Here is a 56811-nt window from a genome sequence, read left to right on the forward strand (position 1 = left end):
ATCATCCGGACAAAAATGGCGGCAACCGCTCTTATGAAAAGGCTTTGCAAGACGTGATTGCTGCCTATACGCACCTTAAAACTTCGCCCGCTTTCATTTGACGAGAATAACATGACTGACATCCCAAATATCCAACCCGACAGCCGCGACACGACCATCCTTGCTGCCCCTGACAAAATGGTCAGCGTGCGCGAATTGTTCGGCATTGATGTGGATATGGAATGCCCCGCTTTCTCCATTTCCGACGAACGCGTGCCCGACACCGACGACAGCTATGTGTTTGACCCTGACACTACCCTCGCGATCCTCGCTGGCTTTGCCCATAACCGCCGCGTGATGGTGCAAGGCTATCATGGCACCGGAAAATCCACGCATATTGAACAAGTTGCCGCGCGTCTGAAATGGCCTTGCATCCGCATCAACTTGGACGCGCATATCAGCCGTATCGACCTTATCGGCCGCGACGCCATTGTTTTGCGCGACGGGCAGCAAGTGACCGAGTTCCGCGAAGGCCTGTTGCCTTGGGCATTGCAGACGCCGACGGCTTTGGTGTTCGACGAATATGATGCTGGCCGCCCTGATGTGATGTTCGTGATCCAGCGCGTGTTGGAAACCGAAGGTAAGCTGACGCTGCTCGACCAAAACCGCGTCATTCGCCCCAACCCCTATTTCCGTCTGTTCGCCACCGCCAACACCGTTGGACTTGGCGATACCAGCGGCCTCTATCATGGCACGCAAGCGATCAACCAAGGGCAGATGGACCGTTGGAACATCGTTGTCGGCCTGAACTATCTGCCTGCGCAGGTTGAAAGCGACATTGTTTTGGCCAAGGCATCAGGCACGGATGCCGCCACCGTCGCCAATATGGTGAAGGTCGCCGAAATGACACGGCAGGGCTTTATCAACGGTGATATCTCCACGGTCATGAGCCCGCGCACGGTCATCACTTGGGCGCAGAACACCGCGATTTTCAAAAATGTCGGCTTTGCCTTCCGCCTGTCATTCCTCAACAAATGCGATGATGCGGAACGCGCCTTGGTCGCCGAATATTATCAGCGCGTTTTTGGCCAAGATCTGCCGGAAAGCGTCGTTGGCAAAACAAAGTAAGTACCGGCTATTTCGCCGCCTCAGTTGAAGGAACGCATTATGAAACGCTTCGCACTTGCTCTCGCGCTGATGATTTCCGCATCCCCGGCATTTGCCGCGCTGAAACCCGGGACACGCGCAACCGATTTCACCACGCAAGCCGTGCTGGCTGGTAAGGCCGACACCTTCAACCTGAACAAGGCTCTGAAAAACGGGCCAGTGGTGCTGTATTTCTATCCAAAGGCATTCACGTCAGGCTGCACGGTTGAGGCGCATGAATTTTCCGAAGCCGCCGATGACTTTGCCTCTTACGGCGCGTCCATTGTTGGCATGTCAGCGGACAATCTGGAGACGCTAAAGCGCTTTTCGGTTGAGGCCTGCCGCAACAAATTCATGGTCGGTATTGCGACTAAGCCCATGATCAAAAATTACGCGGTCGGCATGCCGATGATGGGCGGCACCAACCGCACGACTTATGTCATCGCGCCCGATGGCAAGGTGTTATTTGCTTATGCGCAGCTTGGCGTGAAGGGTCATGTGTCCGGCGCGCTGAACGCAGTAAAGACATGGCATGCGGCGAACGCCAAGCGGAAATAATGCGCAAGCTTTCTCTCCTGCTTTTGCCAATACTCCTGTCTGGTTGCACTGTGGCCGTCGCTTATGGCGATGTGCCGCACAGCAGGCTGGTGGAAAATCCGCGTTGCAATCCAGCGCAGATTGATAGCGCCGCGATAGCCGGCAAAGACCATTTCATTGTTACAAGCCGCCTACCCGACTGCCGCGGCGACACGGTCATCCTGACCAATCACCGGGCCGATCGGTTACGTTACGCCCGCTTTGCGCCACCCGAAAAGATAAAGCCTGCAAAGGGCGATACGCAAGTGGTTGTCCCACTTGCATTCCAACCAGAGGATGCATGGTGGGATGGCCTGCGTGATGCGGCGAATCTGCGCAAGGGCCGTGTGCTATTATATGTCCATGGCTATCGCGAAACACTGGCAACTACGGCGCGCGACGCTGTACAAATTGGCGCGATGAGCAATTTTGACGGGCCAATCGTCCATTATAGCTGGCCCTCACAGGGCAATTTGCTGAGCTACGCCGTTGATGAAACCAACATGTATTGGGACGAACGCAATTTCCGCAATTTCCTGACCACATTGGCACGGACGGAGTGGGTTAAGGAAATCGTTGTTGTTTCCCATTCATTGGGTGCGCGGCTTGTTATTCCGGCGATCGATTATGTGGACCGTACATCGACCAACGCCGATTCTAGCAATATTTCCAATATCATATTGGCCGCACCCGATGTGGATCGGGAAGATTTTGAACGCGATATCGCTGAAGAAGTCCTCGCCGCGAGGCGCGTCAACAATGACCGGCGGGTGACTGTCTATGCCTCGCTCAGCGACCGCGCTTTGGCCTTATCGCGCGCGGTACATGGCTATCCACGCTTAGGCTCGCCTTTTTGCTTCAACCCCTTTGAAGCGAAGGATTTAAAGGCAAAGGGTCTGCCGCAGCGCTGCTTTGCGACCAAGTCGAAATATCAGACCGAGCCTGCCAAAACCGGCTTCTTTATTATCGACACAACCGATGTGTCCGGCGATAGCGTTGGCCATAGCGATTATTTGCGCAGCTTTGCCGTATGCAAGGACTTTGCTGCTGTCGTGAATGGCGCGCGCATGACCGAGGACCGCGTGGCGACCAAGGATGCACATGTCTTCACCTTACGCGCGCCCGTAAAGCCGACGAAGGAAGACATTGCCGCGATGTGCAAGAGGCTGCCCGATTAATGTCCAACGAAACCCCTCTTGAACTATTCAAACAAGTGCTGACTGGCACTGCTCGTGCGCTCGCGCAGGAGCCAGAGGTGGAATTGGCCTTCACCGCCGATGCGCCAAGCCAAGCGGGCAAGAATTTCAAGGTCCCCATGCCGGGCCGCCTGCTTCCGCCCGATCAAGTGGCCGAGGCACGTGGCTTTGCAGACAGCTTTGCGTTGAAGTTAAAACATCATAATCCCGCCCGCCATGCCGCATTGCGTCCATCCGAAGTCATTGCGGGTGCCGCATTTGACGCGGTGGAGAATGCGCGGGTTGAGGCGCTGGGTTCGCGCAATATGGCGGGAATTGCGGCAAACCTTGGCTATGCGCTGGAACTCAAAATGCGCACCGACCCGATTGCCCGCGCACAAGCCCCTGACGAAGTGCCCATTTCTACGGCCTTATCGTTGATCGTACGCGAACGGCTAACCGGCGCACCCGTACCAGCAGGAGCCGCCGCAGGCGTCGATATGCTGCGCGGCTGGATTGAGGAAAATGCTGGCAGTGACCTTGATGCGCTGGCGCTCGCGCTGGACGATCAAAGCGCCTTTGCCGCGCTGACTCAGTCCATGCTGGAGCATCTGAACCTCACCGAAGGTGATGTTGATCCGTCCGATGCCGACGATGGCGGCGACGATGCCGAGGATGCGCAAGACCAAGACGGCGACAGCGACGATGATGGCGAAGGCGAAGCTGGCCAAGCCGAAGCCCGTGCCGAACCACAACAAGGCGAAGGCGAAGAGACTGAGGCCGATTATGACGGCGAAGACATGGACGACCAAGACGGTGCCGATGGCGAAATGGGTGATGACGGGATGCAGCCCGTTACCCCGCAGCGCCGCAATTGGGACCATCTGCCGCAAAGTGATTATAAAATCTGGTCGACCAAATTTGACGAAACGATCACCGCGACTGAACTTGCCGACGAAGAAGAGCTGAACCGGCTGCGTGCCTATCTCGACCAACAATTGTCGAACCTGCAATCGGTGGTGACAAAACTCGCCAACCGCCTGCAACGCCGCCTAATGGCACAACAAAACCGCAGTTGGGATTTCGATCAGGAAGAAGGCATGATCGACGCCGCGCGGCTTGCGCGCATCGTGGTATCGCCGGGCAGCTCTTTGTCCTACAAAATCGAACGCGAGACCGATTTCCGCGATACCGTGGTCACCTTGCTGATCGACAATTCAGGCTCCATGCGCGGGCGGCCGATTAGCATTGCGGCGATCAGCGCCGACATATTGGCGCGCACGCTGGAACGCTGCGGCGTCAAAACCGAAATATTGGGCTTCACCACCCGCGCGTGGAAAGGCGGACAGGCACGAGAAGACTGGCTCGCCGCTGGACGCCAGCCCATGCCCGGCCGCCTCAACGATTTGCGCCACATCATCTATAAAAAAGCCGATGAGCCATGGCGGCATGCCAAGCGCAATCTGGGCCTGATGATGCGCGAAGGTCTGCTGAAAGAAAATATCGATGGAGAGGCTTTGCTCTGGGCACATAACCGCCTGATCGCCCGCGCCGAAGACCGCCGCATCTTGATGGTCATTTCGGACGGCGCGCCCGTGGACGACAGCACCTTGTCAGTCAACCATGGCGGCTATCTGGAACAGCATTTGCGCAAGGTCATCGAAATGATCGAAACGCGCTCGCCTGTGCAACTGGTCGCCATCGGCATCGGCCATGACGTAACGCGTTACTATAAACGCGCCGTCACCATCATGGACGTCGAACAGCTTGGCGGGACGATGATTGAACAATTGGCGGGGCTGTTTGACGAGGAATGAGCTTGCCTTTCCCGCCCCGCTTAATATGATTTAATCAAACGATTAAACCTGCGGGGAAATAGAGATGAACGTCACCGAAGCCGTTGCCTCACGGCGCTCTGTCCGGCAATTTCTGGATAAGCCCGTCGACAAGGATATTCTCGAGCGCGTGCTTGCCAAGGCGCAACGTTCGCCGTCTGGCGGCAATACGCAGCCTTGGAATGCCGTCATCCTGACAGGCGCGCCGCTGGCTGACCTGACCGCGATGATTAAGGCCAAGGTGGCAACGGCCCCGATGGGCGACGGCCATGAATATGACATCTACCCCAAGGGCTTGGATGGCCGATATGAAGAGCAACGGCGCGGCGTTGGCAAGGCGATGTTCGATGCGCTTAACCTCGCACGTGAAGATGGTGCTGGCCGCCTCGCGCAGGTGGGGAAAAACTGGGACAGCTTTGGCGCGCCGGTGCAATTATTCACCTACACGGCCAAATATATGGGTCCACCGCAATGGTCGGACATGGGCATGTGGCTGCAAACAATAATGCTGTTGCTGCGCGAAGAGGGCCTCGACAGTTGCGCGCAGGAAATCTGGGCGATGTACGGCACGACAATGCGCGCATTGCTGAACATTGATGACGAGCATATCTTCTTCTGCGGCATGGCGATCGGCTATCGTGATGCGGACGCAGCCGTGAACAACTTCACGGTCCCTCGCGTGGAGATTGCGCAAGCGATACGGTGGGACGGGTTTTAACGTATTTTGTAAGCGGCAACGTTCCCCCTCCCCATCGCAAGTCGATGGGGAGGAAAGAGTCAACTACCCCGCATTCGGATGACGAGGTTCTTGACCTCCGCATCCATTTCCAGCATCGCCATTCCCATGTCCGAGCTTAAACTCTTCAACAGCCTGACCCGGCAACTCGAAACCTTTACCCCTGTCCACGCGGGCGAGGCGCGGGTCTACACCTGTGGGCCGACGGTGTATAATTACCCGCATATCGGCAATATGCGCGCGTATGTCTTTGCCGACACGCTGGGCCGCGTGCTCTCCTACAAGGGCTATAAGCTTACCCATGTCATCAACATCACCGATGTTGGCCATCTGACCGACGACGCCGATGCGGGCGAAGACAAGATGGAGAAAATGGCGGCGGAGAAAGCCCAATCGATTTGGGATATCGCCCGCCATTATACCGAAGCCTATTGGGAAGACATTAAGGCGCTGAACATTCGGCAGCCCGCGCATTGGTCCATCGCCACGGATTATGTGCCTGCGATGATTGATTATGCCAAAAGCATCGTTGAAAAGCATTGCTACGAACTGGAAAGCGGCCTGTATTTCGACACATCCACCGTCGCCCATTATGGCGCATTGGCCCGCGCCAAAACCGAAGAGGGTGAAGGTCGGATCGAAGAAGTCGATGGTAAACGCCATGCCGCGGACTTTGCCATTTGGCGCAAAACGCCAGTGGGCGAAACGCGGCAAATGGAGTGGAATAGCCCATGGGGCAAAGGCGCGCCGGGCTGGCATCTGGAATGTTCGGTCATGTCAGAGGCGTTGCTTGGCTTGCCCTTTGACATTCACACCGGCGGCATCGACCATCGCGAAATCCACCATCCCAATGAAATCGCACAAAACCAAGCGCGTTGCGGCAGCGACCATAGCGGCGCGCAATTTTGGATGCACAATAACTTCCTGATCGAACGGTCGGGCAAGATGAGCAAATCATCGGGCGAATTCCTGCGCATGCAATTGCTGATCGACAAAGGCTTCCACCCCCTCGCCTACCGCCTGATGTGCCTACAAGCGCATTATCGGAGTGAGTTGGAGTTTTCATGGGAGGGGTTGCAGGCGGCGTTGGTGCGGTTGAAGCGGATGGTGATGGGAGTCGCCAACCTCAAGGCCCGTCATGCTGAGGCCAACCCTCGTCATGCTGAACTTGTTTCAGCATCCATTGTGCCCAACGACCCGATGGTTGAGGCTGATAAATGGACCCTGAAACACGTTCAGGGTGACGTGCTGGGGGCGCAGGGTGACGTTGCTCCAGCTATTTCCGCGATGCTACGTGACTTTGCGGCGGCAATAGCGGACGACCTCAACACCGCCATTGCGATCACCGCGCTGGAAAACATCATCAGCCTCAAAAAGGTCGATGTCGCACAACAGCTTACGGCCATCGCCGATATGGACAACGTCCTCGGCCTAAACCTCCTCTCGCTCAGCCGCGAAGACCTTCGCATCCGCCCTAAAGCCGCAATCATCACCGAAGAAGACATCGAAGACGCCCTCGCCGCTCGCAAGGAAGCCCGCGCTGCAAAAGACTTCGCCAAGTCCGATGCCATCCGTGACGACCTCATCGCCAAGGGCGTCGAAGTCATGGACGGCGACCCGCTTGGCTGGGATTGGAAATTGGATGTTTGAATTGGCCCCTCCGTCATCGCTTCGCGATGCCACCTCCCCATCGCAAGTCGATGGAGAGGAATAACCAATGACCAAAACGAAACTCGTAATGTCGGGCCTTGTGCGCCCCCTCATTGAACCGCGCTTGCCGGATTGGATTGAGCCGCATTTCTTCATGTCCAAAGAGGAGGCGCTCGCGCTCGCGCCGCAGGCCGAAATTGGCTGGTTCGATATGTATGACAAAGGCGACATGGCCACGGTCATCGGTGCCGCCACCTATATGAAATGGCTGAACAGCATTTATGCCGGCGTTGACGGCATGCCGCTAAAGCAGTTGAAAGCACAAGGCTGCGTTGTCACTAATGGAGCGGGCATCAACGCCATCACCATTGCCGAATATGTCGTGATGGGCATGCTGACCGTCGCCAAAAACTATCGCGAAGTCGTCCGCGCGCAAGAACGGCGTGAATGGTTGCAGGATTCGCCGGGCAAGGTTGAATTGTGCGGGTCAAAGGCATTGCTGCTGGGCTATGGCGCGATTGGCAAGTTGATCGAAGAGCGGTTGAAACCCTTTGGCGTTGATGTGACCGTGGTGCGCCGCTCGGCGGGGCCAAATACCCTGACGCCCGACCAATGGCGGGCGCAGTTGGGTGATTTTGACTGGGTCATCCTCGCCGTCCCCGCGACGCCGGAAACCGACAATATGATTGGCGCAGATGAGCTTGCCGCGATGAAACCAAGCGCAACGTTGATCAATATCGCGCGCGGGTCGGTTGTCGATCAGGACGCTTTGGTCACCGCATTGCAAGCCAAGCATATCGCCAATGCGTTTCTTGACGTCACAACGCCAGAACCGCTGCCCGCAGACCATATCCTTTGGACACTGGATAATGCCCATGTCACCATGCATTTGTCGGGCCGCGCGCAGGACAAGATGTTCGTCCGGTCGGCCACGCGTTTCTTCGAAAATCTCGAACGCTATCACAAGGGCGAGGCGCTCACGCCGATGGTGAATTTGGATCTGGGATATTGAACATGCCAAACCCCGCCGAAATCTGGCATAGCGTCGCCTTGTCACGCGATGTAGATGCCATCGCCGCGATCCTGCACGATGACTGTATTTTCGAAAGCCCCGTTGTCCACACGCCGCAATTGGGCAAAGCCATCACCGCCAAATATCTCGCGGCGGCGGGGCATACATTGGGCAATGCGGAATTCAAATATGTCGGCGAATGGCACCGGAAAAACAGCGCAATTTTGGAATTTCAAACCGTCATAGACGGCGTTGCCATTAACGGCATTGATATGATCACCTGCGATAATGACGGCCTGATCACCCATTTCAAAGTCATGGTCCGCCCGTTAAAGGGCATGAACATGCTGCACCAGAAAATGGGCGAAATGCTGCAGCAGATGACGCGCTGATCTTGTAATTGCCTGCCAAACAAAAAAAGGCCGGAAGGTTTCCCCTCCGGCCCGTTTTGTTTCAGCATGTGCCGAGCGTTTGGACTTAGAAGTCCATACCGCCCATGCCGCCCATGCCGCCCATGCCACCTGGCATGCCGCCAGCGCCACCGGCCTTGTCTTCTGGCGCGTCGGAGATAGCAGCTTCAGTGGTGATCAACAGACCAGCAACCGATGCGGCATCTTGCAACGCGGTACGCACAACCTTGGTTGGGTCGATAACGCCCGAAGCCACGAGGTTTTCATACACATCGGTTGATGCGTTGAAGCCCATGGTCTCGTCATTTTCGCGCAACAAATTGCCCGAAACAACCGCGCCGTCATATCCGGCATTGGCGGCGATTTGACGCAATGGCGCGACAATAGCCTTGCGGATGATGTCGATACCACGTGTCTGGTCGTCATTGACGCCCTTAAGGCCTTCAAGTGCCTTTGTCGCATACAGAAGTGCGGTACCGCCGCCAGGGACGATGCCTTCTTCCACGGCTGCGCGGGTTGCGTGCAGCGCGTCATCAACGCGGTCCTTGCGCTCTTTCACTTCAACTTCGGTCGAACCACCGACCTTGATCACGGCAACACCGCCGGCGAGTTTCGCCAAACGCTCTTGCAGCTTTTCCTTGTCGTAATCCGACGTGGTGTTTTCGATTTGCGCACGGATCGCTTCTACGCGGCCCTTGATCGCATCGGTTTCGCCAGCACCGTCGACGATGATGGTGTTGTCCTTGTCGATGGTGACGCGCTTGGCTTGGCCAAGCATGCCCAAGGTGACGGTTTCAAGCTTGATGCCCAGATCTTCGCTGATCATTTCACCCTTGGTGAGGATCGCGATATCTTCCAACATCGCCTTGCGACGATCGCCAAAGCCAGGAGCCTTAACCGCAGCAATCTTCAAGCCGCCACGCAGCTTGTTGACGACCAGAGTTGCAAGCGCTTCGCCTTCAACATCTTCCGCGATGATGAGCAATGGACGACCCGACTGCACCACAGCTTCGAGGATTGGCAACATGGCTTGCAAGTTACCGAGCTTCTTTTCGTGGATGAGGATATATGGGTTGTCCAACTCGACCGACATTTTTTCAGTGTTGGTGATGAAATATGGCGACAGATAGCCACGGTCGAACTGCATACCTTCGACAACTTCGAGTTCGCTTTCGCGGCCCTTAGCTTCTTCGACGGTGATAACGCCTTCCTTGCCGACCTTCTCCATGGCGTCTGCAATCATCTTACCGATTTCAGCTTCACCATTTGCAGAGATCGTTCCGACCTGTGCGATTTCCGAAGAACCCGCAACTGGCTTCGAACGCTTAACAAGGTCAGCAACAACCGCGTTTACCGCAGTGTCGATGCCGCGCTTCAGGTCCATTGGGTTCATGCCCGCTGCAACCGACTTCATGCCTTCGCGAACGATTGCTTGCGCCAATACTGTTGCAGTGGTCGTGCCGTCACCGGCAATGTCGTTGGTCTTCGAAGCAACTTCGCGGACCATCTGTGCGCCCATATTTTCGAACTTGTCTTTCAGTTCGATTTCCTTGGCGACGGTAACGCCGTCCTTGGTGATGCGTGGTGCGCCGAAGCTTTTGTCGATAACAACGTTACGGCCCTTTGGACCAAGCGTTACTTTTACAGCGTCAGCAAGAATGTCTACGCCGCGCAGGATGCGTTCACGCGCATCGCGGCCGAATTTCACGTCTTTAGCAGCCATGATATTTTTCCTTTAGTTTGAACTCTACTTTTCAAAGCCGTCATGCTGAACTTGTTTCAGCATCTTAATTAAGACCCTGGAATGAAATGACCGGCGGTCAAACAAGTTCAGGGTGACGGAATTTGCGGTGCGCTTAGGAAACGATTCCCAGTATGTCCGATTCCTTCATGATCAACAGGTCTTCACCGTCGATCTTGACTTCGGTGCCCGACCATTTGCCGAACAGGATCTTGTCGCCAGCCTTGACGTCGAGCGCGGTCACCGTGCCATCGTCGGCGCGTGTGCCCGTACCCACGGAGACGACTTCGCCTTCCTGTGGCTTTTCCTGAGCTGTATCAGGGATGATGATCCCGCCAGCGGTTTTTGCTTCGGCCTCGACCCGACGGACGAGAACGCGATCATGCAATGGACGAAATGCCATGTTGAACTATCCTTTTTCTGTTTCGCCATCCCGCCACGCCTACAACAAGCAGGGGACGGCAATGAATGTGTGTTGGCACTCATACAGGACGAGTGCTAACGGAACCCAGATAGGGTGTTTTTATGACAGGTCAAGGACTCGGGGTGCGAATTTTTTGATGCGCTTTTGCTGTTTTTTGATCGTTTTTGATATTTTCAATATTGTCACACCCGACTTGATCGGGGGTCCATGGTCTAACGGTCAGTCCATGGATCCCCGCTTTCGCGGGGATGACAAGCAGGGAATAGACCGGGTCACGCAACCGGCTAAACATCTTTTATGTCTTCGTGCCTTTGTGCGAACCAAAAAGCGCGAAGATTCGCATAAAGACGCAAAGAATTAAGGCGCTAACTAACGCTATTAGTCATCCGCGCAGGCAGTCCCGCCGCCCGCAGCGCCGCATGGGCATCGGCGATGCTATATTGGCCGAAATGGAATATCGATGCCGCCAGAACTGCGCTGGCATGGCCTTCGCGCACGCCAGCGACCAGATGGTCGAGATTACCAACACCGCCGCTGGCCACCACGGGGATGTTGACCACATCGGCAATCGCGCGGGTGAGTGCAAGGTCATAACCGTCGCGCGTGCCGTCGCGGTCCATGCTCGTTACCAGCAATTCGCCCGCACCGAGTTCAGCGAGCTTCACCGCATGTTCCAATGCATCGATGCCCGTCGGATTGCGGCCGCCATGGGTGAAGATTTCCCATCTATCGCCCGTCCGCCGCGCATCCACCGACGCCACCACGCATTGGCTGCCAAAACGTGCGGCGATATCCGCGACTACCTCTGGCCGCGCGACGGCGGCGCTGTTGACCGCGACCTTGTCTGCGCCTGCCAACAATAACGCCCGCGCATCGTCTGCACTACGCACGCCGCCGCCGACGGTCAGCGGCATGAAGCATACTTCCGCCGTGCGCCGGACCACATCAATGATCGTGCCGCGCCCTTCATGGCTTGCGCCGATGTCCAAGAAACATAGCTCATCCGCGCCCGCTGCATCATAAGCTTGTGCTTGCTCCACCGGATCGCCGGCATCGCGCAGGTCAACAAAATTGACGCCCTTGACCACGCGGCCATTGGATACGTCGAGACAGGGGATGACGCGAACGCGAACGGTCACGCGCGCTCCGCCACTTTAATCGCCGTCGCCAGATCCAACCGCCCGTCATAAATCGCACGGCCCGTAATCACGCCTTCAATGCCGTCCTTGGCATGCAGCGCGAGCATGTGGATATCATCAATACCCTTCACCCCGCCGCTAGCGATCACCGGAATGTTCACCCGCCGCGCCAGATCAACCGTCGCGTCGATATTGCAACCGGTCAGCATCCCGTCGCGGCCAACATCAGTGAATAGGATCGACGCAACACCCGCATCCTCAAACCGGCGCGCCAGATCAATCACGGGCATGTCGGATTTTTCGGCCCAGCCCTCAGTCGCGACAAAGCCATCACGCGCGTCAACGGCAACGACAATGCCGTCTGTAAATTCGCGCGCCATGTCCTTCACAAATGCCGGGTTTTTGAGCGCCGCCGTGCCAATAACCAGCCGCGCCACGCCCATGTCGAACCAGCGCTCCACCGTCTGCGCATTGCGAATACCGCCGCCCAATTGGATATAACCGGGGAAATTTTCGATAATGCCCTCTACCGCTTCAGCATTTTCAGGCCGTCCGGCAAATGCACCATCGAGATCGACCACATGCAGAAATTGCGCGCCTTGTTCGGCAAACAGCATCGCCTGCGCCGCCGGATCATCGGCATAGACCGTCGCGCGGTTCATATCGCCCTCGGCCAAGCGCACAACTTCGCCACCCTTCAGATCAATCGCGGGGAAGACTATCATGCAAAATACTCTCTTCTTTGTGTCTTTGCGTCTTTACGTGATAAAATTTGTTCGCACAAAGGCACAAAGACAGGAAGATGTTTGCGCGTTTTGATCATGGCATCCATTCCAGAAAATGTTTCAGGAAATTGATGCCATAAGCCTGGCTTTTCTCAGGGTGAAACTGAACGCCCATGATATTGTCACGGCCCACAGCAGCAACCAATGCGCCACCATGATCGGTTGTCGCCAACACATCGGCGGTGTCCGCTGCGTCAAAGTGATAGCCATGCAGGAAATAAGCTTCGCCACGCTCTATCAAAGGCGCGCCGTCCGCCGGCACGACATCATTCCAGCCCATATGCGGGATTTTCAAGTCCGCCGCTGGCGCAATCGCGCGCACCGTTCCAGCAATCCAACCCAGCCCACGCGTGCTTCCATGCTCAACGCCTTCATCGGCAAGCAATTGCATACCGACGCAAATGCCAAGAAAAGGCGCGGCTTCCACCCGAACGCGCTGCTCCATCGCGGCGGTCATGCCATCAATGGCGGACAAGGCCTCCATACAATGCGCAAAGGCGCCTACGCCGGGCAGAACGATACGGTCAGCCTTGGCAACGATAGCGGGATCAGCGGTCACGCGAATGTCGCCTGCGCCCGCCGCCATCAACGCATTATGCACCGAATGCAGATTGCCCGCGCCATAATCAATCAGCGCAAGTGACACGGCCTACAACGTCCCCTTAGTAGACGGAATCGCATCCGCTTTGCGCGGGTCGATCTCAACCGCTTGCCGCAAAGCGCGGGCCAAAGCCTTATAACAGCTTTCCACAATATGATGGTTGTTCGAACCATATAGATTTTCGACATGCAACGTTATGCCTGCGCTGGTCGCGAAGCTGTGGAACCAATGTTCGATCAGCTCCGTATCCCATTCACCCAAGCGCGGCATACCCAGCGACACTTTCCACACAAAATAAGGCCGTCCCGAAATGTCGAGCGCGCACCGCGTCAACGTCTCGTCCATCGGCGCATAAGCTGTGCCATAACGGGTAATGCCGCGCTTATCGCTTAATGCCTGCAACACTGCCTCGCCAATGGCGATGCCGGTATCTTCGGTCGTATGATGCTGGTCGATATGCAGGTCGCCTATCGCCTTGACCTTCAAATCGATAAGCGAATGGCGCGACAATTGCTCCAGCATATGGTCCAGAAAGCCAATGCCTGTGGACACGTCATACACACCACTGCCGTCGAGGTTGACCTCAACATCAATGGACGTTTCGTTCGTCTTGCGACTGATAGAGCCTGTACGCATGGCCGCCGATATAGCCGCCTACGCGCATTTGGCAAGTTGGCTTACGGCAATAAGCGTCTTGATTTCGGGCTCTCGGCGGTCCACCTAGCGGTGATGACCGAAGAGCATGTTGATAGCCTGATTCCTTATGATGATGTTGTGCAAGAAGCATTGCGCGCCGTGGTGGGCCGCGTGCTCGGCAATGTCGCCCGCGATGGCCTACCTGGCGACCATCATTTTTACATCACTTTCAAGACTCAAGCCCCTGGCGTTTCCATCCCGCAACATCTGCATGAACGCTTCCCTGACGAGATGACCATTGTGCTCCAGCACAAATATTGGGACCTGAAGGTGGAGGCCGAGCATTTCGAAGTTGGCCTGTCTTTCAGCCAGATCCCGTCGCATCTGTTCATCCCTTATTCCGCGATCACCGCCTTTGTCGACCCAGCGGTGGACTTCGCGCTGCAATTCCATGTAGACGCAGGCGACGGCGCACCCGAACCGCATGAAGAAGCCGGCAATGACGGCCCCTCCGCCGTCGTCGAAGACGGCTCCAACGTCGTCAGCGTGGACTTCGGCCGGAAAAAGTGACGGGCCAAACTCGCACGGAAACTGACAGTTTTGGGCCCATTGACGTCCCCGCAGAGGCCTATTGGGGGGCGCAGACGCAGCGGAGCATCGCGAACTTTCCCTTCCCGGCGCATGAACGCATGCCGATGGGCATTATCTATGGCCTTGCGCATGTGAAACGGGCGGCGGCGCTGACGCATAAGGCATCGGGCGCGCTACAAGCCGACATATCTGATGCCATCATTGCCGCAGCAGACGCGATATTGATGGGCAATTATGACACGCAATTCCCGCTCGTCATCTGGCAAACCGGCAGCGGCACACAATCAAACATGAATGTGAATGAGGTGATTGCCGGCATCGCCAATGAAATGCTGACAGGCACGCGCGGCGGCAAGTCACCTGTGCACCCCAATGACCATGTCAATATGGGGCAATCGTCGAACGACAGCTTTCCCACCGCCTTGCATGTCGCAGTCGCCTTGGCGGTGCATCATGGCCTCCTACCTGCAATGGTCCGCCTGACCGATGCGCTTTCTGCAAAATGCACCGCTTGGGACGACATCATCAAAATCGGTCGCACCCATTTGCAGGATGCGACCCCGCTGACGCTGGGGCAGGAATTTTCCGCTTTTGTCGCACAGCTTGCGGGATGTCGAGCGCGGATCGAAAGGGCGGTGGTGCATAATGTCCATACATTGGCACAAGGCGGCACGGCGGTTGGCACAGGGTTGAATGCGCCAAAGGGATTTGACGTCGCCATCGCCGCCGAAATTTCGGCCGCAACCGGCATTGTTTTTGCGCCTGCCGCCAATAAGTTTGAGGCTTTGGCCTCTAATGATGGGTTGGTGCAAATGTCGGGCACGCTGAATACGCTTGCGGTTAGTCTAACCAAAATTGCCAATGACATCCGCTTATTGGGGTCCGGCCCGCGTTCCGGGCTTGGCGAGCTTATCCTTCCCGAAAATGAACCCGGCAGCTCGATCATGCCCGGCAAGGTCAACCCGACGCAATGCGAAATGCTGACGATGGTGGCCGCACAAGTCATCGGCAATCATCAGGCGGTGACTGTTGGCGGGATGCAGGGGCATTTGCAGTTGAATGTGTTCAAGCCGATGATTGGTGCAAATGTCCTGCGTTCGATTGAACTGCTCGCTATTGGCATGGACAGCTTTGCCAAAAACTGCGTCGCGGGCCTTGAACCCGACCGCGCGCGGATCGCCGACTTGGTCGACCGCTCGCTGATGCTCGTCACCGCGCTTGCACCAATTATCGGCTATGACAATGCCGCCGCTATCGCCAAACAGGCGCATCGCAACGGAACCACGTTGCGCGAAGCGGCATTGGCATCCGGTCTGGTTGACGAAGCCACTTTCGATACCCATGTCAAAGCGGAGGATATGGTTTAAGGCATTGCAGCGTCATGCTGAACTTGTTTCAGCATCTTAGTTTTTTGACGGTGGCGATTTAAGTAAGATCCTGAAACAAGTTCAGGATGACAACATTTAAGGGATATGGACACAGAATATGCTGAAATCCATTGCAGGGGCCGTTATCGGCGAAATCATCGGGCGCAAGCAAGGTCATGGTTTGCTGGGCGCGGGCATTGGTCTGGTCGCCACACGGCTAGCCACCCGCTCTATTCCCGGCCTTTTGCTGGTCGGTGGCGCGATTGTGGCCAAAACCATCTATGACAAAAGCAAAGAGCGTAAGGACGGCTAACCCGCTTTCGCCGTCCACGCTTGCGCTTCCCTCTTGACGCCGCCCTGCCCTTTCGCGCAGTAGCGGCTATGGCCCATAATGAAATCCATAAGCCCTATGAATTGGAGCGCCGAGGCCTCCTGTTCGTCCTTTCGTCGCCCTCTGGCGCTGGCAAATCCACGCTTTCGCGCATGTTGCTGGATGCGGATGAGAAGATCGCATTGTCGGTATCCTACACAACCCGTCCCCCCCGACCCGGCGAGATTGAAGGTGTGCATTATCATTTCACCGATGTCGCCACATTCAAGCAAATGGCCGCTGACGGTGAATTTCTGGAATGGGCGCATGTCTTTGGCAACCGGTACGGCACGCCCAAAGGCCCCGTTGAGGAAAAGCTTGCGGCCGGTTGCGATGTCCTGTTCGACATTGACTGGCAAGGGGCGCAACAATTATATCAAGAGGCTGGACCGGATGTCGTCCGTGTATTCATCTTGCCGCCATCGATTGACGAGCTGGAGCGCCGGTTATTTAGCCGCGCGCAGGACAGTGAAGCCGTAATTTCCGACCGAATGAGCCGCGCAAAGGCGGAAATCGGGCATTGGGATGGCTATGACTATGTCCTCATCAATGATGATGTGCAGGCCTGTTTTGAAAAAGTGCGGCAGATACTCGCCGCCGAACGCATGAAACGACGGCGGCAAAAGGGCCTGATCGGCTTCGTGCGCGATCTTGCGGCGTCTTAAAGCGGCGTCTTAAGCAAAGCCCGCCAACAACACAGTCAATCCGCCCAGCCCAATCGACAAATGCCAGCGCAGCTTCATCCAGCCAGCGGGCAAGGCGCAACGCACCGCCAGCCAGCGGTCCCCCAAGGGCGATAGCAGCAAGAAAAAGCCAAGCCACGCCAAGGACGGGCCGGGCCAAGACAGCCCCCATATCCAAGGCACATAAGTGGCGAGCGCCAGCAAGCTGGGTGCAACGGCAAGCGCGAATATGGCATTGGCTGACGCATCATCTTTGCGCGTGGTCGCGCCAAGCGCCCACCACATGCCGCCGATGAAGCTGAAGATAAATGCGGCATAGCCATACGCCAAGGCAAGGCCAGTCCATTGATATTCGGAACCCGATAGCACCATGATGGCGGCAATGACCTGCGGCAATAATCCGGCATAGCCCGCGACAAAGGCGGCCTTTGGAATAGGGTGGAGTGTAAATGTCGCGCTGTCTGCCATGACTATAATCCTTGTCTGCGCCGGCTCACTGCCCGCTCTTTTCGTTCCCGACGAGATGGGTTTTCACCTATGTTCAGGGCGCCAGCAGGTCGAGAAAGCGCGCAGCCGCCATAAATTCGCCTGCGCGGTCGCTGCGGTTTTTTTGCGCCCAATGGTCAGCGCCCCATAAGTCTTCCTGCCACAGTTCATCAAGGCAGGCGGCGTTCCATATGTCTTCGGGTGTGCCGGCGCGTTCGATCACCGCCAAGCTTGCAACGAGTGACCCCGACAAATGCGCAAGCTTCGCCATGGCGGCCAGTTCAAATGCCCCGCGTGCGGCGACCACCCCGCGCAATGTTTCCAGCGTTGCGGCGGGTTGCGGCTGGTGCATGATGCCTTCGACAATTACGAAGCTGATGTCATAGCGCGCTTTCGCCCAATCCAGCCAAGGGTCCCAAACTTGGGCCTGCCGTTCGGCCAAAGCTTCGCCAGCCGCCGCGCGATAGCAGAAAAGGTCGGTCTCTCCATAAGCGGCGATGGCGGCGGCAAAGCCCGCATGATCCGGCGCAATTCGGTCAATGGCGGCATTGGCAAAGCCCGTCACCGGCATCACTATCGGGTTGAGCGTTTTTTCCACGGCTTCCCATTCCGCCACCACCGCATCCGCCATTTTCTGCGTCGGCAGCGCGAGTGCATTGCCCGTTGGTGTCTTTACCGGACGCCCGTCGAGGCGGACAGCCTGACCCATTGGCGTGGATTCAAGTGTAACCTCTTTCCAAAACCGCCTCATGAATCAGGCTTACTTTTCCATCTTTTGGACAGGAATACAGGCACGAGGAGAAAGTTGAGCATGCCGACCAGAAACAGCAGATATCCACCCGCCTTGGGGATTCCAAACCCGCCACGTGCAATGACGGCAAGGCCCAGCACCAACATGATGGCGCCTATAATCCTACACAGGTTGATGACCAAAAAGCGATATTGCGCCTGCATTTCTGCGCGGGCCTTGTCATCGATTGGCGTCATGCAAAATCCTTTAGATAGGCGTTCAGATCGTCCATGCTTTCGGCGATATAGTCTGCCCCTGCTTCGCGCAACTCCGCAACGCTGTGATAGCCCCAATTGACGCCCACGGTCCGTGTTCCGGCCGCGCGGCCCATATGAATATCATATACCGTATCGCCGATAACGACCGCATCGCCTGCATCCGCGCCCGCATCGGCCAGTGCCTGATACACCATCGACGGATGCGGTTTGGATGGGTGACGGTCCGCGGTTTGCAATGTGACAAACAGACCCTTGATCGCATGATGGTCCAAACACCGGATCAGCCCGCGGTCGGACTTGCCCGTCGCCACACCCAACAGCCATCCATTTTCGTCCAGTTCGGACAATAATGCGTCCATGCCGTCATATAAGGGTTCGTCCACCAAGCCATTATTGCGCAAGGTCAGGAACGCGGCCCTGTAATGCTCGGCCAGATCATGATGGGTTTTGTCATCGGCATCCGGCAACAATATCCGCATCGATTCCACTAAAGACAGCCCAACTACGCGGCGTATATCATGCCGCAGCGGTGGCCGCAGCCCCGCGCCTTCAAACGCATGCTCCATCGCCATACAGATATTGGCTTGGCTATCGACAAGCGTCCCGTCGCAATCAAATATGGCAAGGCGTGTGCGCGATTTGATCACTAACTGGGCTCCCCGTCATACTAAACTCTTACCCGACCTTCCGAACAATTACCATCGGCACGTCAACAATTACCATCGTTACCCTAAAGCCTTACCCGTCACCCTGAAACCCCAACCGTCACCCTGAAACCCCAACCGTCACCCTGAACTTGTTTCAGGGTCCATTTCTCCACCACAACTGCCAGTCGTATGGCGCGATAGACCCTGAACCAAGTTCAGGGTGACGAAAAGGAGGAAGTCATCAGCATAACGATAGGAGGCGGTATAAAGCGACATCTTCGTGTCTTCGTGCGAACCAAAAAAGCAAGAGGGTTCGCACAAAGACATAAAGACGTAAAACCTATTTCTTCCCAGCAGGCTTCTTCACAGGTGCCCTTTTCGCAGGCGCTTTCCCCGTTACCGCCTTCTTAATCACCGGCTTCTTCGCCGCGATTTTTTTGCCAGCGGCCATTTGGCTGCGCTTATTATCCTTGGGCTTGTCGGACACCGATCCACGCGAGCGGCGTTCGCCCTTGCGTTCTTTGCGCGCTGACTTGGCGATATTGGCGGCAACGCGCTTTTTGCCCTCGGCAGTTTCGCTGAACTTCGGCGCATCCAAAACCAAAGCATCGCCCATTTCAATATCAAAGCCCAAATCGTCAAAGCTGGCCTTCATATGCGGGGGCAAATCGGCGCGGACGTCGATTTGATGGCCGGCAGGATGGTCAATCCGGATGCGGCGGGCGTGGAGATGCATTTTACGGCTAATCGTACCGGTCAGAAACGCCTCCTTGCCGCCATATTTGCCGTCGCCAACAATCGGGTGGCCAATGGCGGCCATATGCACGCGCAACTGGTGCGTGCGGCCGGTATAAGGCTGCAATTCGACCCAGGCTGTTGCGTTGCCTGCCCGTTCAACAATGCGATAGCGGGTGCGCGCCGATTGCCCGTCTTTTTCATCGACATGCATTTTTTCGCCGCCGCTACCGGGTTGCTTGCCTATCGGCAGGTCAATGAAACCATCGGCAATGTCGGGCACGCCGACGACCAAAGCCCAATATACCTTGCGCGCGGTGCGCGATGAAAATGCCTTGGCAAAATGCCCCGCCGACCGCGATGTCCGCGCCAGCAATAACGCGCCCGATGTGTCCTTGTCCAAACGGTGGACAAGCTTTGGCCGGTTATCGAGCTCAAAACCCAAGGCATCGAGCAAGCCGTCGACATGGTTCTCGGTCTTGGTTCCGCCCTGCGTCGCAAGGCCGGCTGGCTTGTTAATCACCAACGCTGCATCATCCTTGTGGATGACCATGCTCAGCGCGAATTCCATTTCGTCTTCGGTCAACTCACTGCGCTTACGCACGGGCCGCGCGCTTGAGGATGCAGACGTATCCGCAGGCGGCACGCGCAATGTCTGCCCAGCCAGCAACCGGTCTCCGGGCGTTGCCCGCTTACTATCGACGCGCAATTGCCCCGTACGCGCCCAGCGCGACACGATGTTGAACGATGCATCGGGCAAGTGCCGCTTGAACCATCGGTCCAATCTTATGCCATCATCATCGGGGGCGACGACAAATTGCCGTATGCCCTTATCGTCATTTTTGCTCATGCCCAAATTGCCTTTGCTATCACCATACCGGCGAAAATTGCGCCAAGCGCCAATGTTACCGACACCAGCGCATATATTGCCGCCATGCCCATTTGCCCGCGTTGCACCATCTGCGCCATTTCAAGGCTGAAGGCGCTAAATGTCGTAAACCCGCCCAACACGCCAACGCCCAGAAACAGCCGCAATGGTTCCGCCGCATTGTCCCCGCGCAGTAACCAGTTTGCCAATATACCCATGCACAGCCCGCCCACGACATTGGCCGCAAAGGTTGGCCATGGCCAGCCAGCAGCGCCGACGGGCAAGGCGCGGGACAGGCCATAACGCATGGCTGCGCCTATGGCTCCGCCCGACATGACAAGGATGATGGGGTTCATGCCCGCGCTGTAGCGGGACAAAGCCTGCTTTAGCAAGCCTTGCCGCCGCGCAGGGTCATGCGGCAGGATTATGCTTTGCCCAAAATGCCTCCATCGACAACAGTCCTGCCATCGATAACAGCGATGTGATCCGGTCTACCTCACGCGTGATTAATGGCCGCCATGCGACATGACAATGAACGGCAGGTTAAAAAGGTTAAGGCCGCGGGGGGTGCGCGGCAAGTTTTTATAACGCCGAACGCATCAACTTCCTGTCACCGGTTTGCGACCCGATGGACTGTTCGGCGTAACCCCCGCCACGAGCTGCGATTGACGCTTGGATCGTGGCAGAAATCGAGCTTAGGACAACACATGCCATCTGAGGGGAGCTGGCAATTTCACCCTCCCGATAAGGACCAAAATGACCGGGAGAATTATGCGTTATCGCTGAACTCGCGTTCATGTCCTTCGATATATACCTCGTTACAGCGCACGGAAGTATCCTCTAAGCAACACCTGCGCCTGCGGCATTATCGCTTTTTTATCTGGAACTTGTTGGTCCGTTATTGGTTTGTCACATGAGGCAAAAAGCACATCGAACCGCCGTTACATATACCATGTAACGGTCCCAGCAGTGCGCACGCACTTAACCTGCTGTATAAAATTGTGACGCAGGAGACATCCGATTACAATTGCAGCCAATTATACCAACCCAAATTTTGCAATTAGGGTTAATGAAGAGCGTGACATCGTTTTATCCAGCGCCGTGTTTCAACGTTCGCCCGCTTTATCGGGTTTGCTGCGCTATTTGATCGACGAAACGATTGCCGGTCGTGCGCGAACGTTAAAATCATTTATTGTCGCGGTCGATGCGTTGGGTCGTAAGCAAGATTTTGATTCCGCATCGGACAGTTCGGCCCGCGTTCAAATGGGACGGCTGCGCAAAACGCTGGAGAGCTATTATGCGCAAAATGCGTCAAGAGCCGTTGGCTGCATTTACCTGTCGCCGGGTTCTTATGTCGTCCAATTGGGTTCGCGCGCGCTTGCCTATCCAAAACTGCCACCCTTACAGAATGTAAAAGAATCTCCGATTGCGGAAGACGCCGCGATTGCATCGCAGCCGGCAGGTTCGGTCCAGACCTCCATTCCCTTTTATCGCCGTTCTTTTCTATTGCCCTTCCTTGTCCTCCTCGTCATTTCCCTCGTTGCAGCAGCAACGTACTTTGCGCAAAAAAAGCCCGAAGTCGTCTCTGTCTATCGCAGCCCGATCCTAGAAATAATTCCCGTCAACACCGGGAAAGACCCACAGGCCGGGGAAACCTCGCGCCGCATTGCCAGCTTGCTGGCCGATGATCTCAGCCGCTTCAAAATATCGCGCGTCCGGCTCGGCACCGGACCTTCTTCAACTGAAGAACGCAATTATAGTCCCCATGTCTATCGGCTCTACTCACGGCTCGTAACAGACGAAAAAAATGTCACCTTATATCTGAATATTGACGATGCGCAGGCTGATATCCTGATTTGGTCACGTATAGTGGTCATGCCGCCCGAGGCCGAAAAAATGCATGCTGCACTTATTCCTATCTTAGGAGAAATTAATGGTAAGCAAGGTGTCATAGCGTCTTACGAGGCGGTGCAGACGCGGAACAGGGATGATGGCGGCTATCCATGCCTCCTGAAATATTTCGAATTTGTGCGATACCATGGCGACAAATTAGAGGACAAAGTCGCCGCCTGTATGGAAAAGCCAGTGCTTGAACCACATCTGCGTGGCACAATGCTGGGCCTGCGCGCTTTATTCGAAATGGAACGCAAAGGCGCGGCGGCAGATGTTGATGCGGCTTATGCCCGCGGCATATTGTTTGCGCGCGCTGCGGTCATCGTCGACCCCAATGATAGCTGGGCCAATTTTGCTGTTGCCAACCTGTCCTATTTGAAGCGGGATTGCCCCATGGCACGCCTATACACACAGCGTACCATCGCAGCGAACCCGAACAGCTCGGCATTTTCGGCCGTCCTCGCCGGCTTCGCGCCCATATGTGATTATCCTGACGCGGAAAAACTGCTCGATCAGGCTATCCAAACACAAAGTCCCTATGTTGCAAGGGCACGGCTTCAGTTAGTTTTAGCAGCGATATCACAGAACCGACCAGAAAAAATTGCCGAGATTCAAGACGCGGAATTACCCTTATCGGCGTATAACCGTTCCAATTTTTACCTTACAGAGGCCATGATTGCGGCAAGCAAGGGACAACGTCCGAAAGCCGCGCGCTATTGGGCACTGTTTGAAGCCGCCGCGCCCCGACAAAGCAAGACGGCGGATGACAAGCTGCGCAATTTCGTCCTCGTCCCTGCGGTGCGCCAACGAATGATGCAGTATCTGCGGGAGGAAGGTGTTACGATTTCCTAACTGGACTGCGCGTATCCATCACCCCAGCGCAGGCTGAGGCCCATCACGCCTCGCGGGCGTGCAACAAACATGGTAGGCAATATCTCCGCGCACGCGACCGTACGCCGCGCCGCAGCTTATGTTAAGGAAAATGCATGATCCCCTTTGTCACCATGACCGACGTTCGCGGGCAAAAAATCTCGGTCAATCCCGAAATTGTGCAGTTCGTCCGCGTCGCCGACAATGCACATGATGAATGCTTGATCGTCTTTGGAAAGGATCAATTGTTGCGCGTGCGCGGCAGCCTAGATGAGGTGACGGACAAGCTACGGCACGGCTAATCGCCGGATGAATACCGAAACGGACCTCAAACCAACTCAACCTGAACTTGTTTTGGCTATGCCAGCCTTCGGCTCCAGGGTCTTACTTTTTTACATCGAGGACAGGGAAAACTATGATCCTGAAACAAGTTCAGGATGACGGTCCTGTGTATGATGAACGTTACTAAAACCCATCACCCTAACTTGTTTCAGTATCTCAAACTCTTTACATTGAATGTGTTATACGATCCTATCTTCCGGAATGCCTATGACTAGCCGCCTCATCTCTCACCCGTCATGCTGAACTTGTTTCAGCATCTTAGTTTCTTACGTTAAAGTCTTAAAATCACAGATCGCAGGACATTGATGTCACACCGCCTCGACTTCCAACCCTGCGTCTACATCATGGCCAGCTTCAATGGTCAGGCCTTGTATGTTGGCGTAACATCGGACCTGATGAAACGGATCGGCCAGCATCGCGACGGATATTTTGACGGGCATAGCAAGAAATACAAAACTCAGCGGCTCGTGTGGTTTGAGGTCTTTGGGAACATGGAAGCTGCAATCGCGCGCGAGAAGCAGTTGAAGAACTGGCACCGGCAATGGAAGATCAACCATGTGACCGCCAGCAACCCAACCTGGCGCGACCTGGCGGAGGATTTGGGTTTTCCTGCGTTGGCGGTTTATTGATTGGGCGATCACTTTAAAAAGTAAGATGCTGGAGCCGAAGGCTGGCATAGCCAAAACAAGTTCAGCATGACGTTTAGTATCATTACTGCCGTCCGCCCAACACCGTCACCCCGAACATGGCGAAAACCCGTCACCCTGAACATCGCGAACACGTCACCCTGAACTTGTTTCAGGGTCTTACTTCTTAGGTCGAGGGTAGGGAAAACTAAGATGCTGAAACAAGTTCAGCATGACGTTTAGTATCATTACTGCCGTCCGCCCAACACCGTCACCCTGAACTTGTTTCAGGGTCTTGCTTTTTCGTTTTTTCGTTCACCCCGTCACCTTGCAAAATTACCCCCCGCGCACGCGCAATTTTCGCCCACCCCACCTTGCACCCCATCCCCAACCGCGCTAAGGCGCGGCCAGCAAACGACTCTCCCGCTCTTGTGCTGGTTTGACGCGCGTTTATTGGCCGTAGATAGCGGCAACCGTGTTGTCTTCCCCATCCGGCCAAAAGCCCAAATTTTAAGGGACACTATCACCATGACCGCAATCGGATTAGACAGCCTCCAAACCCGCTCCACCTTGACCGCTGGCGGCAAGACGGTGGATTATTTCTCGATCAAGAAAGTGTCGGAGAAATTGGGCGATGTGTCGCGGCTGCCTTTTTCGATGAAGGTGTTGCTCGAAAACCTGCTCCGTTTTGAAGATGGCGGCTTTACCGTGTCGGTGCAGGATGTGCAGGCGCTGATCGATTGGCAGAAAGACGCAAAGTCGGACCGCGAAATCCAATATCGCCCTGCCCGCGTCTTGTTGCAGGATTTTACCGGTGTGCCGTGCGTGGTTGATCTGGCCGCGATGCGCGATGCGATGACCGCGTTGAAGGCGGACCCGTCAAAGATTAACCCGCTCGTCCCTGTGCATCTGGTCATTGACCATAGCGTCATGGTCGACGAATTCGGCCACCCCAAGGCGGCGGAACAGAATGTCGAGATCGAATATCAACGCAATGCCGAACGTTATGACTTTTTGAAATGGGGTTCAAAGTCGCTCAATAACTTTAAAGCTGTCCCCCCCGGCACGGGCATTTGCCATCAGGTCAATCTGGAGCATATCGCGCAAGCCGTTTGGACCAGCACTAGCGAAGATGGCGCGACCATCGCCTATCCCGACACTTGCGTGGGCACAGACAGCCATACGACGATGATCAACGGCCTTGGCGTCCTTGGTTGGGGCGTAGGCGGGATTGAGGCCGAGGCCGCGATGCTTGGCCAGCCGGTATCGATGTTAATCCCTGAAGTTGTCGGCTTCAAGCTGACTGGCGCATTGGCCGAGGGCGTGACCGCCACCGACCTTGTGCTGACCGCAACGCAAATGCTGCGCGCCAAGGGTGTGGTTGGCCGCTTTGTCGAATATTATGGCCCCGGCCTTGCATCGCTTAGCCTTGCCGACCGGGCGACATTGGCCAATATGGCGCCCGAATATGGCGCGACCTGTGGTTTCTTTGGCATTGATGAAAAGACCATCGAATATCTGCGCCTGACCGGCCGTGATGAGGACCAGATTGCGCTCGTCGAAGCTTATGCCAAGGAACAGGGCCTTTGGGCTTATGCCGACATGGCCGACCCGATTTTCACCGATACGCTGGAATTGGATATGGCAACGGTGGTGCCCTCGCTGGCTGGCCCCAAGCGTCCGCAGGACAAGGTCATACTCACCCAAGTCGACAATGTGTTCAACGATGACCTCATCAACGTCTACAAGCATGACAGCGCAAAGCGCGTCGCGGTTGAGGGCAAGACGCATGATATTGGCGATGGCGATGTCGTGATTGCGGCGATTACCAGCTGCACCAACACTTCGAACCCAAGCGTATTGGTTGCCGCCGGATTGGTGGCGCGTAAGGCCAATGCCTTTGGCTTGCGTCCCAAGCCATGGGTGAAGACCTCGCTTGCGCCAGGGTCACAGGTTGTGACCGATTATCTGGATCGGGCGGGATTGACGGCGGATCTGGATGCGGTTGGCTTTAACTTGGTTGGCTATGGCTGCACGACCTGCATCGGTAACTCCGGTCCATTGGCAGAGCCGATTTCGGCGGCGATTAACGGCCATGACATTGTGGCCGCCTCGGTCATTTCGGGCAATCGCAACTTTGAAGGCCGCGTGTCCCCCGATGTGCGGGCGAATTTCTTGGCCTCACCGCCATTGGTAGTGGCTTATGCGCTCAAGGGCACAGTGACCGAAGATTTCACCACCACGCCCATTGGGCAAGCAACCGACGGTAGCGACGTGTTCCTGCGCGATATCTGGCCCACCAATCAAGAGGTGCATGACGTCATGACCGCAAACATCGACCGTTCGATGTTCACCGCGCGTTATGCCACGGTCTATGAAGGCGATACGCATTGGCAGAAAATTCAGGTCGAAGGTTCGGACACCTATCAATGGCGTGCTGGGTCGACTTATGTCGCCAATCCGCCTTATTTTGAAGGGATGAGCATGACGCCTGCGCCGGTGATGGACATCATCGAGGCAAAGCCGCTGGCGATCTTGGGTGATTCTATTACCACCGACCATATCTCGCCTGCCGGAAGCATCAAGGCGGACAGCCCTGCTGGAAAATTCCTGATGGAGCATCAGGTGAGCAAGGCAGACTTTAACAGCTACGGCGCGCGGCGTGGCCATCATGAAGTCATGATGCGCGGCACCTTTGCCAATATCCGCATCAAAAACGAAATGGTCCCCGGCATTGAAGGCGGCATGAGCAGCTACCAAGGCGAAGTCATGCCCATCTACGACGCCGCCATGAAGCATAAAGCCGACGGCACGCCCTTAGTGGTCATCGCTGGCAAGGAATATGGCACCGGTTCTTCGCGCGATTGGGCCGCTAAGGGCACAAACCTGCTCGGCGTCCGCGCCGTCATCGTCGAAAGCTTCGAACGTATCCACCGTTCGAACTTGGTCGGCATGGGCGTATTGCCGCTCCAGTTTATGGAGGGCGAAAGCCGGACAACGCTGGGCCTGACAGCCGACGACAGCTTCACAATCACCAGCGTCGGAAAGCTTCAGCCACGCCAGACCGTGAATGTGATGGTCACGCGCAAGGACGGATCAACGTTCAATTTCGACACTTTGTGCCGCATCGACACCGCGAACGAAGTCGAATATTTCATGAACGGCGGCATCCTGCATTATGTGTTGCGGAAACTAGCGGCCTAAACGCGTTTTAAGATCGACAGCGCCGCTTTCAAATGCGGCGCGTCGATCATTTTACCGTCGATTTGTAGCACCCCTGCTCCGGGGTTGGCGGCGAAGGCATCGACGATGGATTGGGCGTGCGCCATCTGCGCAGGCGAAGGCGTAAAGCCAGCGTTGATGGTGGCAACCTGCGATGGGTGAATGGCGAGCATACCCGTAAAGCCGTCCCGCGCCGCGCGCGCGACATAGGCCGATAGCGCAGCCTCGTCGCTGATATTCGGAAAGACCGTATCAATCGCCGATACCCCCGCCGCATGCGCCGCAAAGAGGGTCAGGCTGCGCGCCAGCTCGTACGGCGCCGTATAGCTGCCGTCCGCCTCACGCGCGGTCGCTGCGCCAACTGAGGCAGGCAAATCCTCTGCACCCCAGCTAACACCAGCCAGATAAGGTGCGACCTCACGCAAGCTGCCGAGATCAAACACCGCACCTGGCGTTTCGGTCGCGATCGGCAAGATCGGCGGTGCCTCGCCATCCTGACTGTCGGCCACTGCCGCAGCTTCGGCGCGCAACCAATGGACCGAGCGCGCGCCCTCTGCCTTGGGCAACATAAGGCCATCGGGCATATAAGGCAAAATCGAGGCCAAATCGTCATGCGTCAAATGGCTATCCTGCGGGTTGACGCGGACGAACACCGGCACTGGTCGGTCGCCAGAAAGATACTCCGCTGCCGCCTCGCGTGCGACAATTTTGCGCTCTAACCCGACGGAGTCTTCAAGATCGATGATAATCGCATCAGCGCCGCTGGCGGCGGCCTTGGCAAAGCGGTCAGGCCGGTCACCGGGGACGAAAAGGAGCGATCTTAGTTTCATATTTCTACCTCAGCAAAATTCACCATATTGCTGAGCCAGTCGAAGCACACCTAGCCGATAAGCGCCCTTCGACAGGCTCAGGGCTACGGTACTAACTTTCACTCCGCTTTAACAGCGCCGCACGCTCGCAACTGCACACCACCTCGTCGCGTTGATTGAGGCATCGGTGCAGGAACGTCACAACACCGGCATCGGGCCGTGATTTGCTCTCCTTCAACCCAATAACCTCAGTCTCGGCGCGCAATGTATCGCCGATAAACACCGGTTTTGGCATTATCAATTTATCATAGCCCAGATTGGCGACCAGCGTGCCAAGCGTCGTATCACCCACCGACAGCCCGACCATCAGCGCAAAAGTGAAGGTGCCGTTGACGAGTATTTGACCAAACTCACTAGCCTTGGCCGCCTCCGCATCAATGTGCAGCGGCTGCGGATTGTGGGTCATGACCGAGAACAAAAGATTGTCTGTTTCGGTCACCGTGCGACGGATGTCATGCACGATGCTATCGCCAATTTGCCATTGGTTGAAATATTTGCCTGCCATTATGCTAAACCTCGCACAAAACCGTCACCCTGAACTTGTTTCAGGGTCCATCGTGCCCCACAAACCACCGGTCGAGGCTGATGAATAGACCCTGAAACAAGTTCAGGGTGACGCGTAAATATGGTCATAACTACGCCACCACCTCAATCCGCACCAACAAAGCCTCAACCTGCACCTGCGCGCCAACCTCGGCATTCAACTCTTTTACTACCCCGTCGAACGGCGCGGTGAGGCTGTGTTCCATCTTCATCGCTTCGAGCGTCACGAGTTTCTGGCCCTTGGTCACTATATCCCCCGCAGCGACCTCGACCGCGATGATCCGGCCCGGCATGGGCGACAATATTGCGCCATTGCTTACTGCACTATGCCCCGACCCGCGCGGTTCATCCAAGACATAGCGGCGGGCAAAGCCATCGGCAAAGGCGAGCACATCTGCGGTAGGTGCGTCGGCCTCAATCGCATCAAACGCGACGACATAAAGGTTGCCCGCGTCGTCCAAGAGGCGTGCTTCCGCACGTGGTGGTGCATTCAAACGGAAGCCAAGAATTGCGCTGATGGGACCGTCGCCGGGGCTGGCGCACAACAACGCCGCCGCCTCGGCAAGTTCTTCTGGCTCTGGCTCGGATGGATGCACAAGATTATCAACCTCGCGCGCAATCAGACCCGTATCAACATCGCCAAGTCCGAAGTCGTCCAAATCAAGCAACCGGCCCAAGAAACCGGCGTTCGTTTTCACTGGCCAAACTTCCGTGCCGTCAATGCCGTCGCGCAATCGGTCCATCGCCGCGTCCCGCGTTTCGCCCCATGCGATCAACTTGGCGACCATCGGGTCGTAAAAGGGCGAAACTTCGCCGCCTTGCCCTACGCCTGTGTCGATGCGCAATTCTTCGGGAAACTCCAAATGGTCGAGCGGACCAGTCGACGGTAAAAAGCCAGTCGCCGGATTTTCGGCATATAACCGCGCTTCCATCGCCCAACCGTTAATGCCCAGTTCGTCCTGCCGAAGCGGCAACGCCTCCCCGCTCGCCACGCGCAATTGCCATTCGACAAGGTCCACGCCCGTAATCTCTTCGGTCACCGGATGTTCAACCTGCAACCGCGTGTTCATCTCCATGAACCAGATGCGGTCGGCGCGAAGACCCTCTGATGCGTCGGCAATGAACTCAATCGTGCCTGCGCCGACATAGTCGACGGCTTTTGCCGCTTTCACCGCGACCGCGCAAAGCTGTGCACGGGTCGCTTCGTCCATGCCCGGTGCGGGGGCTTCTTCGATGACCTTCTGGTGACGACGTTGCAGCGAACAATCACGTTCGAACAAATGCACAATGTTGCCGTGGGTGTCGCCAAACACCTGCACCTCAATATGGCGGGGGCGTTGGATATATTTCTCGATCAGGACATGGGCATTGCCGAACGACGCGCTGGCCTCACGCTGGCATGACGCGAGCGCATCGGCAAAGTCGGCGGCATCCTCGACCTTGCGCATCCCCTTACCTCCGCCGCCCGCGACGGCCTTGATAAGAACAGGATAGCCGATTTCGGCAGCGCGTTCCTTAAGGAACGCTGGGTCTTGATTATCGCCCATATAGCCCGGCGTCACGGGCACGCCTGCTTGGGCCATCAGTGTCTTGGCCGCATCCTTCAGGCCCATTGCGGTGATGCTCGCAGGTGCTGGCCCGACCCAGATGAGGCCAGCGTCCATCACCGCCTGCGCGAATTCGGCGTTTTCGGAGAGGAAACCATAGCCGGGATGGATTGCTTCTGCTTTGGTGGCAAGCGCGGCGGCAATAATCTTATCACCCACCAAATAGCTCTCCCGCGCCGCAGACGGCCCAATATGCACCGCCTCGTCGGCTTCGCGCACATGCAGCGCCTTGGCATCGGCATCGGAATAAACCGCAATTGTGCGCATACCCATGGCCCGCGCTGTGCGGATAATCCGGCAAGCAATCTCGCCCCGATTGGCGATGAGGAGAGATTGGATCATGGGCTCGAACTTTCAAACACCTCCCCGGACCGGGGAGGGGGACCGCCAGCCAACGGCTGGTGGTGGAGGGGTTGGTGTTCGGCGCAAGCGGCAACAATAGTCGCAAGGGCATCTTCAAGGCTTTGCAGAACATACACCGCAGGCAAGCGTAAGATATGAAACCCACGGGACCGAAGATAAATGTCACGCTGTGCGTCTCGCTCTGGTCTGTCGCCTGCTCCATGCGCTTCGCCATCGATTTCAATGGCGAGCCGACATTCAAGGCAAACAAAATCGATTACGACATCACTCAGCGGATGCTGACGACGAAATTTATACCCGCCGGGACGCTTGCGCAGTTCGCGCCAAATCAGAACCTCAGGCAGATTACCGGAGCGACGCTCGCGCTTTGCAACAGCATACGCGTTCGATAAGGCGGATAGCACCCCTCCACCATCCTTCGGATGGTCCCCCTCCCCGGTTCGGGGAGGTGTTTGGTGCTCACTCACATCCTAAACACCCCAAAGCGGGGTGCCTCCTCTACGGGGGCGTTTAGGGCGGCGGCGAAGGCTAGCCCCAACACATCGCGGGTTTGCGCTGGGTCGATGATGCCATCATCCCACAGCCGCGAGGTCGCGTAATAAGGATTGCCTTCATCCTCATATTTCTGGCGGATTGGGGCTTTGAAGGCTTCGGCTTCCTCCGCCGTCCATTTTTCCGCATCACGGTGAACCGTCGCCAGCACCGAAGCGGCTTGTTCGCCGCCCATCACCGAAATCCGCGCATTGGGCCAAGTGAACAGGAATCGTGGCGAATAAGCGCGCCCACACATGCCATAATTGCCCGCGCCAAAGCTTCCGCCGATTAGCACGGTAATCTTAGGCACGCTCGCGGTGGCAACGGCGGTGACGAGTTTGGCACCATGCTTGGCGATGCCCTCCGCCTCATATTTGCCGCCAACCATGAAGCCGCTGATATTCTGCAGGAACAGCAACGGTATCCGCCGTTGGCAGGCTAGCTCAATGAAATGCGCGCCTTTGACCGCGCTTTCCGAAAACAGCACGCCATTGTTGGCAAGGATCGCGACTGGCATGCCCCAGATATGTGCAAAGCCGCAGACCAAGGTCGTGCCATACAGCGCCTTGAATTCATGAAATTCGCTGCCGTCGACAAGGCGCGCGATAACTTCATGGACATCATAAGGCGCACGGACATCATCGGGGATGACACCGTAAAGTTCGTCGGTGTTGAACTTTGGCGGACGGGGTTCTTTTACATCAATGTCGGGTTTGTGGGTTGCCCCTAAATGGCTGATAATATCGCGCACGATGGTCAACGCATGTTCGTCATTTTCGGCGACATGATCCACCACCCCCGACTTGCGACCATGCAAGTCGCCGCCGCCTAAATCCTCGGCGCTGATTTCCTCGCCTGTCGCAGCCTTCACCAATGGCGGGCCAGCCAAGAAGATTGTGCCTTGATTGCGGACAATGATGCTTTCGTCCGACATCGCAGGGACATAAGCGCCGCCCGCGGTACAACTGCCCATGACACAGGCGATTTGCGGGATGCCCTTGGCGCTCATATTGGCTTGATTGAAAAATATGCGGCCAAAATGGTCGCGGTCGGGGAAGACTTCATCCTGATGCGGCAAGTTCGCGCCGCCGCTGTCGACCAGATAGATGCACGGCAAATGGTTCGCCTCGGCAATTTCCTGCGCGCGCAAATGCTTTTTGACGGTCATCGGGTAATAAGTGCCACCCTTTACGGTCGCGTCGTTGCAGACGATCATGCACTGACGACCCGAAACGCGGCCTATTCCCGTGATCAGGCCTGCGCCGGGGATTTCGCTATCATACAGGTCGCAGGCTGCAAGCTGGCCGATTTCTAGGAAAGGCGAACCGCTATCCAGCAGGCGCTCGACGCGCTCACGGGGGAGCAATTTGCCACGCGAAGTGTGCCGCTCACGCGACTTCTCGTTACCACCCAGCGCGGCTTCGGCAACCTTGGCCCAAAGCGCATCACGCAACGCTCGGTTGTGTGCGGTGCGCGCCTTAAACTCCTCGGAGTCAGGGTTGATCGACGTTGGCAAGACGGGAGCGCTCATGCTGACACTCCGTCATGCTGAACCTGTTTCAGCATCCATTTTTCCTCTCAAGCCCGGCCTTTAGAGGCGCGATGGACCCTAAACCAAGTTCAGGGCGACAAAATTGCTATACGTAAGAAGCATATAACGCGCAAAGCAGGAAAAGGAATGCGCAACCTCATTACGCAAACCAATTTTTAGTCACCCGAATTTACTTTGTAACGCCAACAAGGCCATTGCCGCAATGGCCGCCTCCCCGCCCTTGTCCTTTTGCTTGGGGTCAGCGCGGACTATGGCTTGGTCTTCGTTTTCAACGGTCAATATCCCGTTGCCAATGGCGATGCCGTCCATCGTCAACGCCATGATACCGCGCGCGCTTTCGCCAGCGACGATTTCAAAATGATAGGTTTCCCCGCGAATGACGACCCCAATGGCGACAAAGCCGTCATATATCTGCGCCTCTGCGGCCATGGCAATGGTGCCGGGAATTTCGAGCGCGCCGGGCACGGTGATCACCTCAACCTCATGCCCCTTGGCCTTTAAAGCCGCCTTCGCGCCCGCGACAAGCATGTCGTTTAGATGGTCATAAAACCGTGCTTCAACTATTAAAAATTTCGCCATTACTCGCCTCCGGTGCCGGGAATAGGCCGTTCGCCTACAATGGAAAGGCCATAGCCTTCAAGGCCAACCAGCGTGTGGTGGGTATTGGTCAGCAATATCATGTCCTGTACGCCCAATTCCGTCAGGATTTGCGCACCCCCGCCATAATCGCGCAGTTCTTCGATCTCGGGTGCGCCAGCTTGCTTGCCCTCGGCGCGCAACTGCATGAAGCGGGAGACGACGTTTTTCATCGGCTTGTTAATGACCACAATAACGCCAGCGCCTTCGTCCGCAATGGCCTCCATCGAGCGCGAAAGCAGGCCAGACCGCTCACTTTCTTCGCCAAACACGTCCACGAACATCGACATGGTGTGCATGCGTACCAGTGTCGGTTTTTCGGGATCAATACGTCCCTTGACCAAAGCAATGGTCTCATCGCCCGTCGCTTTGTTGTAAAAGGTCATGGCGGTCCAATCGCCGCCCCAGCGGCTGTTGAACTTCATCTCTGCGCGCTTTTCGATCAAATGATCATGCTTGCGGCGATAGGCGATCAAATCACGGATCGTGCCCATTTTCAAATTATGCATATGGGCAAAGGCAACAAGGTCGTCCATCCGCGCCATTGTGCCATCGTCTTTCATGATTTCGCAAATCACGCCCGACGGGTTGAGGCCAGCAAGCCGGCTGATGTCGACAGCGGCTTCTGTGTGTCCGGCGCGCACCAGCACGCCGCCATCGCGAGCCGTCAGCGGAAAGACATGGCCCGGCGAAACAATGTCGTCAGGGCCCATAGAGGCGTCCACAGCGACAGAAATGGTGCGCGCGCGGTCTGCGGCGCTGATGCCTGTTGTGACGCCCTCACGGGCTTCTATGGACACCGTAAAGGCAGTCTGCATGCTTTCGCGGTTTTCCCGCGCCATCGGCGTCAGGCCAAGCTGTTCGCAGCGCATTTTGGTCATGGAAAGACAGATAAGGCCACGGCCATGCGTGGCCATGAAATTGATCGCATCTGGCGTTGCCATTTGCGCAGGAATGATCAGGTCGCCCTCATTTTCACGATCCTCATCATCGACAAGAATATACATGCGGCCATTGCGCGCCTCTTCAATGATTTCCTCGATCGGCACGAGCGCAGGCGCGTCATCGTTGGAGAATAAATAGCTTTCCAACTTGCGCAATGTTTCGGCAGTTGGGTTCCAGCCCGGCTCATCCAAGTCGCGCAAGGTGTTGGCATGCAGGCCAGCAGCGCGGGCCAAGCCGGACCGTGACAAGCCACCGTCATTGACGAGGCTACGAAGTTTAGTGATCAATTGTGTGCTCATGATTCGTCTTTTTCACACTGCGATGTGATTGTCAAAGCGCATATTCACATCAATGTGAACAACTGACGCTATTGAATGCATAACTTCAGCCCGTTATGCCCACCGTAGGAGAACCAAAAATATGGCATCGACAATCTGGGTAAACAAACAAGCGCTTACACAAACGCAGTTGCATGAGACTGCATTACCGCCGCTCGGCGAAGGCGCGGTTCGTTTGCGTATCGAAAGCTTCTCCGTGACTGCGAACAACATCACCTACGCCGTTATCGGTGACATGTTTGGCTATTGGAACTTCTTTCCAGCGGAAGGCGATTTTGGCGTCGTGCCAATGTGGGGCCATGCCATGGTTGAAGAATCGCATTGCCCCGATATCGCGGTCGGTGAGCGCGCATACGGATATTTACCGATGGGAACGCATCTTGATGTCCTGCCCGGCAAGATAAGCGCGGGAGGCTTCACCGACATGGCTGCACATCGCCAACCCATGAGCCCCATCTATAACCAGTATAGCCGCCTTGCCGCTGACCCCGAACATGACCCGGCAAAAGAAGCAGAGCGGATGTTATTCGGGCCTTTGTTCAAAACCGGGTTCCTTATTGAAGCCATGCTCCGCCGCGAAGGCTGGTTTGGCGCAGAAAACCTGCTCATCACCAGCGCTTCATCCAAAACAGCTATGGGCCTTGCAAGCGTCGCGAAAGATCTATCACCCAGCGTAAAACGTATTGGCCTGACCTCTAAAGGCAATGTGGACTTTGTCGTTGGGACGGGCCTTTATGATGAAGTCATGGCCTATGATGATGTCGACGTCCTGCCCGAGACCGCTTCGGTATGCGTCGATTTTGCCGGCAACTCGCGGCTGCTCCGTAGCGTTCACGAAAGGCTGGCCAGCCATCTAAAATATAGCTGCTTGGTCGGCGCCACCCATGTTGACGCGCGCGGCCCAAACAGTGCTGGTGCAAGTGGCGGCGAGATGCCGGGGCCGAAGCCCATCCTGTTCTTCGCCCCCGATCACGCCGTTGCAACGATTCAGGAACTGGGACCAAAGGGCTTTGGCGAAGCCGTCGGCCGCAGTTGGAAAAGCTTCCTAACCGCAGCCGATGGCGTCGTGGACATTGAAACCCATGCGGGATTGCAGGCCGCCGCAAGCGCCTTTGTGGAAACGCTTCAAGGCCGGACAGACCCGCAAAAGGGCATCATTATTCAGCCTTAAAAACCCGCCCATCCTTCATAACGAAACGCACGGATTTCAATATAGTGATGTCCGCAATGGGGTCACCTGCGACTGCGATGAAATCTGCCGCTTTACCGGGTTCAAGCGAGCCAACCTCTTTTTCAACGCCCAATAAGGTCGCGGCATTCATCGTCGCGGCCTGAATGGCGGCGCTGGCGGGCATGCCATGCTTGACCATTAATTCAAATTCGTCTGCGTTCCTGCCATGTTTGGAAACACCGGCATCTGTGCCAAACGCAATTTTAACGCCTGCGGGATAAGCCTTGGCAAGACTCTTGCCGGTCACACCAATCCGCCATTGCACTTTCGCCAGCACGTCGGGCGGATAGGCATTGGGGTTTGCGGCAAGCCGCTCAAGATAGCCATTTACCGTAGACAAAGTCGGCACATAATAAGCGCCCGCCGCCTTGAACAATTTAATGCTCTCGTCGGTCAACATAGTGCCATGCTCAATCGAGTCCGCACCCGCGGCTAAGGCGATATTGACGCCGTCGTCGCCATGGGCATGCACGGCAACTTTCTTGCCGTAAAGATGCGCGGTATCAATTAACGCCTTCACCTCGTCGTCGAATAACTGCCGACCAAGTCCAGCGCCAATGCGACTGTTCACGCCGCCTGTCGTTGCGATCTTGATGACGTCCACGCCACGCCGGACCTGTTTGCGTATCGCCTGACGGCAGCTTTCAACCCCATCACACAGATTTTCCTGACCGATGCTATCATGCAGGTCTTCGGAGACAGATAACGTTGCGTCCATATGTCCGCTGGTCGTTGAGATAGAGCGGCCAGCATCAATGATCCGGGGGCCGGGAAGTTCGCCAGCCGCAACCGCATCGCGCAGCGCCAAGGTTGCGCCAGTGCCATCGCCCATATTACGCACCGTAGTGAACCCAGCCATCAACGTTTTCTTTGCATTGCCCGCAGCACGATACGCGGCGCGCGCCGGACTGTCGGTAACGGCCTCGATCAAGGCTGCATTACCGCCGGCATCGCTATCCAAATGCACATGGCTGTCGATTAAGCCCGGGAGGACAAATTTGTCTTTCAGATCGATGAGCGTCGCACCTGCTGGCCCCTGCTGATGCCCCGCCAAAACTTCGGCGATTTTGCCGTTGCGGATAATGACGGTAGATGGACCACGTGGCGGGTTTCCTGGCTTATCCAATAACTTGCCGACATGGATCACCGTAACCATGTCGGCCGATTGCGCGGCCAATGGCGTGCTCGCTAGCAAGACTGCGCCTAATGAGACAAAAATGACTTTCTTCATGCTATTCAAACTCCCCTGTCGGCGCGATGTCGCGTACCTTTTGCTGGTGGGTCCTGTGGCGGCCCTGCAAAACATTGCGCAATACGCATCCATTGATGCGCGACTTCGCCTGTGACTTCAAGCGCAGTGTCCGCAATATTGCGACATTGGGTGACGACTTGACAAAATTCTGTCGCATTGCCGGATATCATACCACTTTCGGAAAGCTCGCCATATTCCCAGACCGCACCCGATGGGGCGGACAGGCGCAATTTCGGCATCTGCCCCGGTGGCTCAATGCAGCGATTTTTCCATGTGAAGCCCCAAGTATTCACGCCAAGACGTGCGATATTTCCAATCCGGTCAGTGTCCTGCCGATCCACGCCAAGCACATCGTAAACGGCCTGCCCATGTGCCCAAGTTTCCATTAACCGCGCTGTAATTGAACTTAGCGCACTCATATCGGGCCCAACCCATTTGAGACGAAGCTTCGGATCCAACGCAGAAAATGCAACGGCAGTAGCTTCGGCGCGCTCTATCCATGCGTTTCGCAATGCATGGCCCGAAAGACCATCCAGATAGCGCGCCTCAAACTCAGGCAGCTTACCACCGCGAACGCCAGCCATCATCGCGGCGATAAACGCGCCAAACGCGGCCTCGTCACGCAATGATAAATCCACGGCTATGTTCCAAACATGCAAATGGCGGATGATGTTGTTTACGGTCCAGCCCTTGAAAAGGGTCTGTGCGTCAAAATCCACCTCGGAAAGCGGCGTCAGTTGTGCGCATAACGCCTTGCTTTCATCAAAAAAATCATTTGCCTGTTGCATTAGTCTCGTTGTCCCAGATCAGTTTCAAATTCAAAGTGGTCGGTCTTGCCAATATGCGAACACATCATCCTGAAGCTTTCGGATATGGGCATGCGCTTGCGGCCCTGTCCATGCACCTTGATAATCGCGCCGCCCTGTCCACCAGCCTTGGCCGGGCAAGCCGTCCCCTTCACGCACCACAAGCACCGCGAGCGCAGGTGCGCCTTCCTCGGCGGTAATCTGGTCTATTTTATCCAGCGTCTTGCATACCGCCCGCATTTTGGGCCGCGTGAAACGAAAGCCAATGTTCAACAAAAGCTCGGAATAGCTGATCGCACGGCTATCACGCCCACATTGCTCTAATATGGCCTTGATCCGCGCAACATCGTGCAGCGCAGAAACGTCCGCCGCAGGATCGCTCAGAAACTCTTCAAGGACTGGGTCCAAATCACATCCTACAGATAGTCACGGCGCAAATCATTCATGACAGTATAAAACTCGTCTATCACCTCGTTGATGATCTGCTTGGCGGGTTTCACCGCATCAATGCGCCCGGCCACTTGCCCAGAAAGGGCGATCGCAGCCTCCATGTCACCGCCAAAATACAAATCAAGCACACCGCGCATTTCAGCCATGATATTGTCCGTTGGTTCAACATCCAGTTGTGTTGTTCGTTCAGTGCGCAAGGCGCGCAATGCCGGTCCCGGCCCATGGCGGTTAAGGAAAAGCGTATCGGTTTCCTTCGCGTTGATGATCGCGTCTTTCCAGTTATGGTGCACAGGTGATTCCGCAGCGCTGACCATCCGTGTGCCCATTTGCACTGCCTCAGCGCCAAGCGCAAATGCGGCTGCCATTGTCCGTCCGCAGACGATACCGCCAGCGGCCACAATAGGCACGTCAACTTTGCTCCGGATGAGCGGTAGTAGGACCATCAGGGCGACGTCCTTCGGATTTTTGAAACCACCGCCTTCGCCGCCTTCGACTACAAGGCCGTCAACACCGGCATCAATGGCTTTCAATGCACCGGCCAGTGTTGGTACGACGTGAAACACCGTAAGGCCCGCTGCCTTTAATGCCCCGCAATATTTATTAGGGTCGCCCGCAGATGTGGTTACAAATTTGATACCTTGGTCGACGACAAAATCGACGATACCGGGATCACGCACAAAGGCTTGCGCGATGTTCACGCCAAAGGGTTTATCGGTAAGTTCGCGCATCTTGATGATTTCGGCGCGCACTTCATCCAACTGTCCAGATGATGTTTCGATTATGCCAAGCCCCCCTGCGTTCGACACCGCCGATGCCAGTTGCGCCCGCGCAATCCATCCCATTGGCGCTTGAATGATGGGATATTCGACACCGAGCAGGTCGATCATGCGGTTTTTCATGGGCTTCATATCAACGTCCAATCTGGCTAGTGCGTATGTTGCGTTGTCCGGCGAATCCGGCTTTGCGATGTACTTAAATCATATGATATTCGGGGGGGTCTCTTTGAACTTCAGGAGATTGAGCATCACAAAGGGGCCATTTTCAGCGCCTCGGAAAAAGGACGTGATTTGCTCCATGGCAGGAAACACGGCGTTCTCGACGCGCATATTCATTCTCTCCCATAATTTAATCGCCTGCTTAAATCAGAGGGGGCGTGTTGTAAAAGCGAATATGCATTGGTCGCCCCGTCGCCCATAAGATGATGAACTTATGCGCAAATAAACGCGCCTAAGACACGATTTTGATATGCGACCCGGCGGCCGAATGGGCCGCCATTTTTTTACCCAGCCCTAAAAAAACAGCATCCACAATCATGGCCAGCTTAGCAACGCTCAACTTCGTTGTCCCGACGCGGAAAAGAATATCGGGGCTCGTATAACATTGCACCATTTGATTAATCAGCGACACGGCCTCATCGATAGACAGGCCTTCGAAATAGCCCTGCTCCATCGCCTCAGCCACAATGATCGACAGATAATGATCCCCCAAATCAACGTAGCCGCGCACGACCTCGAAATATTGATGACCAATTTCCAGATAGCTTTTCAACAGGTCAGGCTCCGCCTCATACTGTTCAACGATAGCCAAGTAACGCCGCGCAAAAAATTGGTACATTTTGTCGCGAACTGGCAAGTCAGACTCAGCCACCTCAACCATTATCCCTACTTTTTCGGCAAAGAAACGATCGGCAACGGCCTCAAGCAACGCTTCTTTGTTATCGAAAAAGCGATACAGATTGGATGGAGACATGCCCGCTGCGGCGGCCAGATCGGTCATTGAAATATCGGCCGACCCGCGCTTGCGAACAAGGTCATCGACCACTTCAAGCAACGCGATTCTGCCGGCTTCTATATCAGTGTGTGGCCGTGCCATAACGCTTCCTGTATTATATCTGCATCACAGTTTTGTGACATAACGCGGATTGTTTCATTTTTCAATGTGGTCAAATGTGAATTGTCCCTGCGTCGTCGCTTTTGCAGGAATATCACTTTGGTCGACAAGTCCCGACAACGTCAGCCCAAGGAGCCGAACGCCCATTTCGACCGGTAAAATCTGATCAAGCAACGCATGCCCAACTTGCGCAATAGTCGCACGATCCGACAAGGCTTGTCCCACGGTGCGAGAGCGCGTGATCGTCCGGAAATCCGAATAACGCGCCTTCAATACTAATGTCCTGCCCTCTGCCTGATACCGGTCAATGCGGCCCCAAAGGATATCGACCATTTCTTCTAATGCGTCGCGCAGTTCTGGCTCACTGCTTTTGTCGCTGAAATAGGTACTTTCCGCCCCGATAGATTTGCGCACAGCATTGGCGTTGACCGGACGGTGATCAATCCCGCGCGCGGCCCAGAAAAGATAGCCGCCCCAACTGCCAAAATGCTGCGCCAGCCACGCCTCATCTTTTAGCGCAAGGTCCGCGCCCGTATGTACGCCCAGCTTTGCCATTTTCTCAGCGGTGCGCGGCCCGACACCGTGAAAACGGCGGACCGCCAAGCTAGCTACAAATTCCGGACCTTGATCTGGCAAAATGACGCACATTCCATCGGGCTTATTCTGGTCGCTGGCCAGCTTTGCAATGAACTTGTTATAGCTTACACCGGCGCTTGCAGTAAGGCCCGTCTCGTCGCGGATAGCCGCGCGGATCGCCTTGGCAATCTTCACCGCCGACCCGATGCCTTGCTTGTCATGGGTCACATCAAGATAGGCCTCATCCAAAGAGAGTGGTTGAATAAGATCGGTGTGCCGCGCGAATATCTCGCGAATCTGTCCGGACACCACTTTATAGGCCTCAAACCTTGGTTTGACGAAAATCAGGTCGGGGCATTGCCTTTGCGCCGTGACAGAAGGCATGGCCGAGCGCACACCGAACGCCCGCGCTTCATAACTCGCCGCCGCCACAACACCGCGTTTGGACGACCCGCCGACAGCGACAGGCTTGCCGCGCAGATCAGGATTATCCCGCTGCTCCACGCTGGCGTAAAATGCATCCATGTCGACATGGATTATCTTGCGGATAAGAGCGGAATCTCCTTCCATCGCAGACTAAGGCCTAGGAACCCAGCGCCACCCGCAACGCTTTGCGGTCAAGCTTGCCGATCATTGTTTTTGGCAAGACGTCCATGATCGTGACACCTTGGACGCGTTCATGTTTACCCAATTTCGGGTTGAGCCACGCTGCAAGCGCTGCGCCATCTTCGGTCGCACCATTTTGCAATGTCACAAAGGCGCGCGGAATTTCGCCGAGATATGCATCAGAAACGCCAATAACGAGCGCTTCCTTAACCGCTGGATGTTGGTAGAGGACGTCTTCAACTTGGCTTGGGAACACCTTGAACCCGCCAACGGCGATCATATCCTTCAACCGGTCAACGATGTAGATAAAACCATCTTCGTCAATCGTCGCGACGTCACCTGTTCGAAGATACTTGCCGAGAAATACTTCTGCATCCGCCTCTGGCCGGTTCCAATATCCGCACATAACCTGTGGACCAGAGAAAGTAAGCTCGCCGGGTTCGCCGGGTGGAGCGGGCTTAGTCGGGTCCTCCTTGTCAACAAGCCGGACGTCGGTTCCAGGGACAGGTTGCCCGATGCTGCCAATCTTGTTCAGGCCCTCATAAGGGTTGCACGAAACCACGCCTGAGCTTTCGGTTAAGCCATAGCCTTCTATAACAACAGCTCCGGTAGCTGTCTCAAACCGCTTTTTCAGTTCACCGGCCAAGGGCGCGCCGCCCGAAATACAGGCGCGAAGGCTTCTAAAATCGGTCTTTGCAAGGTCCGGGCAATCCAGCAATGCTTGATACATTGTCGGCACGCCAGGAAGCGAAGTTATCTTTGCGCGGGTAATCGCCGCCAAAGCCGCCTTTGCCTCAAATCGGGGCAGCATGACAATTTCACCGCCATTGGCGACTGTGCGATTAAGGACAGTTGCATTTGCGAAGACATGGAAAAACGGCAGGACGCCAAGGATACGATCGTCCAATGGTCCATCCGGCTGATTCATTCTGCTATGCGGATCAAGCATGTTAATCTGCCGCGCATTGGCTGTGATATTCTGATGACTTAACATTGCGCCTTTGGGGGTGCCAGTAGTCCCGCCCGTATATTGCAACTGCGCAATATCTTTTTCGGGTGCGCATGGCTGAATCGTATAATCGCCTGCATTTGCGACCAGATGGGCAAAAGTAGACACGCGACTATCAGAGGGTATCGCCGCAATCTCGCTGCGTTTGAACACACGATATGCCCAGCTTTTCGCTTTGGGCAACGCTTCGGACACGCTTCCGACGATCAATTCTTTCAGGCTGCTATTATCGAGTACCTTCATCGCCGTGGGCAATAGCGCCGCCGCAGAGACCGTGAACAAAATGGAAGTACCACTATCGGCGACCTGATGCGCCAGTTCATCAACGGTGTAGAGCGGCGAAAAATTCACGACCGTCGCCCCCGCTGCCAAGGCGCCATAATAAGCCGCGATATATTGCGGCACATTGGGCAGGAACAGGCCAATATGGTCGCCCTTGCCTATACCCTTATTTTGCAACCCGCGGGCGACACGCCGCACAGTCTGCGCCATCTCTGCATAGCTGTATTTGCGGCCCATGAAGTCAGCCATGGCTGCGCGGCCCATGCGCTCGGCCGATTGGAAAAACATGTCATGTAGCGCCAATGCGGGAAATTGCTGATCCCATTTGATAGGATGAAAATAGCGATCGTTCCAAATGCTCTGTGTCATGCAGACATTATGCCGCGTGATACCAGCCAACGCCATCGCGGATTTCACATTTTATCCGCCCCGCAAAATGCAAATGTCGCAGATGCGCCTGCGCCTCGCCCGCAGCTAAGCCATAGACGCTATCGTCAATCTCGCGGTCAAACAGTAAGGAGAATGTATCAACGGCGCGCATTTCGGTGGTGCGCAGTTGCAATTCAAGCTTATCAAGCCGTTCATGATGTCCCGAGGCAAGCTTGTCCAGACGGACATGCACCCCAGTAAATGGTTCCCCATGTGCGGGCAGCACCAACATATCAGCTGGCAAAGCCGCACGGAATTTCGCAATGGACGCCAGCCATTCACCGAGCGGATCGGCCTCTGGCTCGCTGTCCATGACCGATACGTTTGATGTGATGCGCGGCAAAATTTGATCCCCGGCAATAATCATTCCATTGCCGAAATCTACCAAGCAAGCATGTTCAGGTGTGTGTCCACCGCCAGTCATCACCGTCCAGTCGCGTCGCCCAACCCGAATGACTTGTCCGTCATCCATGCGCACATGCCCCGTCGGAAGTTTGGATACGGCTCTCGCAAAACCGCCCCAATCGCCTTTTCGCAATATATCGATGCGTTCTTCGTCAAAGCCCGCAAATTTTCGATTGCTCAAGACGTCTTCTGGCGGGTGATCTAACTGCTCGCCGGTCAGCATGCGTGCCATCAGCCATTCGGTGCGGTTCATCCAGATCGGGACTTTGAACTTGTTGGCCAACCAACCCGCGCAGCCCACATGGTCTGGATGGAAATGCGTTACGAAAATCCGTGTTAGGTCGCGGTGCGCCAACGCACCCTTGAAAAGCAACTGCCATTGGTCAATCGTTGGCTGCATGAACAGGCCCGTATCGGCAATCGCATATCCGCCGTTCGCCTCATCCAGCAGCCATAAATTGATATGCGCCAAATTGCCGGGCACGGGCATCCGCGTCCAACCCATATCGGGCGCTATTGGATAAATTTCACCATATTGCGGAGCGTGTTCACCCAAGGGGTAAGTTAGCCCCTTAAGCTCTCTTGCTTCAAATCCATGGTCGGCAAGCGATGCGTCATATGCGGGGGGTTTGGAAATTGCCATACCCCGTCGTGCCTTAATCAAACGATTAAGGCAATCATCACGTTTGGATTATTCGCCAGCTTTTTTGAATAAGGTGTCGGCGGTCAATTCTGCCTTGCCCACATTTTCGTCTTCGCCATTCAACGCAGCTTCGGCGCGGCGTGCAGCTTCCGCACGTTCTGCCCGCAATTCTTCGATCAACGCGTCGCGATCGGTTCCAAGGCGCGCATCATTGGCAGCGGTGTTGTCGATACCCGCTTTCTTTGCTGCGCGGTTCACGATCGCATCCAGTTCGCGCTGCGATGTCAAACCAAGCGTGACGGGGTCCTTCGCCTGAATTTCAGCAATGTTCCAGTGGCTACGCTCACGAATGGCCGCAATTGTATTGCGCGTCGTACCGATCAACTTGCAGATCGCGCCATCCGAAATTTCAGGATGATTGCGCAGCAACCAAGCAATGCCATCCGGCTTGTCCTGACGCTTCGACACTGGTGTATAACGCGGCCCTTTTGTGCGACGAACCTGATCCGGTCCCTTGGACATTTTAAGGACATAATCCTCATCCGCCTGACCCTTTTCAATTTCTTCCATCGCCAGTTCCCCGGCGTGCACAGGATCACGCCCGGTATATTTCGATCCAGTCATGTCATCAGCCATGGCTTGCACTTCAAGGATATGAATACCGCAGAACTCGGCGATTTGCGAGAAGCTCAAACCCGTGTTGTCGACCAACCAAGCGGCAGTCGCATGTGGCATCAAAGGGGTAGCCATGTCATTTGCTCCAATAATAAGGGACGCCCCTTACGGAGCGGCCTGAATGTCGTGGATCAGCATTAGGCGAAGTTTGCCATATCGGCAAGCGACAATGCGCGTTTGGACTTGCACGCGCCGCACCAGCCGTGCATTCCGGAGCAATCATTGGGGGAAGAAATGCTACGTTTGATCAAATGGCTCTTCATTTTGTTGCTTGCCGCCTTGGCCGCGCTGTTCCTCTGGGGCTATGCGCCTGACACGGATGCCGCCCAGATGGAGCGCAAATATGGCAGCGCCGCTTCGCGCTTTGCCAAATTGGAGTCTGGTCTGCGCGTGCATTATCGCGACGAAGGAAAACAGGACGGGCCCGTGCTCGTTCTCATTCACGGCTCAAACGCATCGCTCCATACATGGGAGCAGTGGGTTGGCATTTTGGGCAAAGACTATCGCATTATTTCGCTCGATCTTCCCGGACATGGCCTGACTGGAAATAACCCCGCAGGCGTCTACGACAGTGCATCTTATGTGCGCGTCGTTGACCGTTTATTGACCCAGTTGAATGTTGATAAGGCCGTGATCGGCGGCAATTCGATGGGCGGCGGCGTATCGTGGGCATATGCATTGGAGCATCCGGAGAAAATCGAAGCTTTGTTGTTGGTTGATGCCAGTGGACAACCAAATGCAAGGTCCGGAGAAATGCCACTTGGATTCCGGCTGATGCGCATGCCCGTGATAAAAGAAGCCGCACGCTTCATCGCACCCCGCAGCATTTTTGAATCGAGCGTCAAAACGTCGATGAGCGTTCAATCCGGAATCGACGACAAGCTCATTGATAGATATTGGGAGTTAAACCGCTATCCCGGCAACCGCACCGCAACCATGCAACGCTTTTCAAGTTCCAAGAGCATGGCGTCCGGCACAAAAGAACGGCTTTCGACTATAAAGGTGCCCGTTTTAATCTTATGGGGCGCGGAAGATAATTTAATCCCCGTCACAGCGGCCAAATGGTTCGCGGAAGCCATGCCGCAGGCCAAGCTGATTATTTACCCCAATGTTGGCCATATCCCGATGGAGGAGATTCCGCAGAAGAGCGCCAATGATGTCAAAATCTGGCTGGATGGATTGGGAACGCAAGCGCCGAAGGCATAAAGCTGTATTTCGTGCTTAAACCGCCAGCGTGATTTTCCCGACATGCGCGCCAGATTCCATATAAGCATGCGCGGCGGCGGCTTCGGCTAGAGGAAAAACCTTGTCCATTTCCGGACGCAGCGTACCATCACAAACCAGCGGCCAAACATTGGCCGATATTTCCTGCGTAAGCATCGCCTTAAACGTGGCGGTTCGAGGGCGCAGCGTTGACCCAGTCAGCGTCAGGCGGCGTGACATGACATAAGCCATGTTGATTTCTGCTGTCATCCCGCCCTGCACCGCAATGGTCACATGCCGCCCGTCTTCGCGCAAACACTGCAGGTTGCGCGACACGTAACTCCCTGCGACCATATCAAGCACGAGGTGAACGCCCTCGCCATTTGTGAGCGCCTTGACACGTTCGACGAAGTCGGAATCATTATAGTTGATGGCGTGGTCAGCGCCAATTTTTTCGGCGACTGCGCATTTGTCGTCAGAACCACAGGTCACAATCACCGTCAGGCCGAAAAGCTTGCCCAGCTTGATTGCCATGGTACCAATTCCGCTGGTCCCGCCGTGAATCAATATGGTCTCGCCGGCGGTAGCATAGCCCCGCTCAAACACGTTATGCCAGACGGTGAACAATGTTTCAGGCAAGGCCGCAGCCGCAGCCATCTCCATGCCCGCAGGAACTGGCAAGCACACATCCAACCGCGCGAGGCAATATTCGGCATATCCACCGCCAGATACCAACGCGCAATAACGGGCACCGATTATGGTCGGGTCGACATCATCCCCCACGGCGACGACTATGCCCGACACTTCAAGCCCCGGCAGATCACTCGCGCCCGGAGGCGCAGGATAAAGTCCTTTGCGCTGGATAACGTCAGGCCGGTTGACGCCCGCATAAGCGACTTTCAACAACACTTCGCCCACATCTGGAACAGGCAGCGGTCGACGCGACGCGACAAGCACTTCGGGCCCGCCCGGCGTCGAAATTTCGATTGCGGTCATGTGATCCGGTAACTGTGCCATTACTAAGTTATCCCTTGTGAATGGTCAGTCTTTAAGCAAGCTTCATATTGACAGCAACCGTCCATCGGTAAAATATGCGTTATGGATATTGACGAAAATCTACCGCGCCGACGCGACGATCCTGTGGCAAATCTTGTTAAGCAGGATATTGACGCCTTGTCTGTCGCGGAACTTGAATTGCGGATCGCGGCGCTAAAGGCCGAAATTACGCGCTGCGAAACCAAAATTACGTTTGCAAGCAAGCACAGAAGCGTTGCCGACGCGTTGTTCAAGAAGTGACTCATAGCGGGCCAATGCGCAGAAAGCGGGAAGCCAAACCGTTATATCTGTCATCATGCTTGAAAGCACCGAAGCCCGCGCCGATATAGTGTAGAGAACGCGCAGCGACTCATTTTAGGGAGACGGAATTATGCCATCATTTGCAGAGTCGTTGGAAACCACACTTCATAACGCCTTGAAGCATGCTGGCGACCGTGCGCATGAATACGCAACGCTGGAGCATCTCCTGCTGGCGCTCATTGAAGATGCGGACGCAGCAAAAGTCATGCAGGCTTGCGGTGTCGAGCTTGGCGAACTTTCGGACATCATCATTACATATTTGGATACCGAGTTGGAAAGCCTACGCGTGGAGGGCAAGGTTGACCCGTCGCCGACAAGCGGCTTTCAGCGCGTCGTTCAACGGGCGATTCTGCATGTCCAAAGTTCCGGTAAAGACGTCGTAACTGGCGCAAATGTGCTGGTCGCTTTGTTTTCAGAACGCGAGAGCTATGCCGTATATTTCTTGCAACAGCAGGATATGAGTAGGCTCGATGCCGTATCTTATATCAGCCATGGCATCGGCAAGGACGGCAAGCTAGCCGAACCTCGGTCAGTCACCGGCGCTGAGCAGAAAAGCGAAGAGCCCGAAGACGCCAAGACGAAAAAAGACAAGAAAGAAGGTGCGCTGGACCAGTTCACCGTTAACCTGAATGAAAAAGCCAAGCAGGGCCGCATTGACCCGCTGATCGGGCGGGCTGCCGAAGTTGACCGCACTGTCCAAATATTATGCCGCCGGTCGAAGAATAACCCGCTATATGTGGGTGAACCGGGCGTTGGAAAAACAGCGATTGCAGAGGGTCTGGCCCGCCGTATCGTTGAGAATCAGGTGCCTGAGGTTCTTTTACCAGCAGTGATCTACTCGCTCGACATGGGCGCATTGCTGGCTGGAACGCGATATCGCGGTGACTTTGAAGAGCGGTTAAAGGCGGTCGTGTCCGAGTTGGAGAAGCTGCCGGACGCGATCCTGTTCATCGACGAAATCCACACAGTGATTGGCGCTGGCGCAACCAGCGGCGGTGCAATGGACGCGTCAAACTTGCTGAAGCCCGCTTTGTCCGGCGGAACCATCCGCTGCATCGGGTCGACCACCTACAAGGAATTCCGCAACCATTTTGAAAAAGACCGCGCATTGCTGCGCAGATTCCAGAAAATTGATGTCAACGAGCCAAGCGTTGAAGATACGATCAAGATCCTTGCCGGCTTGCGCAGCGCGTTTGAAGAGCATCACAAGGTGAAATACACCCCCGACGCCATCAAGGCTGCGGTAGAGCTGTCCTCACGCTACATCAACGACCGTAAGCAGCCTGACAAGGCGATAGACGTGATTGACGAAGTTGGCGCCATGCAGATGCTGGTGGCCCCGTCAAAGCGTCGCAAGATCATCACAGCCCGGGAAATTGAGGCCGTTATTGCCACGATCGCCCGCATCCCGCCAAAGCAAGTTTCGACCGATGACAAGACTGCGCTTGGCACGCTTGAGGCCGATCTCAAGCGCGTCGTGTTTGGACAGGACAAGGCGATTGCAGTGTTGGCGAGCGCCATCAAGCTCAGCCGTGCTGGTCTGCGCGATACCGAAAAGCCAATCGGCAGCTATTTGTTCAGCGGCCCGACTGGCGTCGGTAAAACCGAAGTCGCGCGGCAATTGGCTTCTATCCTTGGCATTCCGCTCAAGCGATTTGACATGTCTGAGTATATGGAACGTCACAGCGTCAGCCGTCTGATTGGCGCCCCTCCCGGATATGTCGGCTTTGACCAAGGCGGATTGCTGACAGATGCCGTCGACCAAAGCCCGCATAGCGTGCTGTTACTCGACGAAATCGAAAAGGCGCATCCGGACCTGTTTAACATCCTTTTGCAGGTGATGGACAATGGTCGCCTGACCGATCATCACGGCAAGACCGTTGATTTCCGTAATGTCATTTTGATCATGACGACCAATGCGGGTGCCAGCGACATGGCGAAGGAAGGCATTGGTTTCGGCAACAACATCAGCAAGGAAGATGCAGGTGATGAGGCCGTTAAGAAAACGTTTGCACCGGAATTCCGCAATCGCCTCGATGCAACGGTACCATTTGGCTATCTGCCGACCGAAGTTGTAGCGCGCGTCGTCGACAAGTTCATCCTGCAGTTAGAGTTGCAGCTTGCCGACCAAAATGTGCATATCAAGCTTGATGATGAAGCACGGGCTTGGTTGACTGAGCGTGGCTATGACAAGCTATATGGCGCGCGCCCGATGGGTCGTCTTATCCAGGAAAAGATCAAACAGCCGCTTGCGGAAGAGCTGTTGTTTGGCAAACTCATTCATGGTGGTGAAGTTGCTGTGCGTATCAAGGACGACCAGCCCGCATTTGAAGTAACACCCGCACCGCCTAAGTCTGCCAAGCCTAAGTCGCCAAAGAAGAGTGCTGCGAAAAAGTCCAGTAAAGCCCGCTAAATACATGCTCCCCTGCGATCAGGGGAGCATTCTAAATCTGGCCGATTGGCAACAACTGGGCAGACGGCCCAATATCCTTAAACAATTCGGGTTCAGTTCCGGTCATCCAGACTTGCGCCCCGGTATCTGCCAACAACGCAAATAACGCAGCACGTCTTGACGGATCGAGATGCGCCGCGACCTCATCCAACAGCAAGATCGGCGGGGCATCACGTTGCGCCGATACAAGCGCCGCGTGCGCAAGGATGAGAGAGAGCAATAATGCCTTCTGCTCCCCTGTAGAACACTGCTCCGCGACCTGTCCTGAGGCGCTGTGTAATACTTCGAGGTCGGCACGATGCGGGCCAAGCAAAGTGCGCCCGGCAGCGGCGTCACGGCTTCGTCCCTTGCGCCATGCAGACGCAAGATCGCCATCGGCAGTTGCAACCTTATCAACCAATTTAATCTGCGGCGTGGCAAATGGCCCGGATATGTTTGTCAGCAATTGAGCACTCAACGCCTCAACAACCCAAATGCGGGCCGCCTGAATATAATTTCCGCTCTCCGCCATCTGCGCCTCAAGCGCATCTAACCATAATGGGTCGGCACCAACACCGCCCGCCAAAAGCCGGTTGCGTTGTTGCATGGCCTTTTCATATCGGCTGCTGTGCCGCGCGTGGCCCGGGTTTATCGCCAATACCAAGCGATCCAGAAACCGCCGACGCGCGGCTGCGCCGTCTGCAAACAAGCGGTCCATCGCTGGGGTTAGCCAGATAACCGACAGCCATTCGGCAAGGCTGTTTATCGCCGCATTACTCTCGTTCACCCGCACCTTGCGCCGTTCAGGCTGCTCTGCGCTGACCCCAGTTCCAATCACATTGCCGCCAGCATGCGCAACGATAGCAAAGCCGCCACTGCCCTCGTTGCGCACCATGTCAGACATGGCCGCCCGGCGAAGACCTCTGCCCGGTACCAAAAGCGACACTGCCTCCAGGATATTCGTCTTACCGGCCCCGTTTGACCCGTGAAGTGCAATGAACTGCGCCTCTGGCTGGATCTCCAGCGCAGCATGATTTCGAAAATCATTCAGGGTTAGTCGCGACAGCGTCATATCATGCGTCTGCTATAGTATGACCATTTTTGGTCAAGCGGCTATTGCCACTCCACCACTCCCAAATATTGGCATGATTTCCCAATATATGAATTTATTCCAATCATGCAGCAATCCCAGATATGTCACAATTCATTGTTTTTAATAGAAAAATCAATTTTGGCATAAGCTATGCACAGTAGTTCACATAGCCGGCATGGTCCGGGACATCGAAAAGGAAATCAACATGACACAATATGCACACACACAAATTCTATCGGCTTTCGCAGCAGTTATCTGCGCATTCATCACTATCGGCATCAGCGTGGCACCTGCCATTGCACCTGCCGTTGCGATCATAGCATAACAAAATCCCATATTTTGAGTTTAGGGAGCAATTTAATGACACGTTTGACACTTGATAAAGCCAATAAGAAAATTCTCGGCGTTTGCTCTGGCCTTGCCAACTGGACTGGCATGGATGCCATGATCATTCGCTTGGTCTTCGCCGTTGCAACGGTTGTCGGCTTTGGTTCGCCAGTTTTGATTTACATTTTGCTGGCGTTGATACTCGACTAACGCGCACAAAGTTGTCGCAAGCGGGCTGGCAGGGGATGTAAAACAGACTTGCATCCCCCGCAGGGACCGAATGGCGCAAAGAACCTTTAGCTGACGTCAACTGGCAACGGGGCTTACCGCCTAAATCCGCTGCCTCATATATTAAGCGACTTTCCGCACAAATACCGAGCCAGCCGAATACCCCGCGCCGAACGAGCAAATCAAACCAATATCCCCTGCGGCCAGGTCTTCATTATGCTTGTGAAAGGCGATGATGGAACCAGCGCTTGAGGTGTTGGCATAGGTATCAAGCACTGTAGGACTTTCATCCTCACTCGCTTCATGCCCTAAAACCTTTTGTGCAATCAGTCTGTTCATGCCCGTATTGGCTTGATGCAGCCACATACGGCGCAGATTTGTGCCAGATAAGCCCAGGCTTTCGGCATGTTCAATGATCATTTGCCCAACCATCGGGACAACCTCTTTAAACACCTTCCTGCCCTCTTGAACGAATAGCTTATCATTGCGCGGTCCGCTTTGGTCGACCGGACCCTGCCCGTGCGCGCGGTTGAGAAAACCAAAATTGTTGCGGATATTGTTCGAGAATTGCGTTTTTAACCGCGTGCCTAGAATTTCCCAATGCTGCGCGGGCGCCATATCCTTTGCCTCAACTAATATGGCTGTCGCTACATCCCCAAAGATGAAGTGACTGTCGCGGTCGCGCCAGTTAAGATGCCCTGAGGTTATTTCAGGATTTACGACCAATACCGAACGTGCATTTCCGCTGCGGATATAGTCAGCTGCGGTTTGAATGCCGAACGTCGCTGAAGAACAAGCAACATTCATGTCGAAGCCAAAGCCGCGCTGCATACCAAGCTCATGTTGGATCTCAACCGCCATGGCGGGATAAGCGCGCTGCATATTCGACGCAGCGCATAAAACGGCATCTACATCTTGAATGTTGCGACCAGCGCGTTCCAGCGCATCACGGCATGCCGCGACACCAATTTCGGCCATTAACGAAATCTGGTCATCTGGCCGCTCGGGGTAACGTGGCTCCATGATGTCGGGATCGACGATGGCGCGTTTATCGATCACATGCCGGGATTTAATCCCGCTAGCCTTCTCGACAAATTCAACTGAGCTATACGTCAGCGGCTCTGCTTGCGGGTTGGCGGCGTTGTAGCGGTCGGCATAGGCATTGAAGCTCGCGACCAGTTCCGCGTTGCTGATGATATGAGATGGGGTAAACAATCCGGTTGAAGAAATGACTGGAGTGTCACCGTGTGCATGTTGCGACATGTAAATTCCCGCGTTGATTTTTATTGCGTCCGGATGCCTAGCCTTTGCGTATTTACGAAACAAGCCGTTTGAAATGCATTGCAACGGCGTTATGTGAGGATTGTGGGAGGAGTACGATAATGTTCTTGAATGAACGCCAGCCCAGCTGGCTATCCCAAATGTTTAGGCGGGTGTTGGTTGGTATATATAAACGCGGCGGATGGCGGGCGCATGGCGTCGTTCCGGAGCCACGCAAATTCGTGCTCATTGCCGCACCACACACCAGCAACTGGGACTTTTTCTATTTTTTGGGACTGACCGAAGACTTGGGAATTAAGCCACATTTCATGGCTAAAACTTCGCTTTTCCGCTGGCCGTTTACCAACTTCATGCTCGATATGGGCGGCGTTCCTGTCGACCGTAGTTCAAACCGCAATTATGTGCAGCAGATGATCGATGAATTCGGCCGTCGCGACGAATTTATGCTCACCATCGCGCCAGAAGGGACGCGAGGCACGGTTAAGGCTTGGAAAACTGGCTTCTACCATATTGCCATGGGTGCAGGCGTACCGTTGGTATTGGGCATGATGGATTATGGTTCCAAAACCGGCGGGCTTGGGCCTGCCATATGGCCAACCGGTGATTACAAAGCCGATATGGCGAAGGTTGCAGAAGTCTATGCGAAGGTTAAACCAAAGCACCCGGCCAAAGGAATGACCGAGATATTTGCGAAGGACGAGGCATGACTGATTTTGGATCGACGATGCTTATCAATGCTGCGGCGTTGCTAACCGTGATTCTTGCCTTATGGGCTTATTCGGTCAGAATTCGCGATGTGTCATTCATTGATGCCTTTTGGGCATTCGGGATGGTATTGTTGGCTTGGGCGACTTGGGCGCAATCAAGCGCGCCGGACGCGCGGTCCCATTTGCTGATTGGTTTGACTAGCCTTTGGGGCCTACGCCTGACCTTTCATCTGTGGACACGCTGGCGCGCGCATGGCGAAGACCCGCGCTACGCCAAAATCATGGGCAGCGTGATGGACAAAAAAGGCTGGAGCTGGAGCAAGACATCCTTGCTTTCGGTGTTCCTCACCCAAGCGCCACTGCTTTTCATTACCTCCCTCCCCGCGCAGCTTGGTATTTGGGCAAGCGAAGGTGGGTACATAGCATTGGGCCCGTTGGCATTATGCGGCACAATCATTGCGATGATCGGCATATTGTTTGAAACCATCGGTGATTCGCAGCTTAACGCATTCCGCGCCAATCCGGCTAATAAGGGTAAGGTTCTGGATACTGGCCTTTGGCGTTATACCCGCCACCCCAATTATTTTGGTGACGCCTGCACATGGTGGGGCATTTGGCTGATCGCCTGCGAAACAGGGCTGGCAGGATGGGTTAGCGTCATTGGTCCGATATTTTTGACATTCACCCTGACGCGATGGTCGGGTAAGCCCTTGTTGGAACGGGGTATGAAGAAGACGCGGCCCGAATATGCCGATTACGTCGCGCGAACTTCAGGCTTCTTTCCCTTACCGCCTAAGCGCAGATAATCAGGCAACCACCCCAAACAGATCGTGTTCGTCCGCGTCCTCAATGTTGACGATCACGACATCACCGGCCTTTAAAGTGGGTGCGACGTCGCGCAAATAGACATGTCCGTCAATCTCAGGCGCATCGGCCTGCGACCGTCCAGTTGCACCGATGCTATTGTCTGCGTCCACGTCGCCGATTTCGTCGATGATTACGGGAATATTGCGTCCGACCTTTGCCGCAAGCTTGGCAGCGCTGATCGCGGCGGTTTTTGCCATGATACGCTGGAACCGCTCTTCCTTGACCGCTTCGGGCACGGGGTTGGGCAGATTGTTCGCCTGCGCGCCGTCCACCGGTTCAAAGCGGAATGCGCCAACACGGTCTAGCTGCGCTTCTTCTAGCCAATTGAGCAGATATTCGAAATCGGCTTCGGTTTCGCCAGGGAAGCCGACGACAAAGCTCGAACGTATTGCGATGTCTGGGGCAATATCGCGCCATTTACGGATGCGATCAAGCACCTTTGCCTCATTAGCTGGCCGCTTCATCGCCTTGAGCACATTGGGTGCCGCATGCTGGAACGGGATGTCGAGATACGGCGTCAAATATCCTTCAGCCATTAACGGAATGACATCATCCACATGGGGATAAGGGTAAACATAATGCAGCCGAACCCATGGCGCGATGCCATCGCTGGTGCGCAAGCCGCCCAATTCGCGCGCAAGGTCGGTCATATGTGCACGCACCTGACGCCCCTTCCATGCGCGCGGTTCATGCCGCGTATCCACCCCATAAGCCGAAGTGTCTTGCGAAATGACCAGCAGCTCTTTGGTACCAGCGGAAACAAGCTTCTCCGCCTCACGCAGCACAGCATCAATCCGGCGGCTTGCAAGCTTTCCGCGCAGGGTCGGGATAATACAGAACGCGCAGCTGTGGTTGCAGCCTTCGGAAATTTTCAAATAGCTGTAATGGCGCGGCGTAAGCTTTAATCCGCCTTCAGGCACAAGATCAACGAATGCACCGCGCGTCGGCGGCGCTGCTTCGTGGACTGCCGCTACCACAGCCTCATATTGATGCGCACCCGTAATCGCCAAAACATCGGGAAAGCGCGCGCGAATAACATCGGCTTCATTACCCATGCAGCCCGTCACAATAACACGGCCATTTTCCGCGATAGCCTCGCCAATGGCGTCAAGGCTCTCTTCCTTTGCAGAGTCGAGAAAACCGCACGTATTGACGAGCACCACATCGGCACCCGCATAATCAGGCGACAGGCCATAGCCGTCTGCACGCAGCTTAGTGAGAATCCGTTCGCTATCGACCAGCGCCTTGGGGCAGCCAAGCGATACCATGCCGACTTTCGGCGCTGCTTTAATGATTGTTGCCATGATGGTCGGCGCATAGCGCGTTTCGGCAGGCTTGTCACGGCTGGCGAACAAGCGCATGCTTGCTGCTTGTAGCTATGCGAAGGATCATGATGGCTAATGCGAATTTACTGGCAATTTTGGTGGCTGCGGCGACCGGATTTCTGATTGGAGGCTTGTGGTACGGACCTCTGTTCGGCAAAGCATGGATGGCGGAACATGGATTTACCGATGCGCAATTGCGGAACGGCAACATGCTTAAAATCTACGGCCTGACCTTTGCCTTTTCGGTGCTATCGGCAGTTTTTCTTGGCCATTTACTGGCATTTTTTGATACCAATGCGCGTTCGACGCTGATGATATCTGTCGGCATTTCGCTTGGCTATATCATCCCCGCCATTGGTACCAATTATCTGTTTTCGCGCAAGTCGGGCCGGTTGTTCGCGATTGATGCGGGATATTGGCTGGTCTTCTATGTCGCGATGGGTTTGGTCTTCCTGCTGGTCGGGCATTAGGGTGAGTATCTAGCCGCCATATCTTTGCTTCAATGTTCCCAAAGATTCATGGTGCGTCAGGTCAAGTTGCAGGGGGGTCACGGCAATATAACCGTCTTCAATGACTTCAAGGTCGGTGTCATGGCCCGGCGTGTGCAACATGCCATGCAAACCAAACCAATAATAATCATATCCGCGCGGGTCCGTGCCTTTGACAATTGACCCACGACTATAGTCGTGGAAACCCTGACGCGCGACTATGATCCCCTTCACGTCTTGGGGCAGCAGCGGCGGAAAGTTGATGTTGGTCAATGTGCGTGGCGTGTTTTGCATATCGAGCAACGGACGAA

General features: G+C 55.4%; 57 protein-coding genes and 1 pseudogene (1 of these 58 only partly in view). 25 read left to right on the top strand and 33 right to left on the bottom strand.

Annotated elements, in window-relative coordinates; genetic code table 11:
- The 9 genes and pseudogenes from Q0O07_RS03295 to Q0O07_RS03335 form a co-directional block, all read left to right on the top strand.
- Positions 1 to 101 (top strand): annotated as a pseudogene (locus Q0O07_RS03295) (molecular chaperone DnaJ); the annotation flags it as partial.
- A gap of 10 nt (positions 102 to 111) precedes the next feature.
- Positions 112 to 1107 (top strand): cobaltochelatase subunit CobS, encoded by a 996-nt coding sequence (cobS, locus tag Q0O07_RS03300; RefSeq protein WP_295490350.1) that lies wholly within the window; start codon positions 112 to 114, stop codon positions 1105 to 1107.
- A 39-nt stretch (positions 1108 to 1146) separates the two neighbouring features.
- Positions 1147 to 1683 carry a peroxiredoxin gene (locus tag Q0O07_RS03305; protein ID WP_295490352.1) on the top strand — a complete coding sequence of 179 codons (537 nt, stop codon included), beginning with the start codon at positions 1147 to 1149 and terminating at the stop codon, positions 1681 to 1683.
- Complete coding sequence (locus Q0O07_RS03310; RefSeq protein ID WP_295490355.1) at positions 1683 to 2879, top strand: alpha/beta hydrolase; 1197 nt, start codon at positions 1683 to 1685, stop codon at positions 2877 to 2879. The genes Q0O07_RS03305 and Q0O07_RS03310 overlap by 1 nt, the downstream gene beginning before the upstream one ends.
- Complete coding sequence (gene cobT, locus Q0O07_RS03315; RefSeq protein ID WP_295490358.1) at positions 2879 to 4693, top strand: cobaltochelatase subunit CobT; 1815 nt, start codon at positions 2879 to 2881, stop codon at positions 4691 to 4693. Before Q0O07_RS03310 ends, cobT begins: the two co-directional genes overlap by 1 nt.
- Before the next feature lie 64 nt (positions 4694 to 4757).
- Complete coding sequence (locus Q0O07_RS03320; RefSeq protein ID WP_295490360.1) at positions 4758 to 5429, top strand: nitroreductase; 672 nt, start codon at positions 4758 to 4760, stop codon at positions 5427 to 5429.
- A 126-nt stretch (positions 5430 to 5555) separates the two neighbouring features.
- The gene (gene cysS, locus Q0O07_RS03325) at positions 5556 to 7097 is read left to right on the top strand and encodes a cysteine--tRNA ligase (RefSeq protein WP_295490589.1); all 1542 of its coding nucleotides are present in this window, start codon (positions 5556 to 5558) and stop codon (positions 7095 to 7097) included.
- 67 nt (positions 7098 to 7164) lie between these two features.
- Positions 7165 to 8109: a D-2-hydroxyacid dehydrogenase gene (locus Q0O07_RS03330; protein WP_295490363.1), complete on the top strand. Its 945-nt coding sequence runs from the start codon at positions 7165 to 7167 to the stop codon at positions 8107 to 8109.
- 2 nt (positions 8110 to 8111) lie between these two features.
- A complete protein-coding gene (locus Q0O07_RS03335; protein ID WP_295490366.1) occupies positions 8112 to 8501 on the top strand; it encodes a nuclear transport factor 2 family protein in 390 nt (129 codons plus the stop codon).
- A gap of 85 nt (positions 8502 to 8586) precedes the next feature.
- Here the strand turns inward: Q0O07_RS03335 and groL are convergent, their stop codons facing one another.
- The 6 genes from groL to hisB form a co-directional block, all read right to left on the bottom strand.
- Positions 8587 to 10242: a chaperonin GroEL gene (gene groL, locus Q0O07_RS03340; RefSeq protein WP_295490368.1), complete on the bottom strand. Its 1656-nt coding sequence runs from the start codon at positions 10240 to 10242 to the stop codon at positions 8587 to 8589.
- Positions 10243 to 10375: 133 nt separating this feature from the next.
- A complete protein-coding gene (groES, locus tag Q0O07_RS03345; RefSeq protein WP_125230447.1) occupies positions 10376 to 10663 on the bottom strand; it encodes a co-chaperone GroES in 288 nt (95 codons plus the stop codon).
- 386 nt (positions 10664 to 11049) lie between these two features.
- The gene (gene hisF / locus Q0O07_RS03350; protein WP_295490373.1) at positions 11050 to 11823 is read right to left on the bottom strand and encodes an imidazole glycerol phosphate synthase subunit HisF; all 774 of its coding nucleotides are present in this window, start codon (positions 11821 to 11823) and stop codon (positions 11050 to 11052) included.
- The gene (gene hisA / locus Q0O07_RS03355; protein ID WP_295490376.1) at positions 11820 to 12548 is read right to left on the bottom strand and encodes a 1-(5-phosphoribosyl)-5-[(5-phosphoribosylamino)methylideneamino]imidazole-4-carboxamide isomerase; all 729 of its coding nucleotides are present in this window, start codon (positions 12546 to 12548) and stop codon (positions 11820 to 11822) included. The genes hisF and hisA overlap by 4 nt, the downstream gene beginning before the upstream one ends.
- Positions 12549 to 12642: 94 nt before the next feature.
- Positions 12643 to 13254 carry an imidazole glycerol phosphate synthase subunit HisH gene (gene hisH / locus Q0O07_RS03360; RefSeq protein WP_295490379.1) on the bottom strand — a complete coding sequence of 204 codons (612 nt, stop codon included), beginning with the start codon at positions 13252 to 13254 and terminating at the stop codon, positions 12643 to 12645.
- Positions 13255 to 13257: 3 nt separating this feature from the next.
- Positions 13258 to 13845: an imidazoleglycerol-phosphate dehydratase HisB gene (gene hisB / locus Q0O07_RS03365; RefSeq protein WP_295490381.1), complete on the bottom strand. Its 588-nt coding sequence runs from the start codon at positions 13843 to 13845 to the stop codon at positions 13258 to 13260.
- A 93-nt stretch (positions 13846 to 13938) separates the two neighbouring features.
- On the opposite strand from hisB, the gene Q0O07_RS03370 reads away from it, so the two are divergent.
- From Q0O07_RS03370 to gmk, 4 genes are all read left to right on the top strand, one after another.
- Positions 13939 to 14415 (top strand): SspB family protein, encoded by a 477-nt coding sequence (locus Q0O07_RS03370; protein WP_295490591.1) that lies wholly within the window; start codon positions 13939 to 13941, stop codon positions 14413 to 14415.
- Positions 14412 to 15803, top strand: a complete 1392-nt coding sequence (gene fumC, locus Q0O07_RS03375; protein ID WP_295490384.1) for a class II fumarate hydratase — start codon at positions 14412 to 14414, stop codon at positions 15801 to 15803. The genes Q0O07_RS03370 and fumC overlap by 4 nt, the downstream gene beginning before the upstream one ends.
- Positions 15804 to 15921: 118 nt before the next feature.
- Positions 15922 to 16116 carry a hypothetical protein gene (locus Q0O07_RS03380; protein ID WP_295490387.1) on the top strand — a complete coding sequence of 65 codons (195 nt, stop codon included), beginning with the start codon at positions 15922 to 15924 and terminating at the stop codon, positions 16114 to 16116.
- Positions 16117 to 16184: 68 nt separating this feature from the next.
- Positions 16185 to 16838 (top strand): guanylate kinase, encoded by a 654-nt coding sequence (gmk, locus tag Q0O07_RS03385; protein ID WP_295490390.1) that lies wholly within the window; start codon positions 16185 to 16187, stop codon positions 16836 to 16838.
- Positions 16839 to 16847: 9 nt separating this feature from the next.
- Here the strand turns inward: gmk and Q0O07_RS03390 are convergent, their stop codons facing one another.
- The 6 genes from Q0O07_RS03390 to crcB form a co-directional block, all read right to left on the bottom strand.
- Entirely contained in the window at positions 16848 to 17324 is a 477-nt protein-coding gene (locus Q0O07_RS03390) for a DUF3429 domain-containing protein (RefSeq protein ID WP_295490392.1), read from the bottom strand.
- 73 nt (positions 17325 to 17397) lie between these two features.
- Positions 17398 to 18093 carry an ATP12 family chaperone protein gene (locus Q0O07_RS03395; RefSeq protein WP_295490394.1) on the bottom strand — a complete coding sequence of 232 codons (696 nt, stop codon included), beginning with the start codon at positions 18091 to 18093 and terminating at the stop codon, positions 17398 to 17400.
- Complete coding sequence (locus Q0O07_RS03400; RefSeq protein ID WP_295490396.1) at positions 18090 to 18329, bottom strand: hypothetical protein; 240 nt, start codon at positions 18327 to 18329, stop codon at positions 18090 to 18092. Before Q0O07_RS03400 ends, Q0O07_RS03395 begins: the two co-directional genes overlap by 4 nt.
- Complete coding sequence (locus Q0O07_RS03405; RefSeq protein ID WP_295490398.1) at positions 18326 to 18997, bottom strand: HAD-IA family hydrolase; 672 nt, start codon at positions 18995 to 18997, stop codon at positions 18326 to 18328. The genes Q0O07_RS03400 and Q0O07_RS03405 overlap by 4 nt, the downstream gene beginning before the upstream one ends.
- Before the next feature lie 340 nt (positions 18998 to 19337).
- Complete coding sequence (locus Q0O07_RS03410) at positions 19338 to 20582, bottom strand: RluA family pseudouridine synthase (protein ID WP_295490399.1); 1245 nt, start codon at positions 20580 to 20582, stop codon at positions 19338 to 19340.
- A complete protein-coding gene (crcB, locus tag Q0O07_RS03415; RefSeq protein ID WP_295490400.1) occupies positions 20579 to 20956 on the bottom strand; it encodes a fluoride efflux transporter CrcB in 378 nt (125 codons plus the stop codon). The genes Q0O07_RS03410 and crcB overlap by 4 nt, the downstream gene beginning before the upstream one ends.
- Positions 20957 to 21701: 745 nt before the next feature.
- Between crcB and Q0O07_RS03420 the strand changes: the two genes are divergently transcribed.
- The 4 genes from Q0O07_RS03420 (at position 21702) to acnA (ending at position 27535) form a co-directional block, all read left to right on the top strand.
- Positions 21702 to 23345 carry a hypothetical protein gene (locus Q0O07_RS03420; RefSeq protein WP_295490403.1) on the top strand — a complete coding sequence of 548 codons (1644 nt, stop codon included), beginning with the start codon at positions 21702 to 21704 and terminating at the stop codon, positions 23343 to 23345.
- 134 nt (positions 23346 to 23479) lie between these two features.
- On the top strand, positions 23480 to 23665 hold the full coding sequence (locus tag Q0O07_RS03425; protein WP_295490405.1) for a hypothetical protein: 186 nt from the start codon (positions 23480 to 23482) through the stop codon (positions 23663 to 23665).
- A gap of 345 nt (positions 23666 to 24010) precedes the next feature.
- Positions 24011 to 24334 (top strand): GIY-YIG nuclease family protein, encoded by a 324-nt coding sequence (locus tag Q0O07_RS03430; RefSeq protein ID WP_295490408.1) that lies wholly within the window; start codon positions 24011 to 24013, stop codon positions 24332 to 24334.
- A gap of 525 nt (positions 24335 to 24859) precedes the next feature.
- Positions 24860 to 27535, top strand: a complete 2676-nt coding sequence (gene acnA, locus Q0O07_RS03435; RefSeq protein WP_295490409.1) for an aconitate hydratase AcnA — start codon at positions 24860 to 24862, stop codon at positions 27533 to 27535.
- Here the strand turns inward: acnA and Q0O07_RS03440 are convergent.
- The 7 genes from Q0O07_RS03440 to ribB all read right to left on the bottom strand — a co-directional run bounded on the left by Q0O07_RS03440 (position 27532) and on the right by ribB (position 34901).
- Positions 27532 to 28383: a CoA ester lyase gene (locus Q0O07_RS03440; protein WP_295490410.1), complete on the bottom strand. Its 852-nt coding sequence runs from the start codon at positions 28381 to 28383 to the stop codon at positions 27532 to 27534. The genes acnA and Q0O07_RS03440 overlap by 4 nt on opposite strands.
- A gap of 91 nt (positions 28384 to 28474) precedes the next feature.
- Positions 28475 to 28927, bottom strand: a complete 453-nt coding sequence (locus Q0O07_RS03445) for a MaoC family dehydratase (protein WP_295490412.1) — start codon at positions 28925 to 28927, stop codon at positions 28475 to 28477.
- Between the two features lie 130 nt (positions 28928 to 29057).
- A complete protein-coding gene (locus tag Q0O07_RS03450; RefSeq protein ID WP_295490413.1) occupies positions 29058 to 30914 on the bottom strand; it encodes a biotin carboxylase N-terminal domain-containing protein in 1857 nt (618 codons plus the stop codon).
- Positions 30911 to 31402, bottom strand: coding sequence for an endonuclease domain-containing protein (locus Q0O07_RS03455; protein ID WP_367271034.1), 492 nt, complete (start codon positions 31400 to 31402; stop codon positions 30911 to 30913). Before Q0O07_RS03455 ends, Q0O07_RS03450 begins: the two co-directional genes overlap by 4 nt.
- Complete coding sequence (locus Q0O07_RS03460) at positions 31399 to 33000, bottom strand: carboxyl transferase domain-containing protein (RefSeq protein WP_295490416.1); 1602 nt, start codon at positions 32998 to 33000, stop codon at positions 31399 to 31401. The genes Q0O07_RS03455 and Q0O07_RS03460 overlap by 4 nt, the downstream gene beginning before the upstream one ends.
- 180 nt (positions 33001 to 33180) lie before the next feature.
- Positions 33181 to 33600, bottom strand: coding sequence for a 6,7-dimethyl-8-ribityllumazine synthase (ribH, locus tag Q0O07_RS03465; RefSeq protein ID WP_295490417.1), 420 nt, complete (start codon positions 33598 to 33600; stop codon positions 33181 to 33183).
- A complete protein-coding gene (ribB, locus tag Q0O07_RS03470) occupies positions 33600 to 34901 on the bottom strand; it encodes a 3,4-dihydroxy-2-butanone-4-phosphate synthase (RefSeq protein ID WP_295490418.1) in 1302 nt (433 codons plus the stop codon). The genes ribH and ribB overlap by 1 nt, the downstream gene beginning before the upstream one ends.
- A 121-nt stretch (positions 34902 to 35022) precedes the next feature.
- Between ribB and Q0O07_RS03475 the strand changes: the two genes are divergently transcribed.
- Complete coding sequence (locus tag Q0O07_RS03475; protein ID WP_295490419.1) at positions 35023 to 36111, top strand: DUF2855 family protein; 1089 nt, start codon at positions 35023 to 35025, stop codon at positions 36109 to 36111.
- Here Q0O07_RS03475 and Q0O07_RS03480 read toward each other — a convergent pair.
- The 9 genes from Q0O07_RS03480 to Q0O07_RS03520 form a co-directional block, all read right to left on the bottom strand.
- Positions 36098 to 37402: an amidohydrolase family protein gene (locus Q0O07_RS03480; protein WP_295490421.1), complete on the bottom strand. Its 1305-nt coding sequence runs from the start codon at positions 37400 to 37402 to the stop codon at positions 36098 to 36100. The two genes, Q0O07_RS03475 and Q0O07_RS03480, sit on opposite strands and share 14 nt — an antisense overlap.
- Positions 37403 to 37407: 5 nt before the next feature.
- On the bottom strand, positions 37408 to 38211 hold the full coding sequence (locus Q0O07_RS03485; protein ID WP_295490422.1) for a TIGR03084 family metal-binding protein: 804 nt from the start codon (positions 38209 to 38211) through the stop codon (positions 37408 to 37410).
- A 30-nt stretch (positions 38212 to 38241) separates the two neighbouring features.
- Entirely contained in the window at positions 38242 to 38637 is a 396-nt protein-coding gene (locus Q0O07_RS03490; protein WP_295490423.1) for a ribose-phosphate pyrophosphokinase, read from the bottom strand.
- A gap of 8 nt (positions 38638 to 38645) precedes the next feature.
- Complete coding sequence (locus tag Q0O07_RS03495) at positions 38646 to 39587, bottom strand: nitronate monooxygenase family protein (protein WP_295490424.1); 942 nt, start codon at positions 39585 to 39587, stop codon at positions 38646 to 38648.
- Positions 39588 to 39906: 319 nt separating this feature from the next.
- On the bottom strand, positions 39907 to 40551 hold the full coding sequence (locus tag Q0O07_RS03500; RefSeq protein ID WP_295490425.1) for a TetR/AcrR family transcriptional regulator: 645 nt from the start codon (positions 40549 to 40551) through the stop codon (positions 39907 to 39909).
- 54 nt (positions 40552 to 40605) lie between these two features.
- Positions 40606 to 41715 (bottom strand): DNA polymerase IV, encoded by a 1110-nt coding sequence (dinB, locus tag Q0O07_RS03505; RefSeq protein ID WP_295490427.1) that lies wholly within the window; start codon positions 41713 to 41715, stop codon positions 40606 to 40608.
- 13 nt (positions 41716 to 41728) lie between these two features.
- The gene (locus Q0O07_RS03510) at positions 41729 to 43411 is read right to left on the bottom strand and encodes an AMP-binding protein (protein ID WP_295490593.1); all 1683 of its coding nucleotides are present in this window, start codon (positions 43409 to 43411) and stop codon (positions 41729 to 41731) included.
- Positions 43412 to 43418: 7 nt separating this feature from the next.
- Positions 43419 to 44519: an MBL fold metallo-hydrolase gene (locus Q0O07_RS03515; RefSeq protein WP_295490428.1), complete on the bottom strand. Its 1101-nt coding sequence runs from the start codon at positions 44517 to 44519 to the stop codon at positions 43419 to 43421.
- A 48-nt stretch (positions 44520 to 44567) separates the two neighbouring features.
- Positions 44568 to 45269: a DUF1013 domain-containing protein gene (locus Q0O07_RS03520; RefSeq protein ID WP_295490430.1), complete on the bottom strand. Its 702-nt coding sequence runs from the start codon at positions 45267 to 45269 to the stop codon at positions 44568 to 44570.
- A gap of 159 nt (positions 45270 to 45428) precedes the next feature.
- On the opposite strand from Q0O07_RS03520, the gene Q0O07_RS03525 reads away from it, so the two are divergent.
- A complete protein-coding gene (locus Q0O07_RS03525) occupies positions 45429 to 46400 on the top strand; it encodes an alpha/beta hydrolase (RefSeq protein ID WP_295490431.1) in 972 nt (323 codons plus the stop codon).
- 15 nt (positions 46401 to 46415) lie between these two features.
- Here the strand turns inward: Q0O07_RS03525 and Q0O07_RS03530 are convergent, their stop codons facing one another.
- A complete protein-coding gene (locus Q0O07_RS03530) occupies positions 46416 to 47414 on the bottom strand; it encodes an NAD(P)H-quinone oxidoreductase (RefSeq protein ID WP_295490433.1) in 999 nt (332 codons plus the stop codon).
- A gap of 81 nt (positions 47415 to 47495) precedes the next feature.
- On the opposite strand from Q0O07_RS03530, the gene Q0O07_RS03535 reads away from it, so the two are divergent.
- Complete coding sequence (locus Q0O07_RS03535; RefSeq protein ID WP_295490435.1) at positions 47496 to 47693, top strand: DUF1192 domain-containing protein; 198 nt, start codon at positions 47496 to 47498, stop codon at positions 47691 to 47693.
- A gap of 130 nt (positions 47694 to 47823) precedes the next feature.
- A complete protein-coding gene (gene clpA, locus Q0O07_RS03540; RefSeq protein ID WP_295490437.1) occupies positions 47824 to 50166 on the top strand; it encodes an ATP-dependent Clp protease ATP-binding subunit ClpA in 2343 nt (780 codons plus the stop codon).
- A 31-nt stretch (positions 50167 to 50197) separates the two neighbouring features.
- Here the strand turns inward: clpA and recF are convergent, their stop codons facing one another.
- The gene (gene recF, locus Q0O07_RS03545; protein ID WP_295490438.1) at positions 50198 to 51256 is read right to left on the bottom strand and encodes a DNA replication/repair protein RecF; all 1059 of its coding nucleotides are present in this window, start codon (positions 51254 to 51256) and stop codon (positions 50198 to 50200) included.
- 381 nt (positions 51257 to 51637) lie between these two features.
- Here recF and Q0O07_RS03550 point away from each other — a divergent pair, with 381 nt between their 5' ends.
- On the top strand, positions 51638 to 51814 hold the full coding sequence (locus tag Q0O07_RS03550; protein ID WP_295490440.1) for a PspC domain-containing protein: 177 nt from the start codon (positions 51638 to 51640) through the stop codon (positions 51812 to 51814).
- Positions 51815 to 51955: 141 nt separating this feature from the next.
- Here Q0O07_RS03550 and Q0O07_RS03555 read toward each other — a convergent pair whose 3' ends face one another.
- The gene (locus tag Q0O07_RS03555; RefSeq protein ID WP_295490441.1) at positions 51956 to 53095 is read right to left on the bottom strand and encodes a beta-ketoacyl-ACP synthase III; all 1140 of its coding nucleotides are present in this window, start codon (positions 53093 to 53095) and stop codon (positions 51956 to 51958) included.
- Between the two features lie 158 nt (positions 53096 to 53253).
- Here Q0O07_RS03555 and Q0O07_RS03560 point away from each other — a divergent pair, with 158 nt between their 5' ends.
- Complete coding sequence (locus Q0O07_RS03560) at positions 53254 to 53820, top strand: lysophospholipid acyltransferase family protein (protein ID WP_295490596.1); 567 nt, start codon at positions 53254 to 53256, stop codon at positions 53818 to 53820.
- Positions 53817 to 54626 carry a DUF1295 domain-containing protein gene (locus Q0O07_RS03565; protein ID WP_295490442.1) on the top strand — a complete coding sequence of 270 codons (810 nt, stop codon included), beginning with the start codon at positions 53817 to 53819 and terminating at the stop codon, positions 54624 to 54626. Before Q0O07_RS03560 ends, Q0O07_RS03565 begins: the two co-directional genes overlap by 4 nt.
- Here Q0O07_RS03565 and rimO read toward each other — a convergent pair whose 3' ends face one another.
- Positions 54627 to 55991 carry a 30S ribosomal protein S12 methylthiotransferase RimO gene (gene rimO / locus Q0O07_RS03570; RefSeq protein ID WP_295490598.1) on the bottom strand — a complete coding sequence of 455 codons (1365 nt, stop codon included), beginning with the start codon at positions 55989 to 55991 and terminating at the stop codon, positions 54627 to 54629. It lies immediately after the preceding gene.
- Positions 55992 to 56077: 86 nt separating this feature from the next.
- On the opposite strand from rimO, the gene Q0O07_RS03575 reads away from it, so the two are divergent.
- Positions 56078 to 56482, top strand: a complete 405-nt coding sequence (locus Q0O07_RS03575; RefSeq protein ID WP_295490444.1) for a DUF1761 domain-containing protein — start codon at positions 56078 to 56080, stop codon at positions 56480 to 56482.
- A 9-nt stretch (positions 56483 to 56491) separates the two neighbouring features.
- Here the strand turns inward: Q0O07_RS03575 and surE are convergent, their stop codons facing one another.
- Positions 56492 to 56811, bottom strand: the 3' portion of a protein-coding gene (gene surE, locus Q0O07_RS03580; RefSeq protein ID WP_295490445.1) for a 5'/3'-nucleotidase SurE. Its footprint extends 448 nt past the window's final position; only the last 320 of its 768 coding nucleotides appear in the window; its start codon lies beyond the right edge, outside the window; it ends in the stop codon at positions 56492 to 56494.

The organism is Sphingorhabdus sp. EL138, assembly GCF_945890115.1.
GTDB lineage: Bacteria > Pseudomonadota > Alphaproteobacteria > Sphingomonadales > Sphingomonadaceae > Sphingorhabdus_B.

Bases quoted from the DNA above. Each gene is read 5' to 3' on its own strand.
- cobS (WP_295490350.1), top strand. From the start codon at position 112: ATGACTGACATCCCAAATATCCAACCCGACAGCCGCGACACGACCATC.
- Q0O07_RS03305 (WP_295490352.1), top strand. From the start codon at position 1,147: ATGAAACGCTTCGCACTTGCTCTCGCGCTGATGATTTCCGCATCCCCG.
- Q0O07_RS03310 (WP_295490355.1), top strand. From the start codon at position 1,683: ATGCGCAAGCTTTCTCTCCTGCTTTTGCCAATACTCCTGTCTGGTTGC.
- cobT (WP_295490358.1), top strand. From the start codon at position 2,879: ATGTCCAACGAAACCCCTCTTGAACTATTCAAACAAGTGCTGACTGGC.
- Q0O07_RS03320 (WP_295490360.1), top strand. From the start codon at position 4,758: ATGAACGTCACCGAAGCCGTTGCCTCACGGCGCTCTGTCCGGCAATTT.
- cysS (WP_295490589.1), top strand. From the start codon at position 5,556: ATGTCCGAGCTTAAACTCTTCAACAGCCTGACCCGGCAACTCGAAACC.
- Q0O07_RS03330 (WP_295490363.1), top strand. From the start codon at position 7,165: ATGACCAAAACGAAACTCGTAATGTCGGGCCTTGTGCGCCCCCTCATT.
- Q0O07_RS03335 (WP_295490366.1), top strand. From the start codon at position 8,112: ATGCCAAACCCCGCCGAAATCTGGCATAGCGTCGCCTTGTCACGCGAT.
- groL (WP_295490368.1), bottom strand. From the start codon at position 10,242: ATGGCTGCTAAAGACGTGAAATTCGGCCGCGATGCGCGTGAACGCATC.
- groES (WP_125230447.1), bottom strand. From the start codon at position 10,663: ATGGCATTTCGTCCATTGCATGATCGCGTTCTCGTCCGTCGGGTCGAG.
- hisA (WP_295490376.1), bottom strand. From the start codon at position 12,548: ATGATAGTCTTCCCCGCGATTGATCTGAAGGGTGGCGAAGTTGTGCGC.
- hisB (WP_295490381.1), bottom strand. From the start codon at position 13,845: ATGCGTACAGGCTCTATCAGTCGCAAGACGAACGAAACGTCCATTGAT.
- Q0O07_RS03370 (WP_295490591.1), top strand. From the start codon at position 13,939: ATGACCGAAGAGCATGTTGATAGCCTGATTCCTTATGATGATGTTGTG.
- Q0O07_RS03380 (WP_295490387.1), top strand. From the start codon at position 15,922: ATGCTGAAATCCATTGCAGGGGCCGTTATCGGCGAAATCATCGGGCGC.
- gmk (WP_295490390.1), top strand. From the start codon at position 16,185: ATGGCCCATAATGAAATCCATAAGCCCTATGAATTGGAGCGCCGAGGC.
- Q0O07_RS03390 (WP_295490392.1), bottom strand. From the start codon at position 17,324: ATGGCAGACAGCGCGACATTTACACTCCACCCTATTCCAAAGGCCGCC.
- Q0O07_RS03395 (WP_295490394.1), bottom strand. From the start codon at position 18,093: ATGAGGCGGTTTTGGAAAGAGGTTACACTTGAATCCACGCCAATGGGT.
- Q0O07_RS03400 (WP_295490396.1), bottom strand. From the start codon at position 18,329: ATGACGCCAATCGATGACAAGGCCCGCGCAGAAATGCAGGCGCAATAT.
- Q0O07_RS03410 (WP_295490399.1), bottom strand. From the start codon at position 20,582: ATGAGCAAAAATGACGATAAGGGCATACGGCAATTTGTCGTCGCCCCC.
- crcB (WP_295490400.1), bottom strand. From the start codon at position 20,956: ATGAACCCCATCATCCTTGTCATGTCGGGCGGAGCCATAGGCGCAGCC.
- Q0O07_RS03425 (WP_295490405.1), top strand. From the start codon at position 23,480: ATGATCCCCTTTGTCACCATGACCGACGTTCGCGGGCAAAAAATCTCG.
- Q0O07_RS03430 (WP_295490408.1), top strand. From the start codon at position 24,011: ATGTCACACCGCCTCGACTTCCAACCCTGCGTCTACATCATGGCCAGC.
- acnA (WP_295490409.1), top strand. From the start codon at position 24,860: ATGACCGCAATCGGATTAGACAGCCTCCAAACCCGCTCCACCTTGACC.
- Q0O07_RS03440 (WP_295490410.1), bottom strand. From the start codon at position 28,383: ATGAAACTAAGATCGCTCCTTTTCGTCCCCGGTGACCGGCCTGACCGC.
- Q0O07_RS03445 (WP_295490412.1), bottom strand. From the start codon at position 28,927: ATGGCAGGCAAATATTTCAACCAATGGCAAATTGGCGATAGCATCGTG.
- Q0O07_RS03450 (WP_295490413.1), bottom strand. From the start codon at position 30,914: ATGATCCAATCTCTCCTCATCGCCAATCGGGGCGAGATTGCTTGCCGG.
- Q0O07_RS03460 (WP_295490416.1), bottom strand. From the start codon at position 33,000: ATGAGCGCTCCCGTCTTGCCAACGTCGATCAACCCTGACTCCGAGGAG.
- ribH (WP_295490417.1), bottom strand. From the start codon at position 33,600: ATGGCGAAATTTTTAATAGTTGAAGCACGGTTTTATGACCATCTAAAC.
- ribB (WP_295490418.1), bottom strand. From the start codon at position 34,901: ATGAGCACACAATTGATCACTAAACTTCGTAGCCTCGTCAATGACGGT.
- Q0O07_RS03475 (WP_295490419.1), top strand. From the start codon at position 35,023: ATGGCATCGACAATCTGGGTAAACAAACAAGCGCTTACACAAACGCAG.
- Q0O07_RS03480 (WP_295490421.1), bottom strand. From the start codon at position 37,402: ATGAAGAAAGTCATTTTTGTCTCATTAGGCGCAGTCTTGCTAGCGAGC.
- Q0O07_RS03485 (WP_295490422.1), bottom strand. From the start codon at position 38,211: ATGCAACAGGCAAATGATTTTTTTGATGAAAGCAAGGCGTTATGCGCA.
- Q0O07_RS03495 (WP_295490424.1), bottom strand. From the start codon at position 39,587: ATGAAGCCCATGAAAAACCGCATGATCGACCTGCTCGGTGTCGAATAT.
- Q0O07_RS03500 (WP_295490425.1), bottom strand. From the start codon at position 40,551: ATGGCACGGCCACACACTGATATAGAAGCCGGCAGAATCGCGTTGCTT.
- dinB (WP_295490427.1), bottom strand. From the start codon at position 41,715: ATGGAAGGAGATTCCGCTCTTATCCGCAAGATAATCCATGTCGACATG.
- Q0O07_RS03510 (WP_295490593.1), bottom strand. From the start codon at position 43,411: ATGACACAGAGCATTTGGAACGATCGCTATTTTCATCCTATCAAATGG.
- Q0O07_RS03515 (WP_295490428.1), bottom strand. From the start codon at position 44,519: ATGGCAATTTCCAAACCCCCCGCATATGACGCATCGCTTGCCGACCAT.
- Q0O07_RS03520 (WP_295490430.1), bottom strand. From the start codon at position 45,269: ATGGCTACCCCTTTGATGCCACATGCGACTGCCGCTTGGTTGGTCGAC.
- Q0O07_RS03525 (WP_295490431.1), top strand. From the start codon at position 45,429: ATGCTACGTTTGATCAAATGGCTCTTCATTTTGTTGCTTGCCGCCTTG.
- Q0O07_RS03530 (WP_295490433.1), bottom strand. From the start codon at position 47,414: ATGGCACAGTTACCGGATCACATGACCGCAATCGAAATTTCGACGCCG.
- Q0O07_RS03535 (WP_295490435.1), top strand. From the start codon at position 47,496: ATGGATATTGACGAAAATCTACCGCGCCGACGCGACGATCCTGTGGCA.
- clpA (WP_295490437.1), top strand. From the start codon at position 47,824: ATGCCATCATTTGCAGAGTCGTTGGAAACCACACTTCATAACGCCTTG.
- recF (WP_295490438.1), bottom strand. From the start codon at position 51,256: ATGACGCTGTCGCGACTAACCCTGAATGATTTTCGAAATCATGCTGCG.
- Q0O07_RS03550 (WP_295490440.1), top strand. From the start codon at position 51,638: ATGACACGTTTGACACTTGATAAAGCCAATAAGAAAATTCTCGGCGTT.
- Q0O07_RS03555 (WP_295490441.1), bottom strand. From the start codon at position 53,095: ATGTCGCAACATGCACACGGTGACACTCCAGTCATTTCTTCAACCGGA.
- Q0O07_RS03560 (WP_295490596.1), top strand. From the start codon at position 53,254: ATGTTTAGGCGGGTGTTGGTTGGTATATATAAACGCGGCGGATGGCGG.
- Q0O07_RS03565 (WP_295490442.1), top strand. From the start codon at position 53,817: ATGACTGATTTTGGATCGACGATGCTTATCAATGCTGCGGCGTTGCTA.
- rimO (WP_295490598.1), bottom strand. From the start codon at position 55,991: ATGGCAACAATCATTAAAGCAGCGCCGAAAGTCGGCATGGTATCGCTT.
- Q0O07_RS03575 (WP_295490444.1), top strand. From the start codon at position 56,078: ATGATGGCTAATGCGAATTTACTGGCAATTTTGGTGGCTGCGGCGACC.